Source organism: Streptomyces sp. H39-C1, assembly GCF_027158125.1.
Lineage (GTDB): Bacteria > Actinomycetota > Actinomycetes > Streptomycetales > Streptomycetaceae > Actinacidiphila > Actinacidiphila fildesensis.
In genome coordinates, this window is the sequence record NZ_JAPVLS010000048.1 from 1 (window position 1) to 57671 (window position 57671).

The 57671-nt window shown below is 71.2% G+C and carries 44 protein-coding genes, 1 rRNA gene and 2 pseudogenes (1 of these 47 running past the window's edge); 19 read left to right on the forward strand and 28 right to left on the reverse strand.

Annotation, left to right across the window (positions count from 1 at the left end):
- A 16S ribosomal RNA gene (locus O3W51_RS28175) occupies positions 1 to 60 on the reverse strand; the annotation flags it as partial.
- A 646-nt stretch (positions 61 to 706) separates the two neighbouring features.
- Positions 707 to 1714 carry a stage II sporulation protein M gene (locus O3W51_RS28180; protein ID WP_138357894.1) on the reverse strand — a complete coding sequence of 336 codons (1008 nt, stop codon included), beginning with the start codon at positions 1712 to 1714 and terminating at the stop codon, positions 707 to 709.
- A gap of 109 nt (positions 1715 to 1823) precedes the next feature.
- On the opposite strand from O3W51_RS28180, the gene O3W51_RS28185 reads away from it, so the two are divergent.
- Entirely contained in the window at positions 1824 to 2768 is a 945-nt protein-coding gene (locus O3W51_RS28185; protein ID WP_138357892.1) for an RDD family protein, read from the forward strand.
- Between the two features lie 63 nt (positions 2769 to 2831).
- On the opposite strand, the gene O3W51_RS28190 is transcribed toward O3W51_RS28185, so the two are convergent.
- Together O3W51_RS28190 and ahcY are read right to left on the reverse strand one after the other, a co-directional pair.
- The gene (locus O3W51_RS28190) at positions 2832 to 3446 is read right to left on the reverse strand and encodes a hypothetical protein (protein WP_138357890.1); all 615 of its coding nucleotides are present in this window, start codon (positions 3444 to 3446) and stop codon (positions 2832 to 2834) included.
- A gap of 193 nt (positions 3447 to 3639) precedes the next feature.
- The gene (gene ahcY, locus O3W51_RS28195; protein WP_138357888.1) at positions 3640 to 5091 is read right to left on the reverse strand and encodes an adenosylhomocysteinase; all 1452 of its coding nucleotides are present in this window, start codon (positions 5089 to 5091) and stop codon (positions 3640 to 3642) included.
- Between the two features lie 415 nt (positions 5092 to 5506).
- Here ahcY and O3W51_RS28200 point away from each other — a divergent pair, with 415 nt between their 5' ends.
- On the forward strand, positions 5507 to 7579 hold the full coding sequence (locus O3W51_RS28200; protein ID WP_138357886.1) for a fructose-specific PTS transporter subunit EIIC: 2073 nt from the start codon (positions 5507 to 5509) through the stop codon (positions 7577 to 7579).
- A gap of 79 nt (positions 7580 to 7658) precedes the next feature.
- Here O3W51_RS28200 and O3W51_RS28205 read toward each other — a convergent pair whose 3' ends face one another.
- From O3W51_RS28205 to O3W51_RS28230, 6 genes are all read right to left on the reverse strand, one after another.
- Positions 7659 to 8630 carry a cation diffusion facilitator family transporter gene (locus O3W51_RS28205; protein WP_138357884.1) on the reverse strand — a complete coding sequence of 324 codons (972 nt, stop codon included), beginning with the start codon at positions 8628 to 8630 and terminating at the stop codon, positions 7659 to 7661.
- Positions 8631 to 8715: 85 nt separating this feature from the next.
- A complete protein-coding gene (manA, locus tag O3W51_RS28210; protein WP_269287660.1) occupies positions 8716 to 9996 on the reverse strand; it encodes a mannose-6-phosphate isomerase, class I in 1281 nt (426 codons plus the stop codon).
- A 4-nt stretch (positions 9997 to 10000) separates the two neighbouring features.
- Positions 10001 to 11137 carry an SIS domain-containing protein gene (locus O3W51_RS28215; protein WP_198358434.1) on the reverse strand — a complete coding sequence of 379 codons (1137 nt, stop codon included), beginning with the start codon at positions 11135 to 11137 and terminating at the stop codon, positions 10001 to 10003.
- Between the two features lie 104 nt (positions 11138 to 11241).
- On the reverse strand, positions 11242 to 11421 hold the full coding sequence (locus O3W51_RS28220; protein WP_138357880.1) for a Trm112 family protein: 180 nt from the start codon (positions 11419 to 11421) through the stop codon (positions 11242 to 11244).
- Positions 11422 to 11542: 121 nt separating this feature from the next.
- Positions 11543 to 12901, reverse strand: coding sequence for a phosphomannomutase/phosphoglucomutase (locus O3W51_RS28225; protein ID WP_138357878.1), 1359 nt, complete (start codon positions 12899 to 12901; stop codon positions 11543 to 11545).
- Positions 12902 to 12983: 82 nt separating this feature from the next.
- A complete protein-coding gene (locus O3W51_RS28230; protein WP_138357876.1) occupies positions 12984 to 13403 on the reverse strand; it encodes a DUF3499 domain-containing protein in 420 nt (139 codons plus the stop codon).
- 315 nt (positions 13404 to 13718) lie between these two features.
- Here O3W51_RS28230 and O3W51_RS28235 point away from each other — a divergent pair, with 315 nt between their 5' ends.
- Positions 13719 to 14180, forward strand: coding sequence for a metallopeptidase family protein (locus O3W51_RS28235; RefSeq protein ID WP_138357874.1), 462 nt, complete (start codon positions 13719 to 13721; stop codon positions 14178 to 14180).
- Positions 14181 to 14248: 68 nt separating this feature from the next.
- On the opposite strand, the gene O3W51_RS28240 is transcribed toward O3W51_RS28235, so the two are convergent.
- The 3 genes from O3W51_RS28240 to O3W51_RS28250 form a co-directional block, all read right to left on the reverse strand.
- Positions 14249 to 15721, reverse strand: coding sequence for a DUF5719 family protein (locus O3W51_RS28240; protein ID WP_138357872.1), 1473 nt, complete (start codon positions 15719 to 15721; stop codon positions 14249 to 14251).
- Between the two features lie 128 nt (positions 15722 to 15849).
- Positions 15850 to 19596: a glycosyltransferase family 2 protein gene (locus tag O3W51_RS28245; protein ID WP_138357870.1), complete on the reverse strand. Its 3747-nt coding sequence runs from the start codon at positions 19594 to 19596 to the stop codon at positions 15850 to 15852.
- A 233-nt stretch (positions 19597 to 19829) separates the two neighbouring features.
- Positions 19830 to 20093 (reverse strand): WhiB family transcriptional regulator, encoded by a 264-nt coding sequence (locus O3W51_RS28250; RefSeq protein WP_093737255.1) that lies wholly within the window; start codon positions 20091 to 20093, stop codon positions 19830 to 19832.
- Between the two features lie 669 nt (positions 20094 to 20762).
- On the opposite strand from O3W51_RS28250, the gene O3W51_RS28255 reads away from it, so the two are divergent.
- From O3W51_RS28255 to O3W51_RS28265, 3 genes are read left to right on the forward strand one after another with little or no spacing between them, the layout of a single operon-like run.
- Complete coding sequence (locus O3W51_RS28255; protein WP_138357868.1) at positions 20763 to 21284, forward strand: cysteine dioxygenase; 522 nt, start codon at positions 20763 to 20765, stop codon at positions 21282 to 21284.
- Between the two features lie 26 nt (positions 21285 to 21310).
- The gene (gene cofD / locus O3W51_RS28260) at positions 21311 to 22267 is read left to right on the forward strand and encodes a 2-phospho-L-lactate transferase (RefSeq protein ID WP_138357867.1); all 957 of its coding nucleotides are present in this window, start codon (positions 21311 to 21313) and stop codon (positions 22265 to 22267) included.
- Positions 22264 to 23565, forward strand: coding sequence for a coenzyme F420-0:L-glutamate ligase (locus O3W51_RS28265; protein ID WP_269287663.1), 1302 nt, complete (start codon positions 22264 to 22266; stop codon positions 23563 to 23565). The genes cofD and O3W51_RS28265 overlap by 4 nt, the downstream gene beginning before the upstream one ends.
- A gap of 189 nt (positions 23566 to 23754) precedes the next feature.
- Here O3W51_RS28265 and O3W51_RS28270 read toward each other — a convergent pair whose 3' ends face one another.
- From O3W51_RS28270 to O3W51_RS28280, 3 genes are all read right to left on the reverse strand, one after another.
- Complete coding sequence (locus O3W51_RS28270) at positions 23755 to 24666, reverse strand: DNA-3-methyladenine glycosylase family protein (RefSeq protein WP_138357896.1); 912 nt, start codon at positions 24664 to 24666, stop codon at positions 23755 to 23757.
- A 54-nt stretch (positions 24667 to 24720) separates the two neighbouring features.
- Entirely contained in the window at positions 24721 to 25803 is a 1083-nt protein-coding gene (locus O3W51_RS28275) for a sugar phosphate nucleotidyltransferase (RefSeq protein ID WP_138357865.1), read from the reverse strand.
- Between the two features lie 189 nt (positions 25804 to 25992).
- Positions 25993 to 27402, reverse strand: a complete 1410-nt coding sequence (locus O3W51_RS28280; RefSeq protein ID WP_198358423.1) for an N-acetylmuramoyl-L-alanine amidase — start codon at positions 27400 to 27402, stop codon at positions 25993 to 25995.
- 128 nt (positions 27403 to 27530) lie between these two features.
- On the opposite strand from O3W51_RS28280, the pseudogene O3W51_RS28285 reads away from it, so the two are divergent.
- The 5 genes and pseudogenes from O3W51_RS28285 to O3W51_RS28305 all read left to right on the forward strand — a co-directional run bounded on the left by O3W51_RS28285 (position 27531) and on the right by O3W51_RS28305 (position 35271).
- Positions 27531 to 28285 (forward strand): annotated as a pseudogene (locus O3W51_RS28285) (TIGR03089 family protein).
- Positions 28286 to 28451: 166 nt separating this feature from the next.
- Positions 28452 to 29774, forward strand: a complete 1323-nt coding sequence (locus O3W51_RS28290; RefSeq protein ID WP_138357862.1) for an LCP family protein — start codon at positions 28452 to 28454, stop codon at positions 29772 to 29774.
- Between the two features lie 219 nt (positions 29775 to 29993).
- The gene (locus O3W51_RS28295) at positions 29994 to 31667 is read left to right on the forward strand and encodes an LCP family protein (RefSeq protein ID WP_244809199.1); all 1674 of its coding nucleotides are present in this window, start codon (positions 29994 to 29996) and stop codon (positions 31665 to 31667) included.
- A 92-nt stretch (positions 31668 to 31759) separates the two neighbouring features.
- Positions 31760 to 33520, forward strand: coding sequence for an LCP family protein (locus O3W51_RS28300; protein ID WP_269287664.1), 1761 nt, complete (start codon positions 31760 to 31762; stop codon positions 33518 to 33520).
- A gap of 5 nt (positions 33521 to 33525) precedes the next feature.
- On the forward strand, positions 33526 to 35271 hold the full coding sequence (locus O3W51_RS28305; protein WP_269287665.1) for an LCP family protein: 1746 nt from the start codon (positions 33526 to 33528) through the stop codon (positions 35269 to 35271).
- A gap of 21 nt (positions 35272 to 35292) precedes the next feature.
- On the opposite strand, the pseudogene O3W51_RS28310 reads toward O3W51_RS28305, so the two are convergent.
- Positions 35293 to 36315 (reverse strand): annotated as a pseudogene (locus O3W51_RS28310) (glycosyltransferase family 2 protein); the annotation flags it as partial.
- A gap of 110 nt (positions 36316 to 36425) precedes the next feature.
- Between O3W51_RS28310 and O3W51_RS28315 the strand changes: the two are divergent.
- The gene (locus O3W51_RS28315) at positions 36426 to 37964 is read left to right on the forward strand and encodes an LCP family protein (protein ID WP_187144896.1); all 1539 of its coding nucleotides are present in this window, start codon (positions 36426 to 36428) and stop codon (positions 37962 to 37964) included.
- Positions 37965 to 38037: 73 nt separating this feature from the next.
- Here O3W51_RS28315 and O3W51_RS28320 read toward each other — a convergent pair whose 3' ends face one another.
- Positions 38038 to 38592 carry an acyl-CoA thioesterase gene (locus tag O3W51_RS28320; protein WP_138356135.1) on the reverse strand — a complete coding sequence of 185 codons (555 nt, stop codon included), beginning with the start codon at positions 38590 to 38592 and terminating at the stop codon, positions 38038 to 38040.
- Between the two features lie 58 nt (positions 38593 to 38650).
- Entirely contained in the window at positions 38651 to 39883 is a 1233-nt protein-coding gene (locus O3W51_RS28325; protein ID WP_138356134.1) for a cytochrome P450 family protein, read from the reverse strand.
- Positions 39884 to 40152: 269 nt separating this feature from the next.
- Here O3W51_RS28325 and O3W51_RS28330 point away from each other — a divergent pair, with 269 nt between their 5' ends.
- The 3 genes from O3W51_RS28330 (at position 40153) to O3W51_RS28340 (ending at position 44357) form a co-directional block, all read left to right on the forward strand.
- Positions 40153 to 41757, forward strand: coding sequence for a hypothetical protein (locus O3W51_RS28330; RefSeq protein WP_269287666.1), 1605 nt, complete (start codon positions 40153 to 40155; stop codon positions 41755 to 41757).
- Positions 41758 to 41839: 82 nt separating this feature from the next.
- Positions 41840 to 43051: an LCP family protein gene (locus tag O3W51_RS28335; protein WP_138356133.1), complete on the forward strand. Its 1212-nt coding sequence runs from the start codon at positions 41840 to 41842 to the stop codon at positions 43049 to 43051.
- Between the two features lie 226 nt (positions 43052 to 43277).
- Positions 43278 to 44357 carry an acyltransferase family protein gene (locus tag O3W51_RS28340; protein WP_187144897.1) on the forward strand — a complete coding sequence of 360 codons (1080 nt, stop codon included), beginning with the start codon at positions 43278 to 43280 and terminating at the stop codon, positions 44355 to 44357.
- A gap of 92 nt (positions 44358 to 44449) precedes the next feature.
- Here the strand turns inward: O3W51_RS28340 and O3W51_RS28345 are convergent, their stop codons facing one another.
- Positions 44450 to 45625: an acyl-CoA dehydrogenase family protein gene (locus tag O3W51_RS28345; RefSeq protein WP_138356131.1), complete on the reverse strand. Its 1176-nt coding sequence runs from the start codon at positions 45623 to 45625 to the stop codon at positions 44450 to 44452.
- Between the two features lie 93 nt (positions 45626 to 45718).
- Entirely contained in the window at positions 45719 to 46936 is a 1218-nt protein-coding gene (locus O3W51_RS28350) for an LCP family protein (protein ID WP_244809201.1), read from the reverse strand.
- A 147-nt stretch (positions 46937 to 47083) separates the two neighbouring features.
- Between O3W51_RS28350 and O3W51_RS28355 the strand changes: the two genes are divergently transcribed.
- On the forward strand, positions 47084 to 48427 hold the full coding sequence (locus O3W51_RS28355) for a UDP-glucose dehydrogenase family protein (protein ID WP_269287667.1): 1344 nt from the start codon (positions 47084 to 47086) through the stop codon (positions 48425 to 48427).
- 421 nt (positions 48428 to 48848) lie between these two features.
- Here the strand turns inward: O3W51_RS28355 and O3W51_RS28360 are convergent, their stop codons facing one another.
- A complete protein-coding gene (locus O3W51_RS28360; protein ID WP_138356128.1) occupies positions 48849 to 49406 on the reverse strand; it encodes a CGNR zinc finger domain-containing protein in 558 nt (185 codons plus the stop codon).
- Between the two features lie 91 nt (positions 49407 to 49497).
- On the opposite strand from O3W51_RS28360, the gene O3W51_RS28365 reads away from it, so the two are divergent.
- Positions 49498 to 49860 (forward strand): VOC family protein, encoded by a 363-nt coding sequence (locus O3W51_RS28365; protein ID WP_138356127.1) that lies wholly within the window; start codon positions 49498 to 49500, stop codon positions 49858 to 49860.
- Positions 49861 to 50105: 245 nt separating this feature from the next.
- Here O3W51_RS28365 and O3W51_RS28370 read toward each other — a convergent pair whose 3' ends face one another.
- The 3 genes from O3W51_RS28370 to O3W51_RS28380 are packed head-to-tail and all read right to left on the reverse strand — an operon-like array spanning position 50106 to position 53015.
- Complete coding sequence (locus O3W51_RS28370) at positions 50106 to 51290, reverse strand: dipeptidase (RefSeq protein WP_138356126.1); 1185 nt, start codon at positions 51288 to 51290, stop codon at positions 50106 to 50108.
- A 13-nt stretch (positions 51291 to 51303) separates the two neighbouring features.
- On the reverse strand, positions 51304 to 51879 hold the full coding sequence (purE, locus tag O3W51_RS28375; protein ID WP_138356125.1) for a 5-(carboxyamino)imidazole ribonucleotide mutase: 576 nt from the start codon (positions 51877 to 51879) through the stop codon (positions 51304 to 51306).
- Positions 51876 to 53015, reverse strand: coding sequence for a 5-(carboxyamino)imidazole ribonucleotide synthase (locus O3W51_RS28380; protein ID WP_138356124.1), 1140 nt, complete (start codon positions 53013 to 53015; stop codon positions 51876 to 51878). Before O3W51_RS28380 ends, purE begins: the two co-directional genes overlap by 4 nt.
- A gap of 160 nt (positions 53016 to 53175) precedes the next feature.
- Between O3W51_RS28380 and O3W51_RS28385 the strand changes: the two genes are divergently transcribed.
- The gene (locus O3W51_RS28385) at positions 53176 to 53697 is read left to right on the forward strand and encodes a GtrA family protein (protein ID WP_138356123.1); all 522 of its coding nucleotides are present in this window, start codon (positions 53176 to 53178) and stop codon (positions 53695 to 53697) included.
- A gap of 10 nt (positions 53698 to 53707) precedes the next feature.
- Here O3W51_RS28385 and O3W51_RS28390 read toward each other — a convergent pair whose 3' ends face one another.
- Together O3W51_RS28390 and O3W51_RS28395 are read right to left on the reverse strand one after the other, a co-directional pair.
- Positions 53708 to 54994 (reverse strand): ATP-binding protein, encoded by a 1287-nt coding sequence (locus O3W51_RS28390; protein ID WP_269287670.1) that lies wholly within the window; start codon positions 54992 to 54994, stop codon positions 53708 to 53710.
- Between the two features lie 23 nt (positions 54995 to 55017).
- On the reverse strand, positions 55018 to 55692 hold the full coding sequence (locus O3W51_RS28395) for a response regulator transcription factor (RefSeq protein ID WP_138356121.1): 675 nt from the start codon (positions 55690 to 55692) through the stop codon (positions 55018 to 55020).
- A 344-nt stretch (positions 55693 to 56036) separates the two neighbouring features.
- On the opposite strand from O3W51_RS28395, the gene O3W51_RS28400 reads away from it, so the two are divergent.
- Positions 56037 to 57566 (forward strand): peptide MFS transporter, encoded by a 1530-nt coding sequence (locus O3W51_RS28400; protein ID WP_138356120.1) that lies wholly within the window; start codon positions 56037 to 56039, stop codon positions 57564 to 57566.
- An 80-nt stretch (positions 57567 to 57646) separates the two neighbouring features.
- Here O3W51_RS28400 and O3W51_RS28405 read toward each other — a convergent pair whose 3' ends face one another.
- On the reverse strand, positions 57647 to 57671 hold the 3' end of the coding sequence (locus O3W51_RS28405) for a hypothetical protein (RefSeq protein ID WP_138356119.1). The gene runs 1373 nt beyond the window's last position; only the last 25 of its 1398 coding nucleotides appear in the window; its start codon lies off the right edge, out of view — the gene reads right to left on this strand; the stop codon is at positions 57647 to 57649.

The window sequence follows — 57671 nt, forward strand, 5'->3', positions numbered from 1 at the left end:
TTGCATGTGTTAAGCACGCCGCCAGCGTTCGTCCTGAGCCAGGATCAAACTCTCCGTGAATGTCTCCACGCAAGAGCGGCACCACCGGCCGGAATAAGGCCCGTGGTGCACAGCGTCCTCGCTGTGTGATTGCCTCCCACCAGTTCCCGTCCCCAAGGACCGGAGGGCAGAAGGACTTTTTCAAAGGAACCACCAAACGAAACCCGAATGGGTTCCGCCCGGGGTGTTTTAAGTCTGGCGTTGACTTTTGGCACGCTGTTGAGTTCTCAAGGAACGGACGCTTCCTTTGGTGCCGTCACCGGCGCCCTCCGGGCTTCCCTTCGTGTTTCCGACTCTATCAGACGCTTTCACGCCCGATTCCCGGTCAGCGGGAGTACTGCAGATCCTGCATTGTGTTGCTTTAGCGTTTCTGCCTTTTGGCTTTCCCGCTGCACCCGACTTTAGCAGAAGCTTTCCATCGGATTTTCCGCTCTCGTTTCGAGGACACGCGGATCCATTCGGAGAATTCACTCGGATTGGATGTGCGATGTCTTCGTCGCGAGGAACGAAGAAGCAAGGAGACTCTATCGAGCCGCCTCGAACATGTCTAGTTCGTGACAACCGTTCGAATCTACCTACCCTGGTCACCCGTGTCAACGGGTTTCTGGGGCGAAGAGGAGACTAACAGGTCGGGGACGCCGAGTGCACATCCGGGTGACCGGGGTGCTCAGGCGGCCGTCGGGAGGGTGGCGCTGCGGTCCGCGGCCTCCACGTCGCCGGTCTCACCGCCGAGGGCCGCACGCCGGCCGACGCCGTAGATGTAGGCCAGGAACAGCAGTTCAGCGACGATGCCGATGGTGATGCGGGCCCAGGTCGGAAGGCCGGACGGGGTGACGAAGCCTTCGATGGCGCCGGAGACGAAAAGGACGACGGCCAGTCCGATGGCCATGCCGATGGCAGCACGCCCCTCTTCGGCCAGCGCCGTTCTGCGCGAGCGGGGACCCGGGTCGATCACCGTCCACCCCAGCCGCAGTCCGGTGCCGGCGGCGATGAACACGGCGGTGAGCTCCAGGAGGCCGTGCGGGAGGATCAGCCCCAGGAAGGTGTCGAGACGGCCCGCGGAACCCATGAGGCCGATCCCGATGCCGAGGTTGAGCACGTTCTGCCACAGCACCCAGAGGACCGGCAGCCCGAGGAACACCCCGAAGACCAGGCACATCGCCGCGGCCTGGGCGTTGTTCGTCCAGACCTGGGCGGCGAAGGACGCCGCGGGATGGCTGGAGTAGTACGTCTCGTACTGACCGCCGGGCCGGGTCATCGAGCGCAGGGCTTCCGGGGCGCCGATGGCCGACTGCACCTCCGGGTGGGAGGCGATCCACCAGCCGACGGCCGCCGCGACCGCTGTCGACAGCAGCGCCGTCGGCACCCACCAGTGCCGTGACCGGTAGACGGCTGCCGGGAAGGCGCTGGTGAAGAAGCGGGCGACATCGCGCCAGCTCGCCGTGCGGGCGCCCGCGACCGCGCTGCGCGCACGGGCCACCAGGGTGGTCAGCCGGCCGATCAGCGCCGGGTCCGGGGCGCTGGACTGGACGAGGGACAGATGGGTCGCCGTGCGCTGGTAGAGGCCGACCAGTTCGTCGGCCTCGTCGCCGGTGAGCCGGCGACCGCGTCCCAACAGCTCTTCGAGCCGGTCCCACTCATGCCGGTGGGCGGCGGCGAAGACATCGAGGTCCATGGGCTGCTGCTCCTGGCGGAAGAGGGCCGGACAGTGGGAAGCCCAAGCTTGGCAGACCGGGCAGACTGTTCGGGCAAGGGTTCGGACGGGGTGGAGGAGGGGTTCGCGCGTGAGTGGACTGGTGACGGGCGAGGCGGTGGCGCTGGGGATGGACCCGGCCAAGCTGCCGAGCCGGGCGCTCGCGACGACGATCGACCTCGTCGTCTACTGGACGGGCTTCGTCGGGCTCATGTTCCTGCTCGCCGCCGCGACCTCGTCGCTCGACGACGCGGCGGTGGCCGCGGTGTCGATCGGCGCGATGCTGCTCATCCTGGTCGGCATACCGATAGCCGTCGAGACCCTCACCCGTGGGCGGTCGCTGGGCAAGCTGGCCTGCGGGCTGCGGGTGGTGCGGGACGACGGCGGTCCGATCCGCTTCCGGCACGCGCTGGTGCGCGGGGCCGTGGGTGTCGTCGAGATCCAGCTGTCGCTGGGCGTCATCGCGTGCATCGCGTCCCTGGTGTCGGTGCGCGGGCGGCGGCTGGGGGACGTCTTCGGCGGGACCCTGGTCGTCCGCGAGCGCGTCCCGGTGCAGCACTCGCAGCTGATGCCGCCCGCACCGCCGTGGCTCGCGGCGCAGCTCGCCGGGGTGGACCTCTCGGGTGTGCCGGAGGGGCTGTGGCTGGCTGTACGGCAGTACCTCTCACGGATGTGGCAGCTTGATCCGCAGGTCGGCTGGTCGATGGCGGAGCGGCTGGCGACGGATGTCGCCGCGTGCACGGGCGCGCGGATGCCCCAGGGGACTCCGCCGGCGGCGTTCCTGGCCGCGGTGGTGGCGGAACGGCAGTCGCGGGACGCCCGGCGGATGTTCGGCGCGGGCGGGCCTCCGGCCGGTCCCTTCGGGGGCGCACAGCCACCCGTCATGCCGTCGCCCGTCATGCCGTCACCGGTCATGCCACCGGTTCAGCCGGTCCAGGCTTTTCGGCCGGTCCAACCCGTCCAGCCCGCGCCGGCGATGCTGTCGAAGCCCGCCGCACCGGAGCCGCCGCGTACCGGGTTCGCTCCCCCGGCGTAGGCCGGACCTGGGCAGGACCGGGCAGGACCGGGCCGCGCGCACCCCTGGGGATGGGCGGCGGTGTCAGGCGAACGCCGACGGTGGTGATTCGAGCTCTTCGAGTTCGATCCCCGGGGCGGAGAGGACGACGTCGCCCGCGATGTGGATCTGCCGCTGCTCGCCGGTGTCGAGCTCGGTCACCTGGTACTCGTCCACAGGCAGCGGGCCGCTGTCGGTGTCGTGTGTTGTCCTGTCGATCAGGGCCCACGACTGGTCGAGGGTGCGGGGTGCGAGCACGGGGGGTGCGAAGGAGACGAGGCGTACGCGGGTGGCCGGGGTGCCCGGTTCGAGGCGCAGCAGTCGTGCGGTGGCGATCAGAAACGCGGGCGAGGCCCCGGTGAAGGCATGGGCGGGGACGTTGCCCTCCTGTGCCTGCTCGCCCGCGGGGTCGGTACGGACCCAGGTGACGCCGTCGATGGCCGCGCCGCGGACCTGCCAGCTGGACGCGTTCATTTCGAGGCGGATGGGGCGGCCGAGATCGTCGATGGTGAGGTCGACGGAGCCGGAGTGATCACCCGAGGGGGCGGTGAGCTGGGAGACGTAGCGCCAGCCGGAGGGGCCGGTGGCGCAGTGGAAGTGTTCGGCACCCAGGGGGGTGTGGTCATGCGTGTCGTGGAACGAGTATCGGCCTCGGGGCATGGTGGGGACCTTAAACGGCGTCGCCCCCGCCGCGGAAAACGGCGGGGGCGACGCTCGTGACGCTCAGTGGATCTACAGGTGTCGATCAACCACTGTGGATCAACCGCAGTGGATCCACAGCTGTGGATCAACCGCAGTGGACATGGATCGCCGCGATCAGCCGCGGTGATCCCGTACCGGGTGGATCAGTGGATCAGTAGCGGTAGTGGTCCGCCTTGTACGGGCCCTCGACCGGGACGCCGATGTAGGCGGCCTGCTCCGGGCGGAGCGTGGTCAGCCGGACGCCGAGGGCGTCCAGGTGCAGACGGGCGACCTTCTCGTCCAGGTGCTTGGGGAGCACGTAGACGCCGGTGGGGTACTCGCTCTGCTTGGTGAACAGCTCGATCTGGGCCAGGGTCTGGTCCGCGAAGGAGTTGGACATCACGAACGAGGGGTGACCGGTGGCGTTGCCGAGGTTCAGCAGACGGCCCTCGGACAGCACGATCAGGACCTTGCCGTCGGTGAACTTCCAGGTGTGGACCTGCGGCTTGACCTCATCCCGGACGATGCCCGGGATCTTGGCCAGGCCGGCCATGTCGATCTCGTTGTCGAAGTGGCCGATGTTGCCCACGATGGCCTGGTGCTTCATCTTGGCCATGTCGGCGGCCATGATGATGTCCTTGTTGCCGGTCGTGGTGATGAAGATGTCGGCGGTCTCGACGACGTCGTCGAGGGTGGCGACCTGGTAGCCGTCCATCGCCGCCTGCAGGGCGCAGATCGGGTCGATCTCGGTGATGACGACCCGGGCGCCCTGGCCGCGCAGCGACTCCGCACAGCCCTTGCCGACGTCGCCGTAGCCGAGGACGACGGCGACCTTGCCGCCGATGAGGACGTCGGTGGCGCGGTTGATGCCGTCGATCAGGGAGTGGCGGCAGCCGTACTTGTTGTCGAACTTCGACTTGGTGACCGCGTCATTGACGTTGATGGCCGGGAAGAGCAGCGAGCCTTCCTGCATCATCTCGTACAGGCGGTGAACACCGGTGGTGGTCTCCTCCGTGACGCCGCGGATCTCCGACGCCAGCTGGGTCCACTTCTGGGGGCTCTCGGAGAGGGTGCGGTTCAGCACGCGGAGGATGTAGCCGTACTCCTCGCTGTCCGCGGTGGACGGGTCCGGAGCCGCGCCGGCCTTCTCGAACTCGACACCCTTGTGCACCAGGAGCGTGGCGTCGCCGCCGTCGTCCAGGATCATGTTCGGGCCGCCGGTGGGGGTGTTCGGCCAGGTCAGCGCCTGCTCCGTGCACCACCAGTACTCCTCCAGGCTCTCGCCCTTCCAGGCGAAGACCGGCACACCCTGCGGGTTCTCGGGGGTGCCGTTCGGGCCGACCGCGATGGCGGCGGCCGCGTGGTCCTGGGTGGAGAAGATGTTGCACGACGCCCAGCGGACCTCGGCACCCAGCGCGACCAGCGTCTCGATGAGGACGGCGGTCTGGATCGTCATGTGCAGCGAGCCGGTGATGCGGGCGCCGGCCAGCGGCTGCGCCTCGGCGTACTCGGCACGGATCGACATCAGGCCGGGCATCTCGTGCTCGGCCAGCGTGATCTCCTTGCGGCCGTAAGCGGCCTGGGAGATGTCGGCGACCTTGAAGTCAGTTGCGGTGGTGGTCATACGGGCTGCTCCTCGCTGAATGCTTCGAGGTGGACGGGGAATTGACGCAGCCGCAGGCTGACGAGACAGCGCCCTCGAGCGGACACACCCGTCCCCTTGCAGCAGCGCATTCCGTCGGAGGCCCTCTCTCCCTCGGACGGCAACCACTTCCGCGGTGCCGCCCGACCGCCATCAGCAGCGACGTCTGGCTACAGACGAACCTACACCGGACGGCCCCGCGCTCCCCACCTCGTACCGGTTTCGGCCAGTGGGCCGGGGCAAGAAGAGCGCGGGAAGGACAGGCCGACCGGCGGGGACATAAGGGACCAATGTCACGTCCGCCCCGGTTCCGGAATGTTGCACGATTCGATCAGGGCAGCAACACTCTTGCGGACTCGCGCCCGTTTGCGCCCGAATGGCTCAAGGAGACGATCACGTGACCAGTCCGGCCGACCCCCGCGATGCAGCGGGGACCACGACACAGCGGCTGAAGCTGCTCGCGGTGACCGCATGCCCCACCGGCATCGCTCACACGTACATGGCCGCGGAGAAGCTGGCCCAGGCCGCCGAGGCGCTCGGCATCGACATGAAAGTGGAGACGCAAGGGTCCATCGGCGCTGAGAACGTCTTGTCTGACAACGATGTCATGGCTGCCGACGGGATCATCATCGCGGCCGACAAGGACGTCGATCTCAGCCGGTTCGCCGGCAAGAGGGTGCTCTCCGTCGGGGTCTCCGAGGGCATCAGCCACCCGGAGCGGCTGATCGAGCAGGTCCGCAGCGCCCCGGTGCACGGCGGGGGCGGCCGCGGCGGCGACTCGCTCGGCGGCGCCAGTGGTGGAAGCGGGGGCGGCGGCGGGGGCAAGCAGCGCAGCGTCGGCTACAAGGCGCTGATGAACGGCGTCTCGTACATGATCCCGTTCGTGGTGGTCGGCGGGCTGCTGATCGCCATCTCGCTGGCGCTGGGCGGGCACACCAACCCCGAGGGCGGCCTGGTCATCCCGGACGGCACCTTCTGGAAGCACGTCAACGACATCGGCGTCATCGGCTTCACGTTGATGGTCCCGATCCTGTCCGGGTACATCGCCTACGCGATCGGTGACCGGCCCGCGCTCGTCCCGGGCATGATCGGCGGCTGGATCGCCAACACCGGAGCGCTGTACGACTCCAAGGCCGGTGCGGGCTTCATCGGTGCCATCGTCACCGGCTTCCTGGCCGGCTACCTGGTGCTGTGGATCAAGAAGGTCCAGGTCCCGAAGTTCGTCCAGCCCATCATGCCGATCATCGTGATCCCCATCGTCGCGACGACCTCGCTCGGGCTGTTCTTCATCTACGTCATCGGGAAGCCGATCTCGTGGGTCTTCGAGCACCTCACCAACTTCCTGAGCGGAATGACCGGATCGAGCGCCATCCTGCTCGGCGCGATCCTCGGCCTGATGATCGCCTTCGACATGGGCGGTCCGGTCAACAAGACCGCGTTCCTCTTCGGCGCCGGCCTGATCGGTTCGGGCAATCTGACGGTCATGGGCATGTGCGCGGCCGCGATTCCCGTCATGCCGCTGGGCCAGGGTCTGGCGACCCTGCTGCGTCGCAAGCTCTACTCCGAGCAGGAGCGCGAGACCGGGATGGCGGCCCTGTTCATGGGCTGCTTCGGTATCTCGGAGGGCGCGATCCCGTTCGCCGCGGCACGGCCCGCGCAGGTCATCCCCGCGAACATGCTCGGTGGCGCGGTGGCCGGTGCCATCGCGGGCATGGCGTCGGTGAAGGACTCGGTGCCGCACGGCGGTCCCATCGTGGCGGTCCTCGGAGCGATCGGCGGGGTGCCGGTGTTCTTCCTGGCCATCGCGATCGGCACCGTGGTCACGGCGTTCACGACCAACGCGCTGATCGACATCAAGGAGCGGCGGGCCGGCGGCGCGGCGAAGTCCCTGCTGCCGCAGCAGGCGCTCGAACCGGCGCCGGCCGGCATCGGCGCCGTCGGTGCCCCGGCAGTCGGTGCCCCGACAGTCGTTGCCGCGGCACCCGAGCGCCAGGCACCCACCCCCGAGGTCACGGAAGTCCTCTCCGGCTATCTCACCGGGCAGACCGTCAAGGAGCAGCTCGACGCCTCCGACAAGGAGTCCGCGATCCGGGAGATGGCGGAGATGCTGGCGACCACCGGGAAGGTCGCGGATGTCGACGCCCTGGTGGCCGTGGCGCTGGCGCGGGAGGCGCAGGGTACGACCGGCCTCGGCGAGGAGATCGCCATCCCGCACGCCAAGACGGATGCGGTGACGTCCCCGCTGGTGGGCTTCGCGCGGTCGGCCGACGGCATCGACTGGGGTTCGCTGGACGGGACGAAGGCCAAGCTGGTCTTCATGATCTCCGTGCCGGAGGCGGCGGCCGGTGACGAGCATCTGCGGATCCTGGCGCAGCTGTCGCGCAAGCTGATGGACAGCGGCTTCCGGGACCGGCTGCAGAAGGCCCAGGACCGGGACGCCATTCTCCAGGTGCTGGCCGAGATCGAGTAGTCCTGACAGCGGCACCGTCAGCACATAGGAGGGGCCCCGCACCCGTCGGTGCGGGGCCCCTCCTCCGTTCTTCGCGCCCTCAGTGGGGGTGCGGGTCGCCGCCCGGTGTCTGGGTCGGGTCGGGACCGGCCGCCGCGGCGGCCTCGCTGTAGATGTCGGGTTCGAGGTAGATGACGCGGGCGATCGGCACGGCCTCGCGGATCCGGACCTCGGCGGCGTCGATCGCGCGGGCGACCTCGGCGGCGGTGTCGTCGTGCTGGACGGCGATCTTCGCGGCGACCAGCAGTTCCTCCGGGCCGAGGTGGAGGGTGCGCATGTGGATGACGCCGGTGACGGTGTTCCCGTCGACGATGGCCTCGCGGATCATGGCTACCGATTCGGCGCCCGCACCCTCGCCGAGGAGCAGCGACTTGGTCTCGGCGGCGAGTACGAGGGCGATCACGATGAGCAGGATGCCGATGCAGAGGGTGCCGATGCCGTCCCAGACGCCGTCACCGGTGGCCAGCGCGATGCCGACACCGCACAGGGCGAGGACGAGCCCGACGAGCGCGCCGAAGTCCTCCAGCAGGACGACGGGCAGTTCCGGGGCCTTGGCGCGGCGGATGAAGTCGGTCCAGGAGAGCGCGCCGCGGGTCTGGTTGGACTCGATGATCGCGGTGCGGAAGGAGAAGCTCTCCGCGATGATCGCGAAGACCAGGACGCCGATCGGCCAGTACCAGTGCTCGATCTCGTGCGGATGCTTGATCTTCTCGTAGCCCTCGTAGAGCGCGAACATGCCACCGACGCTGAACAGCACGATCGACACCAGGAAGGCGTAGATGTAGCGCTCGCGGCCGTAGCCGAACGGGTGCTCCTCGCTCGCCTCGCGCTTGGCCTTCTTGCCCCCGACGAGGAGCAGCGCCTGGTTGCCCGAGTCGGCGAGGGAGTGCACGCCTTCGGCGAGCATGGACGACGATCCGCTGAACGCGAATGCCACGAACTTCGCCACGGCGATGGCGAGGTTGGCGCTCAATGCGGCGACGATCGCCTTGGTTCCGCCTGACGCGCTCATAGATGTTGGTTCGTCCCTTCGGTCCTTCGGTCCGGCCCCCGGCCACTGGCCGGTCATTCTTGCAGGCTGCCCTGCGGACGGCGCGTCAGGCCACCACTGTGGCGCGGAAGACGGTCCCTCCGGTGGTGCTTCCGGTCGTGCTCCCGGCCGTGCTTCCGGCGCCGCTTCCGCCGGTGCCCCCGATGCCGCCGGCGATGCTGCCCGGGCACGTCAGTTCCACCCGTTCGCCCGCCGGGACGAAGGCGGACTCGCCGCGCTCCAGCGTCAGCTCGCCGTGCGGGGAGCGCAGCAGCGCCGCCCCGTCGGTGCAGAGCAGGATCTGCGGGGTGCGGGCGTCGGGGGTGCGGGCCTCGCCGCCGGGGGCTAGGACGTAGCGCGAGAGCCGGAACTCGTCGATGGGCGTCTCGTAGACCTCTTCGCCGTTCGAGGAGACCTCGGGGCGCAGGACGCCCGGGTCGGTGGCCTCGAAGCGGACGACGCGGAGCAGCTCCGGCACGTCCACGTGCTTGGGGGTCAGACCGCAGCGCAGCACGTTGTCGGAGTTGGCCATGATCTCGACACCGAGGCCGTCGAGGTAGGCGTGCGGGACGCCGGCGCCGAGGTAGAGGGCTTCGCCGGGCTGCAGCGTCACGTGGTTGAGGAGCATGGCCGCGATGACGCCCGGGTCGCCGGGGAAGCTGTGGGCCGTGGTGGCGTAGGCGGCGAAGTCGGCCGCGTGCGGGCCGTCCTGTTCGGCGAGCCGGGCTGCGGCCTGGGCGGCCTCGTCCACCGTTTCGGCCATCGCGTCGCGGTCGGCGGTCAGTACGGCGGCGAGGACCTCGCGCAGCGCGTCGGTCTCGGGCCGGGCGCGCAGGATGTCCGCGTACGGCTTGAGCGAGTCCACGCCGAGGGCTTCGAGGAGTTCGGCGGCCTCGGCGGGGTGCCGGAAACCGCACAGCCCGTCGAAGGGGGTGAGCGCGACGATGGCCTCGGGCTTGTGGTTCGCGTCCTTGTAGTTGCGGTGCGGGGCGTCGACGGGGATGCCGCGCGCCTCCTCGTCCGCGAAGCCCGCCCGCGCCTGGGCCAGGTCGGGATGGACCTGGAGCGACAGGGGTGCGCCGGCCGCGAGGATCTTGAACAGGAACGGCAGCCGGGGGCCGAAGCGCAACACGGCCGGCTCGCCGCGCTCGGCGCGCGGATCCGCGTCGAACGCCTCGTGCTGGGGGACCGGTCCCGCGCCCCGGTCGATCCGGGAAGGTGCTCCCGGATGCGCGCCCATCCACAGTTCGGCCTGCGGCTCGCCGGTGGGGGCGGTGCCGAGCAGTTCGGGGATGGCGGTGGTGGAGCCCCAGGCGTAGGGACGCACGGTGTTGGTCAGACGGTCCATGGCGTCATGATCTCTCGGCAGAGGCGACGGCGAGGTAAACCGAGGCGAAATCTGTCAGGGCGAGCAGCTCGGCGGTGGTCTCCAGGACCCCGCCGTCGCCCGCGGCGATCTCGCTCAGCGGGGTGTCGTGGGCGTAGGCCAGCTCACGGGCGGCGGGCGCGGACGCGGCCTGCTGTCCGGCGGCCTCCCGCAGCAGGACGACGCGCAGCCGCAGGGCCTGGTGGTCCTCGACGCGGTCGCGGAAGAAGTCGTCGGGGTCCGCCCCGGGCGAGAGGGTTCCGGCGAGCAGCGCGCCGTGGGCCGCGAGCGCCTCGGGCAGTTCGGCGGCGAGCGCCGGGCGGCCGGTCCTGGTGGCGAGGACGGCGGCGAACCGGCGGGCGGCCGGGGCGGCGTTCGGTCCGGTGCTCCACAGCAGCGGCAGGGCGTCGGCCAGTTCGGTGGCCAGCGTCTTGGCGGGGTTGGCGTACGTCGCGATGGCCGGTCCGCAGCGGGCAGCGACCTCGTCGAGCCGGTCGGCCACGGCCTGCACGGCGGTCGGCGGGGCGGTGAACAGCCCGATGCGGTCGGCGAGCGTGAGCAGCGGGGTGAGCAGCGCCCACAGCGCGCCGGGGTCCTCTGCGGGGACACCGGACGGTCCGGTGGGAAGCGGCGACGCGGGCCCGGCGAACGGGATCGTCATGCCGCGCGCCTGCTCCAGCGCCTCGGCGAGGGGCGACCTTGCGGGCGCCACGGCGGCGACGGTGCAGCCGCGCCGGTAGGCCTGCTCGACGAGGCCGACGAGGCCGGCCTCCCGGCCGCTCGCGGTGGTGAGCAGCACCAGGTCGAGCGGGCCGGTCCAGCCGGGGAGCGTCCACTGCGGTTCGTACGGGGTCGGTCCGGCCGACCGCAGCGGTATGACGGGGCAGCTGCCGGCACCGAGCGCGCCGAGCACATCGGCCACGGCCGCGGCTTCCGGGCCGGAGCCGGCGACCAGCACGGTGCGCGGCCGGCCGTCGGGGCGCAGGTCCTGGACGCCCGCCTCCTGCGTGAGCCGCGCGGCGGTCCGCACGCGGGCGCCGGCGGCCGCGGCGCCGAGCAGCAGCCCGCGGGTGTCGGCGCGGGCGAGGGCGTCGGGGTCGTCAAGCAGCGACTCGTCGAGCATCGGGACCTCCGGGTCCTGGTCCGTCACCCCGGGCACGTCCTGCCCGGGAGGTCACGGGTCCCCGTCCCGGGGGCCCGGTCAGGCCGTGTCGGCCGTCAGGCCCTTCAGGCGGGGCGGCGGGCCTCGTCGATGAGCAGGACGGGGATCTCGTCGCGTACCGGGTAGGCGAGGCCGCAGCTGTCGGAGGTGCACACGAGCTCGTTCGCTTCGATGTCCTCCCGGAGCGGGGCGTGGCACGCCGGGCAGGCGAGGATCTCCAGGAGGCTGGCTTCGACGAGCGACATGGTGGCGAGTCCTTCGGACGGCGTGGTTCGGACGGTGGTTTCGACAGCGGCGTTCCGGTGCCGCGGTGGCGGCGTACCGCGTGATCAGCCTAACGCCGGGGCGGTGCCGTGTGGGGCCGCGTCAGGCCCGGATGACGGCGAGGGCTTCGTCGCGGACGCGGTCGACGGTGGCCGCGTCGCGCGCCTCGACGTTGAGGCGGAGCAGCGGCTCGGTGTTGGAGGCGCGGACGTTGAACCACCAGTCGGCCGTGGTGACCGTGAGGCCGTCGAGTTCGTCGAGGGTGACGCCCGGCCGGCTCTCGTACGTGGCGCGGATCGCGGCCACCCGGCCGGCCTGGTCGGCGACGGTGCTGTTGATCTCGCCGGAGGCGGGGTAGCGGTCGTACTCGGCGACCAGCTCGGAGAGCGTCCCGTCCTGGGCGCCGAGCGCGGCCAGCACGTGCAGGGCGGCGAGCATGCCGGTGTCGGCGTTCCAGAACTCGCGGAAGTAGTAGTGCGCGGAGTGCTCGCCGCCGAAGATCGCACCGGTGCGGGCCATCTCCTGCTTGATGAAGGAGTGGCCGACGCGGGTGCGCACCGCCTTGCCGCCGTGCTCCGCGACGACCTCGGGCACGGACCAGGACGTGATCAGGTTGTGGATGATCGTGCCGCCGGGGTGCTTGGCCAGCTCACGGGCCGCGACCAGGGCGGTGATCGCCGAGGGCGACACCGGCTCGCCGCGCTCGTCGACCGCGAAGCAGCGGTCGGCGTCACCGTCGAAGGCGAGCCCCAGGTCGGCGCCGGTCTCCAGGACCTTCGCCTGCAGGTCGACCAGGTTCTTCGGGTCGAGCGGGTTCGCCTCGTGGTTGGGGAACGTGCCGTCGAGCTCGAAGTAGAGCGGCACGAGTTCCAGCGGCAGCCCGGCGAAGACGGTGGGAACGGTGTGGCCGCCCATCCCGTTGCCCGCGTCGACAACGACCTTCAGCCGGCGGATCGCACCGAGGTCGACCAGGCCCCGCAGATAGCCGGCGTAGTCGGCGAGCACGTCCCGCTGGGTGATCACTCCCGTGGTGGCGGCGGGCTCCGGCGCTCCCTGCTCGCTCCACCGCTCGGCCAGCACGCGGATGTCGGCCAGGCCGGTGTTCTGGCCCACGGGGGCCGCGCCCTTGTGGCACATCTTGATGCCGTTGTACTGCGCGGGGTTGTGGCTGGCGGTGAACATCGCGCCGGGCAGGTCCAGTTGGCCGCTGGCGAAGTACAGCTCGTCCGTCGAGCACAGGCCGATCTCGGTGACGGACGCGCCACGGGCGGCGGCGCCGCGCGCGAAGGCGCGGGACAGTCCGGGCGAGGAGGGGCGCATGTCATGGCCGACGACGATCGCGTCGGCCGCGGTGACGGTGACGAAGGCGGCGCCGAAGAGCTCGGCGAGCGGTTCGTCCCACTGGTCCGGGACCACGCCGCGAATGTCGTAGGCCTTGATGATCTGCGACAAGTCGGACACAGCACACCCCTGTTGAACAGCGCCGGACGGCGACGCGCGGAAAACTCCCGCTCAACCTACCCCGGCGGGGTGATCGGTCCGGTCAGGGCTCCGGGGAGCGCAGCACCCTCAGATGACCCCTGCGGGCGACCTCCCTGGGGTCCGCCTCCCGGCCCCGGGAGCCGTTCGCGGGGCGCTCCGGCGGGCGGGCCGCCTCGCGCACCGCGTTGGCGAGCGCTTCGAGATCGTCACCGCTGGGGAGGACGGGACCGCTGTCCACGGCGAGCCGGACGACCTCCCAGCCGCGCGGGGCGGTGAGGCGCTCGGAGTGCTCGTGGCAGAGGTCGTAGCAGTGCGGCTCGGCGTAGGTCGCGAGCGGGCCGAGTACGGCGGTCGAGTCCGCATAGACGTACGTCAGCGTCGCGACGGCGGGTCGGCCGCAAGCGGTCCGCGAACAGCGACGTACAGGGCTCACGACGTTGGACGCTACCGCACTCTTGAGCGGGCCGCGACGACTCTCCATGACCTCACCCTGTCGTGTCGTCCCGGTTCGCCGGGAACGCCTGATAACCGTGATCACGGGCTGACCTGCGGGGAGAGGCCTGCGGGAAGGTTTCCTCCCGGCGATCCGGCCCTGGCCCGGCCCTCGCTCGGCCCAGGCGCGGCCCGGATGCAGCTCCGCCTCCACTCCCCGCCCGGCCCCGGCTCGGCACCGCCTCGCCACGGTGGACACTCCCGGACCGCGTGTCATGCGGCGCCCCGTGAGAGCCGCGGCGGATGGCGCGCCACCTGGCGTCCGCGGTGTACCGGGGCCCCGGGAGGACTAGGCTCAAAGGCGATGGACAGCCCCGTACCTCCCTCTCCAGACCCCCGTCCGCGTCGTCGCGACCGCCATGGCCGCGGCATGCGCGGACCCATCGCGCCCCCGCAGGTGCCGCTCGCGCTCACGCGCGCCGACGCCTTCGACGATCTCGTACGGGACGCCGCCGACCGGCTGGAGAGGCGCTGGCCGCAGCTGGCCGACGTCGAGTTCGCCGTGCAGGAGGTGCCGCTCGTCTCCGACGAGGGGAAGCCGGCGACGCCGGACGACTCCGCCGACGGCAGTGTGCCGCTCGGCCGGCTGATCAGCGGCCGCAAGGACGCACCGAACCGCATCGTGGTCTACCGCCGCCCGGTGGAGATCCGGGCCAAGAGCCACGACGAGCGGGCGATGCTCGTGCACGAGGTCGTCGTCGAGCAGGTGGCCGAGCTGCTGGGACTCTCCCCGGAGAACGTGGACCCCAAGTACGGGCAGGAATAGGCCCGGCCGGGCACGTGCCCGGCCGGACAGCCCCTGAGCGTCAGCGTTCGACGAGCATCCGGGGATCGTCAGTCGTCGAGGATCGTCAGGTCCGGCTGGACCTTCGGGACCACGACCGTGCCCCGGTCGTCCGGCATCGGCTGGATGGTGAACATCGGGATGCCGTTGAGCGGCAGCGACAGCATGCGCGAGGCGTAGACCGGTCCGCCGGAGACCGGCTCGACGGTCACCGCGAAGGCGCCCTTGCCCGACGAGGGCGCGGGCGGCTCGATCGCCAGGGTGGTGCCGGCCTTGATGGTGACGTTCTTGCTGACCGGTGCTCCGCCGTCGGTGGCCGCCGAGGTGGTGACCTTCACGACGGCCTCCTTGTCCGGTGCGACCAGGGACAGCGTCGACGCCTTGATCCGGTTGTCGGCGACGGTGGCCCGTTCGTCGATCTTCGGGGTGGCCGGCAGGAAGGCCGTCTCCTGCTTGGCACCGGTGCCGCGGGTGACGCGCAGGGCGGCGACGATCGGCGCGGCCGCGTGCGCGTCGCTCGCGGTCAGCAGCAGGGATCCGGCCTCGCCCTTGGTGACGTCCCCGAGCTCGATCGTGGTCGTCATACCGCTCTTGACGTGCAGCGTCTCGTGTCCGGCCGGGGTGATCGAGCCGGTCGGGGCGGCGAGCCGCACTTTCAGGTCCGCGTCGTCCTGGCCGGTGGCGTACGCGACGAGCTGTACGGACGTGGCGTCGGCGGGGATGCCGGGGAAGACCAGGCTCGGGGCCGGATCCGCGGCGGCGGGCAGCCAGTCCGCGCCGGCCTTGCCGTCCACGGCCTGGACGGCCGCGCCGACCCGGCCGCTGCGGACGGTGACATGCACGGTCAGGTCCGGGACCTTCTCCGTGATGAGGGTGGAGAGCAGGATCGACGTGCTGCCCTGCGACGGGACGGAGACCCCGTCGCCGGTCGTGGCCTTCAGCGCGCCGTCCTTGCCGAACAGTTCGACGTCGACGACGGCGTCCAGGGCGTCGGGGTTCACCAGGTGCAGGAAGTCCTGGCGGTCGGCGGCGGTGCTCGCCGCCGGGAACCAGAACTCGCTGTCCGGGGCCACGCAGGACGTGCCGAGCACGGCACGGCCGGGACCCGCGCCGACCACGGTGGTCTGCTGAACGCTCCAGCCGGGCGCCAGACCGCCTTCGGCGGTGCCGATCAGCGCCGGGCTGTCGGCCTTCTCCACCTTGGCCGTGACGGGCACACCCGGCTCCGTGAGCGGAGCGAGCGGCTTGGCCTTGGCGCTCGCGTCTCCGGTGGCGGGCAGCAGCCGGGCGGTGCCCTGCTTGCCCGTCTGGGCGCCCTTGGGCGTGAACGAGGTGTACGTGGTGGACGCCAGCTCGGAGGCCGACGGCGCCGGGCAGACCAGCGCCGACCGCTGCACGGGCTGCCGGGCGGCGGAGCCCACGGGCGCGGCGGCCGGGTCGCCGGCTCCGGTGAGCACGGCCGCGCCGGTGAGGGCGGCGAGTGCTGCGGTCGCTCCCGCCAGGGAGATGATGCTGCGGTTCACTGACTTTCACCTCGCGGTGTTGCCCGGGGCCGGCCGGTCGGCCTGGTCACGGCCGGCGTGACGTGCGTGACGTACCTGGTGTGGGGGACCCGGCGGACGGGTGCTTCGGTGCCGCCGGGTCACGGTGCTCAGGGCTGCCGGCTGCCCCCGTCGCGGTGCTGGTCGCCGTCGGTGTAGTACCCGTTGCCGTCGTCGTCCTGCCGGTACGGGTCGTAGGCCGGCGGCGGCTGCTGGCCGTAGGTGTACGGATCGGCGTAGCCGCCGTTGTTCTGGTCGTAGCCGCCGTTCTGGTTCTGCTGCTGGCCGTAGCCGTTGTTCTGCTGGTCGTAGCCGCTGTTCTGGTCGTAGCCGCCGGGGTCCGCGGGGGCGGCGTACTGGTAGCCGTCCCACTGCCGGCCGTACGGATCCTGTTGCGGGACGGCGGCGTACGGGTCGCCGCCCGGGTCGACCGGTTCGGGCGCCGCGTACGGGTCGTACTGGTCCGGGATCGCCGCGGCCGGGGATTCGGCCGGGGCCGTCCCGTCCGGGTCGCTCCCGTCGTCGGGGCCCGCCACGGCGGCGGCCTCGGCGTCCGCGGCGGCCTGAAGGCGGCGGGCGCGCCGGCCCTCGCCGGACGCCTGCGCCGGGATCCCGGAGGCGGACATGTCCGCGGCGACCGCTTCCTGCTCCGGCAGGTCGTCGTCGATCTGCCGGCGGCGGCCGGGCAGCGCCAGGACGACCACCACGAGCAGGAGGAAGCCCTGCGCCCACAGCCAGCCGGTGTGGGTGACCGGGTCCTGGTACGTGACGTCGAGCCGGCCGCCGTCCGTGGGCAGTTCGAAGCCCTGCGCCCACTCGTCGACCTTGGTGGCCTTGAGCGGCCGGCCGTCGAGGGTCGCCTGCCAGCCGGCGGAGGCCGCGTCGGCGAGGCGCAGGACGCGTCCCGCGCCGCCGGCCGGGATCTTGGCGTGCGCCTCGACCCGCCAGGCCGGGACGGGCACCGGCGGTGCGTCCTTGCTGACGATGGCCATCCGGGACACGGCGGTGTCGACGCGCCACAGGGCGCTGCCGTCGGCCTGGCTGACGCGCGTCAGGCCCGGGGTGCTGTCGAGCACTCGGCCCATCTCGCGCGGGGCGCCGGGCTGTACGAGGACGTAGCGGACGGCGTAGCCGGTGAGGCGGGTCGCCTGGTCGGCGCCGGAGCCTGCCACGAGGTTGGCGACAGTGTCGTCCAGGCGGCTGTCGTGGCCCGCCTCGGCGGCGAGCTCCGCGTCGCCCAGCCGCGCGCCGGCGCCACGGACCAGGACGTACGAGACGCCCGTCGGCTTGCCGTCGAGCACCAGGGTGCGGGCCTGGTCGCTGCTGCTGCTCTCCTCCGCGACGAACGCGGGGACCTGCACCGGGTCATGGCGCTTGAGCGGTCCGTTGGCGCCGTCCGAGACCCAGGTGAAGGCGGCCAGCAGCGGAGCCGCGGCGGCGGCCAGGGCGATCAGCGCTGCGACGGGCTGCCGCCAGCCGAAGCCCTTGGCGGCGATGCGGTCCTTGGCGCCCTCGGCGCCGATCGCGGCGGCCGACAGCAGCGCGAGGCCGTAGACGAGGGTGGCGGGGCCGGCCCACGCCTCGCCGTTCTCCAGGATGGCGAAGAGCAGTCCGGTCAGCGCGACCGCCCAGGCGGTGAGGACCGCCAGCCGGCGTTCGGAGCGCATCAGGGCGGCGAGCGCGGCCAGGACGAGGCCGATGAGCAGCAGTCCGCCGGAGCCGTTCGGCCCGCCGGGGCTGATCATCAGCAGGTCGACGGCGGAGGCGGCCTTGATGCCGTAGGGCAGGCCGGCCTCATGCAGGAAGCGTCCGGGGTGCGTGAGCAGCGACAGCGACCAGGGCGCGAGGAGGACGACCGGGGTGACGATCAGCGCCGCGAAGCGCAGCAGGTGCGGAACGAGCAGCCGCTGTTGGCCGCTCACCACGCGCAGCGCGAGCACTCCCGCGCACAGCACCAGGGCGACCGGCCAGACGAGCGGGGTGAACGCGGTCGTGAAGGTGAGCATCAGGGCGAGTGCCCAGGTGGCGCGCCAGCTGGGCCGGGCGCCGCGCTCGATGGCGCCGTGGGTCAGCTGCAGTCCGGCGGTGGCGATCGCGGTGCGGGCCATCAGCGGCAGCAGGATCGCGAGGACCGCGGTGCCGATCCGGCCGCCGGCCAGCGCTCCGGTGGCGGCGGGCAGGAACGCGTAGGCGACGCTGGCCCAGGCGCGCAGCAGGCGGGACTCGACCAGCGGCCGGGACGCGAAGTACGCGGTGACGCCGGCCAGCGGGACGGAGGCGACCAGCAGCACCGTCAGGGTGAGCCCGGTGCTGCCGAACAGGATGGTCGAGAAGAGGGCCAGGACCGCGAGGTAGGGCGGGGCGGGCTGGGTGCCGCCGGTGCCCAGGGCGTGCCAGGCACCGCTGTACGAGGCCCAGAGGTCGGAGGCGCCGGGGGCGGCGGGCAGCAGTGCGCCGCCGAGCAGCGAGCCGGAGCCGAGCAGCGAGCGGCAGGCGGCCAGCGAGACGAGCAGCAGTACGGCGAAGAGCATCGGTCCCGGTTTGCGGGCGATGCGCTTGAGCCGGGCGAACTGCTCGACCTCGATGTACTCGCCGTCCTCGTCGCCGGGCCCGGACTCGATGCCGCCGCCGTGCCGGCCGGCGGCCGCGGCCGCGGCCTCGGTGCGTCCGGAGAAGTTGCTGACGACCTGGTCGACGGTGGCCCGCACGGTCGCGCCCGGCGGTGGGAAGAGCGGCCGCAGTTCGGACGGCGGGACGGCGCCCTGGCCGCGGCGGCGGCGCGCGCCGAGCACCCGGCCGGGGCGCACCAGTACGCGCAGCAGCCCGACGATCTCGTCGACGGCCTGTACCGGCACCTTGCCGACGAGGTAGGCGAGCGTGCGCAGCAGGGTGCCGAGGACGATCCGCAGCATCACGTAGGGCAGCAGCGGACCGCGGGTGTTGGCCAGCAGCGTGTAGACGGCGCCGGCCTTGTCGACACGGTGCGGGTTGACGGCGGAGCGGCCGGCGCAGTCCACCGGGCGGCGTTCGCGGGAGGCTGCCTCGGCATGCCGCATCACGGCGTCCGGGGCGACCAGGACGGTGTGGCCGGCGGCCTGGGCGCGCCAGCAGAAGTCGACGTCGTCACGCATGAGCGGCACATGGCGGTCGAAGCCGCCGAGCTCGTCCCACACGTCCCGGCGGACCAGCATGCCGGCGCTGGACACGGACAGGACCTGACGGATCTGGTCGTGCTGTCCCTGGTCCTGCTCGCGGCGTTCCAGCCCGGTCCAGCGGCGGCCGCTGCGGGCGATGCTGACCCCGACCTCCAGCAGCTGCCGGGCGTCGTACCAGCTGAGCAGCTTGGGGCCGATGACCGCCGCGGAGGGCGAGGAGTCGGCGGTGCGCAGCAGGGCGGCCAGCGCGCCGGGTTCCGGCTCGCAGTCGTCGTGCAGCAGCCAGAGCCATTCGACCGGCTCGCCGTGCGGGTGGTCGGGCTCGTCGTACGCGTCGTCGTTCCAGCTGCGGCTGACGGGGTCCCATCCGCTGGCGCGCTGGAGATAGGGCAGCTGCTCGGCGGTGAGCCGGCCGGCGGCGCGGGCCGCCTCGTCCACGGCCGCGCCGAAGCTGGTGCGGCGGGCGAGGTGGAGCACCCGCTGGGCACCGAGGGAGCCGGCGAGGAGCTGGGCGGATTCGTCGGCGCTGCCGGTGTCGGCCGCGATGACGTCCTGGACCGGACGGTCCTGGGCAAGGAGGCCCGAGAGCGCGTTGGGCAGCCACCGGGCACCGTCGTGCGCGACGAGCACGGCGGTGACGACATGGCGCGGCAACTCTGGGGCGGCCGGGAAAAAGGCCGACGCTTGGCTGTTCACGGACATCCGGTTCGGGCCCCGGTTCGCTGGACTGCGGTGGACGCTGTGACCACTGGGGTCGACGGCGCGCCTCGGACGGGCCCCCACACTAACGGCTCACGCCCCCGGCCCTTCCCGGCGCCTGTGGATAACTGCCGGTACACCGCTGCGGGACACCGCAACCGGACACAACAACGGCCCGCCTCCCGGCGGATGAGACCGGGAGGCGGGCCGTGCGAACCCTGTGCGGTGGGCGGGTCTCAGACCACGCCCTTCTTGAGACGTCGTCGTTCGCGTTCCGACAGTCCGCCCCAGATTCCGAAGCGTTCGTCGTTGGCGAGTGCGTAGTCGAGGCAGTCGGAGCGGACTTCGCAGGCGAGACAGACCTTTTTCGCCTCGCGAGTGGATCCGCCCTTTTCGGGGAAGAACGATTCGGGATCGGTCTGCGCACACAGCGCGCGCTCCTGCCACCCGAGTTCCTCGTCAGCCTCCTCGGCCAGCAGAAGCTGGAACTGCTCGGTCATGCGCGCCCCTCGTCTGTCTTTGCTTCCCCGTGATGTTGCCGTTACCAGTAGCGGCTGAACGACACGAGTGAAATTACAAGTGTGCCGATACGGGCCAGTCAAGCCGAGATCTGCTATTGGGTCCGTTATTCACTCCGCTGAACCAAGGGTTGGCAGAAAGTGTGGAAATCATCCCAAACGCCAGCATCTGTCAACCCTGCTCCAGTTGATCCACCGTGATCCACTGGCCGCACCTCGTCAGACGTCGCAGCGCCTGGCCACGTTCCGCCTCGCGGAATGAAGCGTTGTGGATCACAATCCGGCCACGGGGTCGCGGCGGCGCCGAGAAGGACGACGCTCCCATGTGCGGTTGCTGCGCCACCTATCCGCACATCTCTCCGCACAAACCTTTCACCACCCCGCTCGACCGGTTCAGGTGAAAGATTTCCGACATAACGGACAAGAGGTTGACAAGCCGTCCCAGAGACCGGTCTCCTATACCCATGCCAGCAGTGACCCATGCGCCCTTCCGGACTCGCCGTCGCGAGTCCCACCGCGCTGTGCCGGTCCGCTGTCGCCGTTCCTGTTGTTGCCGCTGAGTCCTGATTCCTGGACCACTGAGCGCTCGCTTCTGATCGCTCGGTGTCGCGTCCGCCGCCCTCCGCAGCTTCCGGCAAGGAACCTCCGCACATGTACAGCGATGTCTCGATCGCCGGCGACCCGCTCGCCCTCCCCCACCTGCTTCCCCCGGTGCCCCAGCACCCCAGCACCGTCGCCGAGTTCGCCGGCCTGGCCCGTTCCATCGCGGCCGACCGCGCCCGGTGGGCGCCGCTGGTCCGCTACGACGCCACCACGCGCTGGTACGCCCGGCTGCAGACCGGCCCCGGCTACGAGGTGTGGCTGCTCAGCTGGGTACCCGGGCAGAGCAGCGGGCTGCACGACCACGGCCGCTCCTCCGGTGTGCTCACCGTCCTGCAGGGCGAGCTGACCGAGCGCGCGCTGTCCGCCGGCTCGGGCGAGGTCCGGCGCACCCTGGTGCCGGGCGGCCAGCGCACCTTCGCGCCCGGCTACCTCCACGAGGTCGTCAACGACTCCCTGGAACCGGCCGTCAGCCTGCACGTCTACTTCCCCGGCCTCACCGAGATGACCCCCTACGCCGCCTGCACCGCGCCCTCCGCGCAGGAGCCGGCGCAGGAGTCCGTGCGGGGCTGACGGACCGGGCTGACAGACTGTCCCCCATGCGAATCGTGGTATTGGCCGGCGGCATCGGGGGGGCCCGTTTCCTGCGCGGCCTCAAAGCAGCGGCACCGGATGCGGAGATCACCGTCATCGGCAACACCGGTGACGACATCCACCTGTTCGGACTCAAGGTCTGTCCCGACCTCGACACCGTGATGTACACCCTCGGCGGCGGCATCCACGAGGAACAGGGCTGGGGCCGGTCCGACGAGACCTTCACCGTCAAGGCCGAACTCGCGGCGTACGGCGTGGGACCGGAGTGGTTCGGGCTCGGCGACCGCGACTTCGCGACCCACATCGTGCGGACCCAGATGATCGGAGCGGGATACCCGCTCAGCGCCGTCACCGAGGCGCTGTGCGAGCGCTGGCAGCCGGGCGTCCGGCTCATCCCGATGTCGGACGACCGCGTCGAGACCCATGTCCTCGTGGATGTCGACGGCGAGCGCAAGGCCGTGCACTTCCAGGAGTACTGGGTGCGGCTGCACGCCTCCGTCGAGGCGCACGCCGTGGTGCCGGTCGGCGCGGAACAGGCGAAGCCGGCCCCCGGTGTCCTGGAGGCCATCGCGGAAGCGGACGTGATCGTCTTCCCACCGTCCAACCCCGTCGTCAGCGTCGGCACCATCCTGGCCGTGCCGGGCATCCGCGAGGCCATCGCCGAGGCGGGCGTCCCGGTCGTCGGGCTGTCGCCCATCGTCGGTGACGCCCCGGTGCGCGGTATGGCGGACAAGGTCCTGGAGGCCGTCGGGGTCGAGACGACCGCCGCCGCGGTCGCCGCCCACTACGGGTCCGGGCTGCTCGACGGCTGGCTCGTCGACACCGTGGACGCGGCGGCGGTCGAGGGGATCGAGTCGGCGGGCATCCGCTGCCGGGCCGTGCCGCTGATGATGACCGACCTCGAGGCCACCACCGCCATGGCGCGCGAAGCGCTGGCGCTGGCGGAGGAGGTCCGCACGTGACGGCTCAGTCCTTCCAGGTGCTGGCCGTCTCCGGGATTCCCGAGGTGCAGCCCGGCGACGACCTCGCCAAGCTGATAGCCGCCGCGGATCCGGCGCTCGCCGACGGCGACGTACTGCTGGTGACGTCGAAGATCGTCAGCAAGGCCGAGGGCCGGATCATCCGCGCCGACGACCGCGAGGCCGCGATCGACGCCGAGATGGTGCGGCTGGTCGCGCGGCGCGGGCCCACCCGGATCGTCGAGACCCGGCACGGCTTCGTCATGGCCGCGGCCGGCGTCGACGCCTCCAACACCGCGCCCGGGACCGTACTGCTGCTCCCCGAGGACCCGGACGCGTCCGCCCGCGGGATCCGGGAGGGGCTGCGCGCGGCGCTCGGCGTCGAGGTCGCGGTCGTGGTCACCGACACCTTCGGACGGCCGTGGCGCGAGGGGCTCACCGACGTCGCCATCGGCGCCGCCGGGCTGCGCGTCCTGGAGGACCTGCGCGGCGGCACCGACTCGCACGGCAACGCGCTGAGCATGACGGTGACCGCCACCGGGGACGAACTCGCCGCCGCCGGGGACCTCGTCAAGGGCAAGGCGGCCGGACTGCCGGTCGCTGTCGTCCGCGGCCTCGGCCACCTGGTGACGGCGGACGACGGCCCGGGCGCCCGCGCCCTCGTACGGGACGCCGGCGCGGACATGTTCCGGCTCGGCACGTCGGAGGCCATCCGCGAGGCCGTCGCGGCCCGCCGCACGGTCCGGGACTTCACCGCGGAGCCGGTGGACGGCTCCGCGGTCCGCCGCGCCGTCGCCCTGGCCGTCACCGCACCCGCCCCGCACCACACGACGCCCTGGCGGTTCGTCCTCCTGGAGTCCGAGGAGTCCAGGACACGACTGCTCGACGCCATGCGGGACGCCTGGGAGGCGGACCTCCGGGCCGACGGCTTCCCCGAGGAGAACATCACCCGCCGGCTGCGACGCGGTGACGTACTGCGGCGCGCGCCCTATCTGATCGTGCCGTGCCTCGTCGCCGACGGCGCCCACGCGTACCCGGACGCGCGGCGGGCGGGCGCGGAACGCGAGATGTTCGTCGTCGCGGTCGGCGCCGCCGTCCAGAACCTGCTGGTCGCCCTGGCGGGCGAGCAGCTCGGCTCCGCGTGGGTCTCCTCGACGATGTTCTGCCGCGATGTCGTCCGGGACGTCCTCGGACTGCCGGCCGACTGGGACCCGATGGGCGCGGTAGCCATCGGCCACGCGTCGGCTGCGCCGAAGGCGCGGCCGGAGCGGACCGCGGAGGCGTTCATCTCGGTCCGCTGACCACACGGTGGCCGGACCCCAGCAAGAAGCCCACCCGCACGGGGTGGGTGGAGCGAAGGGGGCCGGGTCCGCAGGGGTGGGGTTTCGAAATGCTGCCGAGCTATTTGTGGGCCGCCAGGCCCTAAATAGTCGATTTCGAAGCCCCACCCCGGAGGACCCGGCCCCCGACCCACCGACGGCGCGGCCCGCTCAGATCCGGCTGATGTCCTTCGGGGCATAGCGCGGCGCACGCCGCGGTGGCACCCGGCCGCTGAGCAGGATCAGCCGCGCCGCCCTGTGCCGCTGGCCCTCGTACGGGGCCAGCAGGGCACACATCGCGGCGTCGTCGGTGCGGTGCGCTCCCGTCAGGGCGAAGCCGATGATGTTCGGCAGGTGCAGGTCGCCGACCGTCAGTGCGTCCGGGTCCCCGTTGCTGCGCTGCAGCGTCTCGGCGGCGGTCCAGGGGCCGATGCCCGGGATCACCGTCAGCCGGGCGGTGGCCGCCGCCAGGTCCATCGCGGCGGCCTCCTCCATCCGGGCGGCCACCCGGACCGCGCGCAGGATCGTCGAGGACCGCTTGTTGTCGACCCCGGCGCGGTGCCATTCCCAGGACGGGATGAGGGACCACTGGCGCGGGGCGGGCATGACGTACATGCCGCCGTCGGGGCCGCCGGTGGCCGGGCCGGGGGCCGGTTCGCCGTGCCGGCGCAGGAGCAGCCGCCAGGCGCGGTACGCCTCGTCGGACGTGACCTTCTGTTCCAGGATCGCGGGGATCAGCGATTCGAGGACGAGGCCGGTCCGGGTCAGCCGCAGGCCCGGGTTCCGCCGGTGCGCCTCGTGCACGACGCGGTGGCGCGGGGTGAACGGCGTCGGGTCGTCGCCTGCGCCGAGCAGCGCGGGCAGCGCCTCCAGGAGCCAGTCCGCGCCATCGCCCCAGGCCTGCGCCTTTACGGTGCCGTCGGCCGCGGTGATCCGCAGGGTGCCGGGGCCCTGCGGGGTGCGGGCCGCCCGCCAGACGGCGCCGTCGGGCGTCATCCGGAACGCCGGATCGCCCGGGCCGCGGCCCAGCGGGTCCAGCGTCAGGCGGAGGTCGGGCCGGCCCTCGGGGGTCCAGCTGCGGATACTCGTACGCACCCGACCGAGCGTAGCCGCCCCCTCGGACAGGCCCGTCCGCCGCTACTGGTCGGACGAGAAGCGGAGCGAGGCCGCCGGGATCCGGGCGGAGCACCAGACGCGGACGCCGTGCAGCAGTTCGTTGTCCGCGCCGACGGTGGCGCCGTCGCCGATGACCGCGCCGTCCAGCACGGTGCGGGCACCGATGGTGGCGCCGGTGCCGATGAGGGAGTCGCGGATGACCGCGCCGTCCTCGACGACCGCGCCGTCCAGGACGAGGCTGCCGTCGATGCGGGCGTCGCAACCGATCCGGGCTCCGGCGCCGATGGAGGTGCCGCCGGTGAGCTTGGTGCCCTCACCGACGACCGCGCCCTCCAGGACGAGCCGCTCGCCCCGGCGGCCGGGGACGGCCGGCGACGGTGCGCGGCCGAGGACGAGGTCGGCGGAGCCGCGGACGAACGCCTGCGGGGTGCCGAGGTCGAGCCAGTACGTGGAGTCGACCATGCCCTGCAGATGCGCGCCGGCCGCCAGCAGGCCGGGGAACGTCTCCCGTTCGACCGAGACCGGCCGGCCGGCCGGGATGCTGTCGATCACCGAGCGGTTGAACACGTACGCGCCCGCGTTGATCTGGTCCGTGACGATCTCCTCGGGGGTCTGCGGCTTCTCGAGGAAGGCCGTGACGCGCCCGGAGGGGTCGGTGGGGACGAGGCCGAAAGCGCGCGGGTCCGCGACCTTGGTCAGGTGCAGCGAGACGTCGGCGCCGGTGGTGCGGTGGTTCTCGACGAGGGCGCGGATGTCGAGCCCGGTGAGGATGTCGCCGTTGAAGATGAGGACCGGCTCGCCGGGGGCGGACCGGAGCCGGGACGCGACGTTGCGGATGGCACCGCCGGTGCCGAGCGGTTCGTCCTCGGTGACGTACTCCAGGTGCAGGCCGAGCGCGGAGCCGTCGCCGAAGTGCGGTTCGAAGACCTCGGCGAGGTAGGACGTGGCGAGCACGATGTGCTCGACGCCGGCCGCGCGGGCGCGGGCGAGCTGGTGGGTCAGGAACGGCACACCGGCCGCCGGGACCATGGGCTTGGGCGTGTGCACCGTCAGCGGGCGCAGTCTCGTGCCCTTGCCGCCGACCAAGAGGATCGCTTCAGTCACCTGGGTTCGTCTCTGCTTCCTGGTGGGCGGGCCGGTGGGCGGCAATCTTAGGCAGATGAAGGGATGAGCTGACCACTCGCACCGCCGGGCACGCGGAACCCCGCGCTCCACGACCCCGGGGCGCACGAGTTCCGCGGCCCCGGGACACAGTGGTCGCCGGGGCCGCGGAAGGGAGGGGCGGACGGGGGGTCAGCGGCCCTGCAGATCGGCTGCCGTCTTACGGGCGCTGCCGAGTTGGCCGTAGAGCTTGGTGCCCGGGCACTCGGTGGCGAAGCCGTCGCGGTGCCCGGAGATGACGTTGAGCTTGACGCTGGTGCCCTTCGCGTACAGGTTGGCGCCACCGGACGTGAGGTGCGTGGTGCCGGTCGGGTTGCCTCCGTGCAGACCGAGCTTCCAGGCGGCGAGCTGGGACACCGCCTTCACGGCCGCGGCGGGGGCCGAGCTGGAGGTGAACGTGCCGAGCACCGCGACGCCCGCGCTGTCGGTGTTGAAGCCCATGGTGTGAGCGCCCATGACCGGCTTGGCGACGCCGCCCGCGCGGCCCTCGTAGATGTTTCCGCACTTGTCGACGAGGAAGTTGTAGCCGATGTCCCGCCAGCCGCTGCTCTCCACGTGGTAGCGGTAGATGCTGCGGATGAGGGCGGGCGCCCCCGAGCAGGTGTAGTCGTTGCCGGTGGCGGTGTGGTGGACGAAGACCACCTTCACCGTGTTGGTGTAGACGAAGCCCGCTTCACGCAGCTTCTCGTCGGCGCCCCAGCCGGCCCGGGTGACGATCCGGGGACGTGCGCCGACGTAGGGCGCGCCGGCCGCCGTGGCCGCGGTCTCCTCCTTGGTGAGCGCGGGGAGCTCGGTGACCGGAGCGGCGCCGGGGGCCGACTCCACACCGCGGTCGTCCAGGACCGGGGTGGTGGCGGGAGTGGTGGCCGGAGTGGTGGCCGGAGTGGTGGCCGGTGCGCTCGGATCGGTGACGGGGGCGCTCGGCGCGGTGGCCGGGGTGGCCGGGACCGCCGGAGTGGCAGGGGTGACCGGGCCGTCGTCGCCCGGGTCGACCATCTCCAGGCGCAGTCCGCCGGGCAGTGGCACCACCTTGGCGGCGGAACCGGCGCCGCGGTCACCACCGGCGGCCGGCCGCACGCGGACCTGGACACCGTCCGAGGCGCCGACCCACAGCGGGGCGGTGGCGCCGCGGCCGGTCCGGCCGTCCTGATCGGGGGCGTCGTCGTTGTGCGCCTGGACGTCCCGCCAGCCCGACCAGGTGCCGGTGCCGGCCGCCCGGGTGCGGACCTGGACGGCGGCGTCGAGATCGGCCGCCGGGTTGTCCCACGTGACGCCGAGCAGGGAGAACGGGGCGACCTGACGGGCGGACAGACCCTGCTCGGCGGGGGCGCCGGGCGCACGGTCGGTTCCATGGGTGACGGTGGGGGCGGAGAGCGGCACCAGCGGAAGGTTGCGGGTGCTGCCCGGGAGTTGGGAGGCCGTCGGGTGGGCCGGCCGCGCGGAACGCCCACTGTGTGCGGCGGCGCCCGTGGGAACGGCGAACGGAAGCGCCAGCGCGGCCGTGCACGCGACGCCGATGGTGGTGGCTAGGAATGCACGCATAGGACAGATCGTTACATAAGCCTCATATATGTCCAGTCGAGATCTGACGGACAGTCCGCCGGAACGACCCTCCGCCCTCGCCCGTCCGGGCGAGGGCCGCCGGCCCGGCGGCGGGTAGCCTGAGCCGGGTGACCGCTACCGCCAACACCCCCGCCGGCCTGCTGGATTACGCCCTCCGGACGGAGCCCGCCCGCCCGCTGGTGACCTTCTACGACGACGCCACCGGCGAACGCGTCGAACTCTCCGTGGCCACGTTCGGCAATTGGGTGGCGAAGACCGCCAACCTGATCCAGGACGACCTCGGCGCGCAGCCCGGTGACCGGCTCGCGCTGCTGCTGCCCGCGCACTGGCAGACCGCGGTCTGGCTGCTCGCCTGTTTCTCCACCGGAGTGGTCGTCGTCCCCGGCGGCGATCCGGCCGCCGCCGACCTGGTGGTCAGCGGACCTGAGACGCTCGATGCCGCCCTGGCCTGCGACGGCGAGCGGGTCGCGCTCGCGCGCGCCCGCTCGGCGGCCGCTTCCTGCAGCCGCCGGCCGGCTTCGCCGACTACGCGGTCGAGGTGCCCAGCCAGGGCGACCGCTTCGCGCCCTACGCCCCGGTCGGCCCGGACGCACCCGCGCTCCAGCTCCCGGACGGCTCGGTACTGACAGCCGCCGAGGTGGTCGGACGGGCCCGCGAGAGCGCCGCCGGGCTGGGCCTCGGCCAGGGCTCCCGGCTGCTCTCCGGCCGGTCCTTCGACGACTGGGACGGGCTGGCCGCCGGCCTGCTGGCACCGCTGGCCGCGGACGGCTCGGTCGTCCTGTGCCGGCACCTCGACCGGCTGCCCGCCGACCAGCTGGCACAACGGGAGAAGAGCGAGCGCGTCACCCACACGGCCCAATAGCGACCCCCTCCCCCGGGCCCGCCGCGCCGTCCTGGGGGATGCTGGGTTGATCACCGACCAAGGGAAGAGCGAAGTCACGCAACCATGAACGGGAATCGGCTGTCTGAACGGGTGCCGGTCGGGCCTTTCCGCCCGAGGGGTCCGGCACCGAGTGACTCACCGAGGGATGGGCGCAGACGTGACCACGCAAGGAGGCACGCCCGCCCCGCCGCCGGAACCGGAGGACGTGTCGCCTGCCGGGGACGGCGCCGAGGGCGCTGACACCCCGCCCGCCGCACCCGCGGCGCGCAAGGGGCGTCGCTGGCTGCGTGTGCTCGGCCTCTCCACCGTCCTCCTGCTGCTCGCGGGCACCGGGACCGCCTGGTACCTGTACCAGCAGCTCGACGGCAACATCAAGACCGACTTCAGGACCGCCAACGAGCTGGAGCGCATCCAGGCGGAACGGCCCACCCCCGGTCCGACCTCGGCCGAGAACATCCTGCTCATCGGGTCGGACAACCGCGGCAACGGCAACACCGAGTACGGCAAGGACAGCGGCACCCAGCGCTCGGACACCACGATCCTGCTGCACCTGTCCGCCGACCGCAGCAGCGCCACCGCGGTCAGCATCCCGCGCGATCTGATGGCCCATGTGCCCAGTTGCACACAGGCGAACGGAACCATGACCCAGGAGAAGTACGTCCAGTTCAACTGGGCGTTCCAATTCGGTGGGGCGGCCTGCACGATCCGTACCGTCGAGCGGATGACGGGTATCCGCATCGACCACCACCTGATCGTGGACTTCAGCGGCTTCAAGAAGATGGTCGACGCGGTGGACGGAGTGGAGGTGTGCGTGCCGAAGGCGATCCGCGACCCGGAGGCGCATTTGAACCTCCCGGCCGGGAAGCAGACGCTCTACGGCGAGCAGGCGCTGGGCTATGTGCGCGCCAGGTACAGCATCGGCGACGGCAGCGACACCCAGCGGATGAACCGCCAGCAGGACTTCCTGGCCTCGCTGGTGAACAAGATCCGCAGCGACGGTGTGCTGCTCAACCCGACCAAGCTGTACCCGCTGCTCTCGGCGGCGACGTCGTCGCTGACCGCGGACCCGGGCCTGGATTCGCTGGGCGAGCTGTACGACCTCGTCCGCAGCCTGGAGAACACCCCGACCAGTGCGGTGCGCTTCCTGACGGCGCCGCGCCAGCCGTACATCAACAACAACGACCGGGACGAACTCATCCAGCCCGAGGCGGATCAGCTCTTCGCCACGCTCCGCGCGGACAAGCCGGTCGGGGTCTCGGGGACGACGGACGGGACGCCGAAGCCGACGGCGCCGGCGACCACCGCACCCGCGACCGCCGGACCCACGGCGGTCGCCGAACCCACGGCCACCGGCAGCGGGGAGGACGGCAAGTCGCGGGGTACGAAACCGACTCCGGTGCCGAGTGGGGGCGAACCGACGTTTCCGGGCACGACGGCCGACCAAGACATCTGTGGTAAAGCGCAATAAAAGGTATGACCAACAGGCCGGTTGGATTGGATGGTTTGTCCAGTTGTAGGGGAGTGGAATTTGTCACGCACGTGACTAGACGCTGAAGTGTGGGGCTAGTGTGAGCGATCCGGCCGGACCCGGAGGATGGTCAACCGGCCCGCATTCACACGGAAGACCAGAAGATCGAGCGCCCAGGGGGCAGGCGCCGCGTGGCACCGACGGAGGACCCGAGCAACCGTGGACACGCAAGGCCACAGGAACATCGACCCGGCAGACCAGTGGGTCCTTGATCCGGAGACGGGCAGCTACGTGCTGCGGATAGACCCCGAACAGCCTCCGTCACCGAGCGTGTCCGCACAGGGCGGCAGGCGTGAGCGCCGCGAGCAGCAGGGCACCCGCAGCACCCCGTCGAACCCCTCGGACGCACCGAACCGGGCGAGCCGTCGCAAGGGCAAGCCCCGGAAGTCCCGCAAGAAGAAGGCCCTTGTCTGGACCGCGGCCACGGTCGGCTTCGTGCTGGTCGCCGGCTCCATCGGCGGCTATCTGGTCTACCAGCACTTCAACAACAACATCACCACCGTCGACGTCGGCGACGCGGGCAACAAGAACGTCACCGCCGACGGTCCGGTGAACATCCTCGTGATCGGCACCGACAGCCGTGAGGGGCTCGGCAAGGAGTACGGCGACGCGGGCAGCGTCGGCCATGCCGACACCACGATCCTGTTCCATGTCTCCAAGGACCGCACCAACGCGACCGCGTTGAGCATTCCGCGCGACCTGATCACGGACATTCCGGACTGCCCGACGAAGCAGAAGGACGGCTCGACGAAGGTCGTCGCCGGGGAGCAGAAGGTCCGGTTCAACACCAGTCTCGGCCAGGAGGGCCGCGACCCGGGGTGCACCATGCGCGCCGTGAAGGCGCTGACCGGGGTGAGCGTCGACCACTTCATGATGGCCAACTTCACCGCGGTCAAAGACCTGTCGACCGCGGTCGGCGGTGTCGACATCTGCCTGGCCAAGCCGATCAAGGACCCCAAGTCCCACCTCGACCTCGGCAAGGGCCACCACAAGGTGTCGGGCGACGACGCGCTCGCGTTCGTCCGGACCCGGCACGCGGTCGGCTTCGGCGGCGACCTGGACCGCATCAAGCTCCAGCAGCAGTTCCTGGGCTCGATGATCCGTCAGATGAAGTCCGGTGACACCCTCACCAGCCCCAGCAAGCTGTGGAAGCTGGCGAACGCGGCCACCAAGGCACTCACCGTCGACAGTGCCATCGGCAGCATCTCGAAACTGTCCGACCTCGCGAAGGACCTCAGCGCGGTCGACACCAAGAACATCACCTTCGCCACCGTCCCGGTCATCGACAACCCGGCGGACGGCAAGGTCCACAAGACGGTCATCCTCGACCCGACCAAGGCCCAGCAGGTCTTCTCGATGGTGAAGAGCGACATCTCGCTGACCGCGGTGGCCAAGAAGCCGGGCACCCCGGACGCCTCCAAGGCCCCGGACAAACTGTCCGGCTCCAAGGCCCCCGCGTCACAGGTTCGCGTCAAGGTGTTCAACGGCAGTGGCGTGACCGGGGCCGCACAGGACACCATCAACTGGCTGCAGAACAACAAGGCCGTCAACCGCTCCACCAACGGCGGCAACGCCCCGGCCGGAACGGCTGCGACGACCACGCTCGTCTACGCGCCGAACCAGGCCGACCAGGCGCGCGCCCTGGCCGCGATGATGGGGCTGCCGGCGTCCGCGCTGCAGCCGGGGACGGTCGACGCGGCGGCCAAGGCCAACATGACGCTCACCCTTGGCAAGGACTTCAAGGGCGCGGGAACACCGATAGCCGCGCCGACTTCGGCGCCGGAGGGAATTCAGAAGGTCGTGGCGGACGACAAGAGCGTCTGCGCGAAATGACGTATCCAGGGGGGGCCATGCGGGACAGCGGTGTACGGGGCGGTGGGGCGCGAGACGCCCAGGGACCGGGAGATCCCGGTTGGGACGAGAGCTTGTACCAGGACCAGGACCAGGACCAGGACCAGGACCGGGACCAGGGCGGGGGCCAGGGCTGGGACGGATCCGGTGACGGCACCGCCTCGCGTACGGGCTCCCATCCGAGCCCCGGCGCGGGCACCGTCACGGGCGCCGTCACCGACCCGTCGCTGGTCGGCGCCGGCACGGCCTCGGTACCCGGGCAGCGGAACGGCGGTACCGGCGGGGGCGGCGGCCACCGCCGCGCCGGGGGCCGGCGGCAGCCGCGCAGCCGGAAGAGCCGGATATTCCGCTGGGTGGCGGGCACGCTCTCGCTGCTCATCCTCGCCGGCGCCGGCGCGGGATACGCGTACTACGAATACCTCGCCGGGAAGATCCGCACCGGTGACCTGAACAACGGCAAGAGCGATGTGGCGCCGTCCAAGGCGAACGCCGACGGCGACACACCGCTGAACGTCCTGGTGCTCGGCTCCGACGCCCGCGACTCCGAGGCCAACAAGGATCTGGGCGGCGCGCGCGACACGGCGGGCGAACCGCCCCGCGCCGACGTCATCATGCTGCTCCACATATCCGCCGACCGCAGCAACATGTCGGTGGTCAGCATTCCCCGCGACACCCGGATGCCCATCCCCGAGTGCACGGACACCGCCACCGGCAAGGTGTTCAAGGCGACCGAGAACGACATCATCAACGAGTCGCTGGGCCGCGGTGGCGCGGGCTGCACGCGCGCGGCGATCCAGAACCTGACCGGCGTCTACATCGACCACTGGATGACCGTCGACTTCGCCGGTGTGGTGAAGATGGCCGACGCCGTCGGCGATGTCGAGGTCTGCGTCAAGCAGAACATCTGGGACCATCCGACCCCGGCCCAGAAGGGCGGCTCCGGTCTGAAGATGAAGGCCGGCACCTGGCCGGTCAAGGGCCAGCAGGCGCTGCAGTGGCTGCGCACCCGGCACGCCTTCGGTGACGACGCGGGCCGCGCCAAGGCGCAGCACATGTACCTCAACTCGATGATGCGCAATCTGCAGAGCCAGAGCCTGTTCACCAACCCGGCGCGCCTCAACAACCTGGCGACGAAGGCGATGGAGGCGTTCCGGGTCTCGAAGGAGATCGGCACGCCGAAGAAGCTCTACGACCTCGGTATGGAGCTCAAGAGCGTGCCGGCGAACCGGATGACGATGCTGACGATGCCGCACCTCGCCGACCCGCTGAACCCCGACGCCCACTACATCCCGGCCAAGGCGGACGCGGCGAAGATCTGGACGCTGCTGCGCAACGACGTCGCCATGGACGCCAACGGCACCGCCGCGAACACCCCGAAGCCGGCTCCGACCAAGTCGGGCCCCGCCGCCGCGGCCCCGGCCACCATCGCGGTCAGCGTCGTGAACGGCACCGCGGGCGACAAGAACGGCTCGGCCGTCGAGAACCGCGCGTCCAACGTCTCCAAGGCGCTGGTCACGGGCGGCTTCACGAAGGCGAAGGCCAGTCAGTCCGCGAAGCCCAGCAAGGGTACGGTCGTCAACTACCCGACGAGCGCCGGTGAGCAGGGCAGGGCAGACGCCCTGGCCGTCGCCACCGCCCTGAAGATCCCGGCCGCCGCGGTGAAGGCCTCGGCCGATGTGACGGCCGTCACCGTGATCATCGGTGCGGACTGGACCTCGGGCACCGACTACGGCAAGACGGCTCCGGGCGCCGGCTCCGTCCCGACCAACGCGGACGCGCTGAACGGCACCGACAAGGGCTGCATGGACGTCTACAAGCCCTACCAGTGGAAGTAGAGGACGTGGAGCACCGGCGAACCAGAGGCACGGCGACGCGGAACGGCGTTCCCGCGCAGAACAGCCCCTCCGAACTGGGCTCGGACGACAGTCTGTACGGGTCCGACGCCGGCGGGGCCGGCGCGGATCCGTACGCGGACGCACCGTCGCGGACTCCTGGCTCGCCGTCCGCAGAAACGTCTCGGCAGGCAGCGGGCAGCGGCCACCGCCGGGGTGGCTCCCGGTCCCGCAAGGCGCCGCGGAGCCGCCGGCGCCGGGCCCTGCGCTGGATCGGGATCGGCACCGCCGTGGCGGTCCTCGGCACGGCCGGCGCGGGCTGGGCGTACTACGAGCACCTCAACGCGAACATCAAGAAGGACGAGCTCAACCTCAGCGACGCGAAGCTCTCCAAGCCGCAGGCCAACGCCGAGGGCCAGACGCCGCTCAACATCCTGCTGATGGGCTCCGACAGCCGGAACTCCGACGAGAACGTCAAGCTCGGCGGCGCCGCGGACACCCGGGGCGAGAAGCCCCGTGCCGACGTCCAGATGCTGCTGCACCTGTCGGCCGACCGCAGCAACATGACGGTCATCAGCATCCCGCGCGACACCCGGGTGGCCATCCCCAAGTGCACCGACCCGCACGACGGCACGGTCTACAAGAAGTCCGAGGACATCATCAACGCCAGCCTCACGCACGGCGGTCCGGGCTGCACGGTCGCCACGTGGGAGGAGATGACCGGCATCTCCATCGACCACTTCATGATGGTCGACTTCGCCGGAGTGGTGAAGATGGCCGACGCCATCGGCGGGGTCCCGGTCTGCGTCGACAAGAACATCTACGACAAGCAGTCCGGGCTGAAGCTCAAGGCCGGCACCACGACCATCAAGGACGAGCAGGCCCTGCAGTGGCTGCGCACCCGGCACGGCTTCGAGGACGGCACCGACCTCGGCCGTACGCACGCGCAGCACATGTACATGAACTCGATGATCCGCGAGCTCAAGAAGGGCGCGAAGCTCACCGACCCCGGTCAGCTCACCGGCCTCGCCGAGGCGGCGACCAAGTCGGTCACCGTCGACACCGGCCTCGGCACCGTCAAGAAGCTGTACGACCTGGGCAACGAGCTGAAGAAGGTGCCCGCCGACCGGATCACCATGACCACGATGCCGTGGGACTGGGACCCGAAGAACAAGGCGCACGTCATCCCGAAGCCGGGTGACGCCGACAAGCTCTTCGCACTGGTGCGCGCGGACAACCCGGTCGACGGCAAGGCCAAGGCGCCGACGCCCGGGGCGGCCGCCACCGTGACCGCGTCGCCCGCCGACCCGGCGGCGCCCAAGGGCGAGATCGACGTCACCGTGCGGAACGGCACCGCCACCGCGTCCCAGGCGGCGGTGAGCGGTCGCGCCAAGACCATCGTGGGCCGGCTCAGCACCCTCGGCTTCACCCGGGCCGCCTCCGACACCACTCCGCAGCCGCAGACCGACACCACGCTCAGCTACCCGAGCGCCGCCCTGAAGGGCGACGCCCAGGCGGTGGCCAAGGCACTGGGGCTGCCGGACAGCGCGGTACGGAGCTCCAAGAGCGTGACCAAGGTGACGGTGGTCGTCGGCTCCGACTGGCGTACGGGCACCACGTACCCGAAGACGGCGGGCGGTTCGGGCTCCGGAGCGCCGGACAAGGCGCCGTCCACCTCGTCCGCGCTCAACGGCGCCGACACCTCGGCGTGCATGAAGGTGAACACGTACCCGGGCGCCCACTACGTCTGGTAGCCGGCACCCGGACATGGCGCCGGCCGTCGTCACACTGGGACGCCGGCTGGCGATGACCTTGTTCGCCAGGGAACGCGGGCTGGTGAGGAAGCCCCAGCCCCAGCACATGTGCATGGTCGCGAGCGCGACCGGGATCCGCACCCGGGCCCCGAACGGCAGGCCCTTGCCCGCCGGGACCGAGCCGAGCCCGATGGCGGCGAGGTACCCGGCCGGGACCACGAAACCCCACGGGGTGACGGCCGCGCCCACCACGATGCCCGCCGCGATGCCGAGCACGGCCGCCGGGGGCGCGAGGTAGCGCACGTTGACCGAGCCGCGGTGGTAGCGGGCGACGACATGACGCCAGCGGCCGTAGTTCTTGTACTGCTTCGCCAGCTCGCGCACGTTCGGCCGGGGCCGGTAGGAGACGCGCAGTTCGGGCGAGAACCAGATGAGGTGGCCGGCCTCACGGATCCGGTAGTTCAGCTCCCAGTCCTGGGCGCGGATGAACTCCTCGTTGTAGCCGCCCTGCTGCTCCAGCACCTCACGGCGGAAGACACCGAGGTAGACGGTGTCGGCCGGGGCCGCGACACCACCGGTGTGGAAGGCCGCGTTGCCGACGCCGACCTTAGACGTCATGGCGGCGGCCACCGCGTCCTCCCAGGCGTTCTCGCCCTCGGCGTGCATGATGCCGCCGACGTTGGCCGCGCCGGTCTCGGCCAGCAGCCGCACGGCGGTGGCGATGTAGTCCGGCGAGAGCATCCCGTGCCCGTCGACACGGACCACGACCGGGTGCCGGGACGCCTTGATCGCGGCGTTCAGCGCGGCCGGGGTGCGGCCGGTGGGGTTGGGCACGGTGTGGACCCGCGGGTCCTCCGCGACCAGCTCGGCGGCGATCTCGTCCGTACGGTCCCCGGAGGGACCGAGCGCGATGACGACCTCGAGCTCACCTGGGTAGTCCTGCTCCAGGGTGTGCCGGACGGAGTCGCGCAGGTGACGTTCCTCGTTGAGCACCGGCATGATCACGGAGACAGCGGGGGCGGCGGGGTCGTTGGCAGCGTTCATCGCGGGAAACGTTACCGCGAATGGGGGACCCCAGCGTGTGGGGGGCTTTGAATACTGTCCGTTTTGTCTAGCCTGACCGGGTCCCCTGTCTCCCGCGGAGGTGCGCCCCGATGACGGTTCCACCCGCTCGCCCGCCCGCCACCCCGCCCCGCAGGCCCCGTCCACCGGTCAATTCCGCCCGGCGGCCGGGACCGCGGCAGGCCCCGCGGTCCGGCAGACAGCCCGGCGGACGGTCCGGCAGACGGCCGGTGCGCTGGAGCACCCGGATCGCCGGCGGGCTGGCTCTGGCGATCATCACGACCAGCGGCGTCGGCCACGCCGTGGTCAGCGGAGTGGGGGACAGCATCGACCGGGTGGACGCGTTCGGCGGGATGCGGGACCGCCCCGGCAGCACCAAGGGCATCAACTTCCTGCTGGTCGGCACCGACGGGCGGGACGGGCTGAAACCGGCCGACAAGGAGCGCTACCACCTCGGCGGAGCGCCCTGCCACTGCACCGACACGATCATGCTGGTGCATCTGTCGGAGGACCGCTCCCGGGTGAGCGTCGTCAGCATCCCGCGCGACAGCTACGTCATGCTGCCGCCGCACGACGACGCGGTGAGCGGCGCCAAACACGTCAGCCACGCCGCGAAGATCAACGCGGCCTACGCGGACGGCGGCCCCCGGCTCACCGTCGCCACCGTCGAGAAGATGACGGGGGTGCACATCGACCACTACCTGGAGATCGACTTCATCAGCTTCATGAAGACGGTGGACGTCCTCGGCGGTGTCCAGGTCTGCACGGTCCGCCCGCTGAAGGACTCGTACACCGGCCTCGACCTGCCGGTCGGCACCTCCCAGCTGAACGGCGGCGCGGCCCTGCAGTACGTCCGCTCCCGCCACCTCGACGGCGCCTCCGACCTGGGCCGGATGCAGCGCCAGCAGCGCTTCCTCGCCCAGATCATCCACCGGATCACCAGCGGCGGACTGCTCACCGACCCGGTCAAGCTCAGCCGGATCGCCTCGACGGTGCTCGGGTCGGTCCGCGCCGACCAGGACCTCAAGCCGAAGGACCTGATCTCGCTGGCCCAGGGCCTGCGCGGGTTCACCCCGGGCTCCTCGGAGTTCACCTCGGTGCCGATCGGCAACGTGGGCTACCAGGTCAAGGGCATCGGCTCGACGGTGAAGTGGGACGACGCCAAGGCCGGCAAGCTCTGGGCGGCGATCCGCGCGGACCAGCCGCTGGCCGTCCGCCTCCCGGCCGACGCCAAGCGCCGGCAATCGTCGAAGGTCCAGGTGGACGTCGATCCGCACTCGATCCGGGTCCACGTCGACAACGGGACGGCCGTCACCGGCCTCGGCGACCGGGCGGACAAGGCGCTGCGCGCCACCGGCTTCGCCACCACGGGCTCCCCCGGCAACGCGACCGTGCACAACGTGCCGCGCACCGTCATCCGCTTCGACCCCCGCTGGGACCGTTCGGCGAGGTCCCTGGCGGCCGCGCTGCCGGGCGCGGAGCTGGTGCCGGCCGTCGGGCAGGGACCGCTGATGAAGGTGACCATCGGCGCCGGGTACAAGGGCGTCACGGCGATCCGGGCGCAGGATCCGGCACCGGCCACGGGCGGCGCGGCGGGTGCGGTGACCGGCGACCAGGTGGTGTGCGCCTGAGCCGCCGGGCCATGGGAGGCCTTTAGGGCGTGTTGCGAAAGTCCCGCCTGGCCCACGACGCCTGGCACGCGCCCTAGTCGTCGAATCCTTCGGCGGCGCGCTTCTCGCGGAGCTCCTTGATGGCCTCGCGGCGGGCGAGCCGGTGCATCCGGCGGATCTGCGCCTCCTGGTACCGCCGCTTGTCCGTCTCGGTCTCCGGGATCACCGGCGGGACCGGCCGGGTCCTGCCGTTCTCGTCGACCGCGGCGAACACGAGGTAGGCGCTGCCGACCTGGGTCGCGGGGGTGGACTCGTTCCACCGCTCGGCCATGACGCGCACACCGATCTCCATGGAGGAGCGCCCGGTCCAGTTGCACTGGGCGCGCACATGGACGAGGTCACCCACCCGGACCGGCTCCAGGAAGACCATCTCGTCCATCGACGCGGTGACCGCCGGGCCGCCCGAGTGCCGGCCGGCGACGGCGCCCGCCGCGTCGTCGACGAGTTTCATGATCACGCCACCATGGACGGTGCCGAGCAGATTGGTGTCGTGCGCCGTCATGATGTGCGACAGCGTCGTGCGGGCTGCCGCGGTCGGCTTGCCCGGAAGCCCGGCTTCCGGGGTACTGCCGGCGAGATCGGTGGTCATGCGTCCACCATAAGCCGGGCCCCGGACGCGCTCCTCCCGGGCACACCCCTCCCCCGCGCTACCCCGGGAGCCGCACCGGGAGCTCGCGCAGACTGTTGACCAGGATCGACGGGTTGTTGGCGAGCTGGTCCTCGGGCACGGCCAGTGCGAGGCCGGGGAAACGGTCGAAGAGCGCGGGCAGCGCGACCAGGGCCTCCAGCCTGCCGAGGGGGGCGCCGGGGCAGACGTGCGGGCCGTAGCCGAACGAGAGGTGCCGGGCGGCGTCGCGGGTGATGTCGAACTCCTCGGCGGTCGGCCCGTGCTGCACCTCGTCCCGGCCGATCGCGCCGTAGGAGATCATCACCGCGTCGCCCTCCTTGATGACCACTCCGCCGACCGGGATGTCCTCGGTGGCGTAGCGGAACAGGAAGTTGGTGGTCGGCGGCGACCAGCGCAGCGTCTCCTCGACGACCGCCGTCCAGGGGACGGTTCCCGAGCGCACGAGCGCCAGCTGGTCGGGGTGGGTGAGCAGCCCGCGGACGGCGCTGACCATCAGGTTGATGGTGGTCTCGTGGCCTGCGGCGATCATGACCAGGAGGGTGCCGACCAGCTCCTCGTCGGACAGCCGGTCGCCGCCCTCGGTGGCGGCGAGCAGTGCGCTGGTGAGGTCGTCGCCCGGCCGCCGCTTCTTCTCCGCCACGACGCTCGCGAAGAACGCGAACAGCTCGGCCATCGCCGCCCGCACCTCGTCGGCGGGGGTGACGCTGCTGAAGAAGGTGTCGTACAGCTCGCGCAGCCGGGTGTGCTCGGTGGCCTCGACGCCCATCAGCTCGCTGATGACGCGCATCGGCAGCTTGAACGCGAACACGGCCTTGAAGTCGACGACGGCGCCGCCCGCGCCGGCCGCCTCGAACTCGTCGAGGATCGTGCGGGTGATCTCCTCGATCCGCGGTCGCAGCCGCTCCATCCGGCGCGGGGTGAGCGCCTGGGCGGTGAGCAGCCGCTGCCGCTTGTGGTCGTCGCCGTCGGCGGTGACCATGCTCGTGCCGGGGGCGACCAGACCGATCAGCGGCCACGTCGTGGGGATCTCCCCACGGGTCCAGGCACCCCAGCGGTTGATGTCCTTCACCAGGCGCGCGTCGGTGAGCAGTCGGCGGGCTTCGGCGTGGCGCGTGACGGCCCAGCACTCGACTCCGCCCGGCACCTCGATCGCGACCACGGGCCCGGCCTGCCGTAGCCGGGCACCCTCCCCGACAAGATCACGTACGAGCGGGTCGAGGGCGATGCGACTGTGGTCGACGGGGCAGGTCATGGTTGCCTCCAAGGGGATGGCAGAAGCTGACCGTTCCGGCGGCCCCATTGTCAATAACCGTTCAGCGAACGGCATTTGGTGCCATCGACCGCTGGCACTCCAGGCCCCCCGGAAGCCGGGCCTCCAGGCCCGGATCAGGGCCTCGCGGCGCGGTCGGAACGCCCGTGTAGCTTCGCTGTAGCCTCACCGCGCCAACGAACTTTCACAGCCGGTCATTTGACGGCGCTACAGTGCGGCATCCGAAAGCCGAGGACGGGGAGGGGGACCGCATGCCGGGGAACCGCGCGGTGACCGACGGGGAGCAGCCCTTGGGCCACCCGTTGAGCTGTATACGCGCGGAGCGCGGCTGGACGTACCAGGACGTGGTCGACATCGTGGCCCGCCGGGTCGGCAACATGTCCGCGCGCCGGGAGAAGGCGTGGCGCTGGGAGCACCGCGGCGTCGTCCCCGACCTGGAGACCCAGCAGGCCCTCGCCAGCGAACTCGGCGTTCCGCACACCCTGTTGTCCTCCTCCCCGTGGCCGGCCTGGCTGCCAGTGGGCGACCGTCCTGCGGCGCGCGTCGCCTGGACGCCGCAGGACTGCGTGGCCGCGCTCGACGCGACGGCCGGCACCGCGCTGCACGACCGGCGCGGGTTCGTGGTCGCGGGCGCGGGCAGCGCCGCGGCGGCGGCCCAGCGGTGGCTCGCGCTCGCGCCCCGGTCGTGGCCCCGGCCCGCAACCGTGCCGGCAGCGGCGACCGTGGCCGCGCCCGCGCCGTTGCTCGTCCCCGTATCAGGACCCGCCCCGGTTCTGGTCCCCGCTCCGGTGCCGGCCTCCGTCCCGGTGCCGGCCTCCGTGCCGTCGCAGCGCACGGGTCCGGCCGCCGTGCCCGACGCTCCCGCCGCCCCCGTTCCGCCCGCGCTGCTCGCCGCGCTCGCCGCGCTGGAGGAGCGGGTCCCGGCGCTGCGCCGGATGGAGGCCGCGCTCGGCGGCGGGCCGGTCCGCGCGGTGGCCGACGCCGAGCTGCGCCTCGTCACCGATCTGCTGGCCAAGGGGCCCGCCGCACGGCCGGGACCGGCCGCCGCGGAGCTCCCGGCGCGGCGGCTGTTCGCGCTCGCGGGCGAGCTGGCGTGCCTCGCCGGCCGCGCCTGTTTCGACACCGGTCACGAGGCCGCGGCCGAGCGGTACTTCAGCGCCGCGCTCTCGGCCGCGCACGCGGCAGCCGACCGGCCGCTCGGAGCACGGGTCCTCGCCGCCATGAGCCTGCAGTGCCTGAGCGCCGGGCGCCCGCAGGAGGCGCTGGCCGTGGCGCGGGCCGCCCGTGCGGGCCTCGCCAGGGAAGCGGCGGGCGACGGCCGCGCCGCCGCCCCGGCCGTGACCACCGCCACAGTCACCGAAGAGCCCGCCGGCTCCGTACGTCACTCCTCGGCGCTGCTCATGGCCCGGCAGGCCCGGGCCCACGCCGTACTGGGACAGGCCGACGTGTGCCAGCGGCTGCTCGCCGCGGCGGGCGCCATCCTGACCCCGGACGCCCGGAGCAGCGCCGACCACCGTGCCGACTACTGCGCGGAGGCCGCGGCCTGCGAGCTGGCGCTGGGCCGCCCCGCCGCCGCCGACCACTGGCTCCGGCGGACCCTCGCCGCGCTGCCCGAGGGCCGGGCCCGCGACCGGGCCGGCACCCTCGTCCTGCGGGCCGTGGCCGCGCTCGACCAGGGGGCCGCGGACCGGGCGCGGGGGCTGGCCGGCGACGCCGGACGGGCGGTCGAGGGCATCGACTCCCCCCGGGTGCACCGGGCCCTGGTGGCGCTGTGGGAGCGGCTGCACGGCCGTCCCGAGCGGCACGGCGGTGGCCGGGAGACCCCTGGCCGGGACTTCGCGATGACCGCCCTGTGACAACCCGGGGGAAATGCATCGGGTCTGCCACAGAACCGCCTGTGATTGCCGGAGTGCGGCCTCCAGCGGGCACACTTTGGCTATGAGCGGATGGACCAACGAAGCAGAGCAGCGCCGGCGCACCGAGCCGCCACTGCCCCCCGAGCTGTCGCCGCGCCGTGGCGCGGCCGCTTCCCGGGCGGGCGCGGGCGCCGTGGGCGGGGTTCCCCCGCAGCCTTCGTACGGCGGCGGATCCGGCGGCGACGGCTACGGGCCGCCCAGCACCGGCGGCGGACGCGGCCGGGGTTCCGGCCGCCGGCCCGGCAGCCGGGGCCGCATCGTGAAGTTCACGTTGCTGGGTCTGGTCGTGGCACTGCTGGTGGTGTCCGTGAGCACCTACTTCTGGGCCGACGGCAAGGTGCGCCGCGAGGTGGACCTCAGCAAGGTCGAGGACCGGCCGACCGGCGGCAAGGGCACGAACTACCTCATCGTCGGCTCCGACAGCCGCGAGGGGCTCTCCAAGGAGCAGGAGCAGGATCTGCACACCGGCGCCGCCGAGGGCAAGCGCACCGACTCGATGATGGTGCTGCACGTCGGTGACAACGGGAACACGATGCTCAGCCTGCCGCGTGACTCGTACGTCACCATCCCGGCCTTCACCGGCCAGCAGTCCCACAAGCGCTACCCCGCGGCCACCCACAAGCTGAACCGAGCCTACGCGGACGGCGGCCCCGAGCTGCTCACCCGGACCGTCGAGTTCAACACCGGTCTGCACATCGACCACTACGCCGAGATCGGCTTCTCCGGCTTCGTGAACCTGGTGGACGCGCTCGGCGGGGTCGACATGTGCCTCGACAAGCCGCTCAAGGACAAGGCGTCGGGCGCGGACTTCCCGGCCGGCTGCCAGACGCTGGACGGCAAGCAGGGTCTCGCCTTCGTCCGGCAGCGGCACCAGGAGGCCGACCAGGACCTGGGCCGGATGCGCAACCAGCAGAAGTTCCTGTCGTCGCTCGCCCACCAGGCGGCTTCGCCGGCCACCGTGCTGGACCCGTTCACGCTCTACCCGGTGATCAGCTCCGGCCTCGACACCCTCATCGTCGACAAGGACATGAGCCTGTGGAACATCACCTCGATGTTCTGGGCGATGAAGGGCGTGACCGGCGGCGACGGCAAGTCGATGACCGTTCCGATCTCCACCGCGAATCTGCCGACGCGCAACGACGGTGTCGCGGTGAAGTGGGACTCGGCGAAGTCGAAGCAGCTGTTCGCTCAGCTGAAGAACGACGAGACGGTCACGGTCTCCGGAAAGCAATAGCAGACATTCCGCCCGATTTGGTCGCTTCATCACCTAGGTGGCCCACAGAGCCCTCACAGCATTCCTATATGCTCAGCCGTTCGAACCGGCGGCTCTATAGGGGTGAGGCATGAAGACGGATGTTCCCGTCATAGTTCCCGTACTGGACAGACCGAGGTCCGGGAACGACGCCTCCGCGGCGCCGACGGGAAAACAGCCCGCCGACCGTACCGTCACTCCCATAAGAGTGGACTCGGTAACAGCGCTTCGCTGGTTCGCGGCCGCCGGTGTCTTCTCTTTCCACACCAAGGGCTATTTCAACGAAATACCCTCGCTGACCTCGCTCATGCAAATCGGATACGAAGGAGTGCCTTTCTTCTTCGTACTCTCCGGATTCGTCATGGCGTGGTCGGCGAAGCCCGGCGGGACCGCGCGCCAGTTCTACTGGCGGCGGTTCGCGCGCATCTGGCCGCTGCTGGCGGTGACCGCGGTCGTGGCGGGCCTCCTGGAGAAGCAGTGGTACGGCACGCCCTTCTCGTTCACCGGCCTGCTGTACACCCTGAGCTTCACCCAGGCGTGGACCACCGACCACTTCTTCACCGTCAACATCGTCACCTGGACGCTCTCGGTGGAAGCCTTCTTCTACCTGGCGTTCCCCCTGCTGTACAAGCTGCTCGACCGGTGTGCCTCCTGGTGCCTGGGCCTGATCGCGGTCCTCATGACGGCGGCCACGGCCGGCACCCGGCTGTGGCCCGTGTGGCACCACTACCCGGCCGCGACCGAGCGTCTGATCTTCGCCTCGCCGCTCGCGCTGACCCCGATGTTCGTCCTCGGGATCTGCGCCGCGGTGGCCGCCCGGCGCGGCTGGCGGCCGCCGGTAGGCGCCCGGGTCTCCATCGCCCTGCTGGCCGGAATGATCGCCCTCTGCTGGGCGTGGACCAGGCATCCGCACTGGGTTTCCCACGTCGTGCCGGCACCCGGAATGTTCGACGCGCTGTTCATGCCGATCTTCGCCCTGACCATAACGACGGTGGCATTGCGCGACGTACGGAGCGGTGCCTCCCTGCTGCGCCGCAAAGCCCTCGTGAAACTCGGGGAATGGTCGTTCGCCTTCTACATGTGTCATGCGATCGTGCTCCGGGCTTTCAGCCACTACGGCTCGGGAGCGAGTCCGGGAGTGCGGCACGACGCCCTCGTGGTCGCCATCATGCTTGTGAGTTCCGTCACCGCTGCGGCATTTCTCCATGAATGTGTGGAGAAGCCCGCCGAGCGCCGGCTGAAACGCCTGTGGACCCCCGGCAGAAAAGCCGCTGCCGTTCCCGCCTGAATGATCATCCCTGAATGATCGTTCAGGGATGATCACGCAAAAAGCCGGAGGCACTCAGCTGAGTGCCTCCGGCTTTTGTGTTCCGTACGGGGTTACTTCGGCAGGTTGCGCGCCATCACGATGCGCTGGACCTGGTTCGTGCCCTCGTAGATCTGGGTGATCTTGGCGTCGCGCATCATGCGCTCGACCGGGTAGTCGCGCGTGTAGCCGTAGCCGCCGAGCAGCTGGATGGCGTCGATGGTGACCTCCATCGCGACATCCGAGGCGTAGCACTTGGCGGCGGCACCGAAGAACGTCAGGTCCTCGTCCTTGGCACCACCGGAGGTGCGCTCGGACTTGGCGGCGGCCGCGTACGTCAGCTGGCGGGCGGCCTCCAGCTTCATGGCCATGTCGGCGAGCATGAACTGCACACCCTGGAACTCGGCGATGGCCTTGCCGAACTGCTTGCGCTCGTGGACGTACCCCTTGGCGTAGTCCAGGGCGCCCTGCGCGATACCGATCGCCTGGGCGGCGATGGTGACGCGGGTGTGGTCGAGGGTCTTCATCGCGGTGGCGAATCCGGTGCCCTCGGCGCCGATCATGCGGTCGGCGGGGATGCGCACGTTGTCGAGGTAGACCTCGCGGGTCGGCGAGCCCTTGATACCGAGCTTCTTCTCCGGGGCGCCGAAGGAGACGCCCTCGTCGGACTTCTCGACGACGAAGGCGCTGATGCCCTTGGAGCGCTTCTCGGGGTCGGTGACGGCCATCACCGTGTAGTACTCGCTGACGCCCGCGTTGGTGATCCAGCGCTTCACGCCGTTGAGGACGTAGAAGTCGCCGTCACGCACCGCGCGGGTCTTCATGCCGGCCGCGTCCGAGCCCGCCTCGGGCTCGGACAGGGCGTACGAGAACATCGCGTCGCCCTTGGCCAGCGGGCCGAGGTACTTCGCCTTGAGCTCCTCGGAGCCGGACAGGATCACCGGGAGCGAGCCGAGCTTGTTCACGGCCGGGATGAGGGAGGACGACGCGCAGACGCGGGCCACCTCCTCGATCACGATCACGGTGGCCAGGGCGTCCGCGCCCGCGCCGCCGTACTCCTCCGGGACGTGCACGGCGTGCAGGTCGGCCGCGATGAGCGCGTCGAGGGCCTCCTGCGGGAAGCGGCCCTCCTCGTCGACCTCGGTCGCGAAAGGTGCGATCTTCGCCTCGGCGAGCGAACGGACCGAGTCGCGGAGCATGTCGTGCTCCTCGGACGTCCGGTAGAGGTCGAAATCGGAAGAACCGGCCAAGGCTGTCTCACTCCCCGAGTGCTAACTACCGTTAAGTAACCCTACGATCGTAGGCCGGATCGAGCCGATCGGCCCGTCCGGCCCACGTGAGCTTCACGACACCTTGTTGCCCAGCCTGTCGAGGGTGTTCGACGCGACGTAGTCCGCCATCGTGTCGTTCCGCATCGCCTCCCACAGGGCCGACGTGCCGTTGCCGTCGAGCAGGACCACCGACTGGCCCTTGATCATGTCGAAGCCTGCGACGGGCGCGTTCATGAACGCCATGTCCGAGGACCTGACGTCCTTCATGCCCCAGATCAGGTCACGCAACTCGCCGTTCGAGAGCGAATCGTCGACGCTCACCGAGTTCGTCACCTCGTCCAGCATCCGCTTCGCCTTGAGCGGGTTGCTGAGGGTGTCCCCCGACAGCACCTTGTTCAGCACCGCGCGCAGGAAGTTCTGCTGCCGGTGGGTGCGGTCCAGGTCGCCGCGCGGCAGCCCGTACCGCTCCCGTACGTAGTCGAGTGCCTCGTCGCCGTCCATGTGGTGGGTGCCCGCGTCCCACATCCCGGCGCCGTTGCGCCGCGAGACGGTCTTGTCGACGGTGATGTCCACCCCGCCGACGGCGTCGGTCAGCTTCCGGAAGCCGCTCCAGTCGACGACCGCGAGATGGTCGATCTTCACCTTGGAGAGCCGCTGCACCGTGTCGATCAGCAGCGGCGGGCCGCCCCAGGAGAAGGCCGCGTTCAGCTTGGCGCTGCCGTGACCCGGGACCGCCACCCAGGAGTCACGGGGCAGCGAGACCACATACGCGTGCTTCCCGTCCTCCGGCAGGTGCACCAGCATCATCGTGTCGCTGCGCTGCGCACCCGGCTGCCACTCCGGCGCCTTCGCGCCCTTGCCGGTGGTCGGCAGGTCCGAGCGCGCGTCTATACCCACCAGGAGAAACGTTTGTCCTCCCTTGCTGGGCGCGGGTATCGCCGCGGCCGGCACATTCGTCGGGAACGCGTTCGGGATCCGGTCGACGCGGCCGGTGTAGTGCTCGTACGCGTACCAGCCCGTGCCGACGATCAGCAGCGCTCCGGTGCACAGCAGCACCACGGCGCTGAGCAGCACCCGACGGGTCCTGCGCCGCCGCCGGGCCCTGCGGACCGCTGTCTCCTGCGGGTCCTCCGCCACGCCGGGGACCAGGCCCCCGGTCTCCTCGGGTCCGTCCCCCTCGGGCTCGGCCGGACCGCCCGGCTCCGCCAGCCCATCCGCCTGATCGGCCCGCTCGGCCGCCCCCTCGTCCCGCTGACCCGCTTCGGGTCCCGCTGCCTTGGAGAGACCCACTCCGGGTCTCGGTACCGCATCCCCCTGGCCGGCTCGATCCACGGCCACCACCCCCTCGCACTGTCTACGCATTCTGTCCTTCCCGTGTGGACCTGGCCATGGCCTCACCCTGGATTTCGCACACCAGGACGCGACTATGCTCTTCGCATGCCTCTGAAGCTCACCGTCATCGGCACCGGTTACCTCGGCGCCACCCACGCTGCCGCCATGGCCGAGCTCGGCTTCGAGGTACTGGGCCTGGACATCGACCCCCGCAAGATCGAGCTGCTGTCGGCCGGCAAGGTCCCGATGTACGAGCCGGGCCTCGAGGACCTGCTCGCCCGGCACGTGGCCGGCATCGCGGGATCCACCGGCCGCTTGAGCTTCACCACTTCGTGGGAAGAGATCGCCGAGTTCGGCGATGTCCACTTCGTCTGCGTCAACACCCCGCAGAAGCACGGCGAGTACGCCAGCGACATGTCCTACGTGGACAGCGCCTTCGAGCTGCTCGCCCCGCATCTGCGGCGGCCCGCCCTCGTCGTCGGCAAGTCCACCGTGCCGGTGGGCAGCGCCGCCCGGCTCGCCGCCCGGCTCGCCGAACTGGCCCCGGCCGGCGCCGACGCCGAGGTGGCCTGGAACCCCGAGTTCCTGCGCGAGGGCTTCGCCGTCCAGGACACCCTGCACCCCGACCGCGTCGTCGTGGGCGTCGCGAGCGCGCACGCCGAGAAGCTCCTGCGCGAGGTCTACGCGACGCCCGTGGCGGAAGGCACCCCGTTCGTCGTCGCCGACTACCCCACCGCCGAACTGGTCAAGACGGCCGCCAACGCGTTCCTCGCAACGAAGATCTCCTTCATCAACGCCATGGCCGAGGTCTGCGAGGCGGGCGACGGCGACGTCGTGAAGCTCGCCGAGGCCATCGGCCACGACGACCGGATCGGCCACAAGTTCCTGCGGGCCGGCATCGGCTTCGGCGGCGGCTGCCTCCCCAAGGACATCCGCGCGTTCATGGCCCGCGCCGGTGAACTCGGCGCCGACCAGGCCCTGACGTTCCTGCGCGAGGTCGACTCGATCAACATGCGGCGGCGCGGCCACATGGTCGAGCTCGCCCGCGAGGCGGTCGGCGGCGACAGCTTCCTCGGGAAGCGGATCGCGGTACTGGGCGCGGCCTTCAAGCCGGACTCCGACGACGTACGGGACTCGCCTGCGCTCAACGTGGCGGGCCAGATCCACCTCCAGGGCGGCCAGGTCACCGTCTACGACCCCAAGGGCATGGACAACGCCCGGCTGCTCTTCCCCACCCTCGGCTACGCGGCGACGGCGCTCGACGCGGTGCGCGGCGCGGACGTCGTTCTGCACCTCACCGAATGGCGCGAGTTCCAGGAACTCGACCCGGCGGCGCTGGGCGAGGTGGCGGCGACGCGGCACATCATCGACGGCCGCAACGCGCTGTCGCCTGCGGCGTGGCGTGCGGCGGGCTGGAAGTTCCGGGCGATGGGCCGGCCGTCCGCCTAGCCGTTGCCACTTGCCTGCCGGCGGCTTCCTGCCGCGCCTGGCCGCTTCGTGGTGGGTGCGGGGACCGGGCCCTCCGGGGCGGGGCTTCGAAATCGACTATTTACGGGCGTGGCCGCCCACAAATAGCTCGGCAGCATTTCGAAACCCCACCCCTGCGGACCCGTCCCCCTCACGTCCAAACCGTGAGCGGCTCGGGTTGGCGGACCCCCGACCGCAGGTTGCGGGTGGGTTCCCCGGGCGTCGCCTGCCACCTGCGAGTTGAGGACGCCCCCAGCGCAAGGCAGAGAGGCGATCTGCCGCTTGTGGGGGACTCGGACCCCGCAGCGTGGCGGTGTACGAGCGCGACCGCACCAGGACCAGCGGTCTGCACGGCTACCGGGTCGGCATCGACCCGGACGGCAGCCGGGCGCTCAAGCGGGGGCTAGGTAGTTGTACGACTCCGATAGGCGCGCATTTTGGCTCGGCTGCCGCAGATGGCCATCGTGCACCAGCGGCTGCGGCCTGCCGGACTCCGGTCGTAGTAGACCCAGCGGCAGCTGTGGGATGCGCATGCCTTGAGGCGTGGCCAGGTGCCGTCGGCGACGGCGGTGGCTATGCCCGCCGCGATGTGGGCGGTGAGGGCGGCGGCGCCGGTGAGACCGTCGGCGGGGCGTACGCCGGCCCCGCCCTCCGCGTCGATCGCGAGCAGCAGCGGCGCGGCGCGCAGTAGTCGTTCCAGTTCCGCTGCCGCGGGATCCGGTAGCCGTGTTCCCGTGTGGGCCTGGCAGGCATCACGCAGCGCTTCGCGGAGTGCGAGCACGTCATCGAGGTCGGCCGGGCCGAAGCTCAGGTCGGGCAGATCGTGGTGCCGCGCCCAGGCGTCGAGGTCGGCGGGAACGCGCAGTTGGTCCTCGGCCGACTCCAGGTCGACGGTGTTCGCCAGATCCTGGACCAGAAGGAGGAGTCCAGGAGCGGGGGCGCGTTCTCCGGGCTGCTCCACCCTTGCCACGTTACCTCCACTGGGCCATCATGAAGTAACGGTTACCGGTTGAACGCTCATAGCGGTAACGACATCGAGAGAGGTGTACTCCATGATCGGCAAGCTGGGTTCCGTGGTGCTGGACTGTCCCGACCCCAAGGCACTCGCCGCCTTCTACGCAGCCGTGCTGGGCGGTGATGTGGAGGAGGCCGACGACGACTGGGTGGTGCTGCGCGCCACCGACGGCGTCAAACTCTCGTTCCAGCGCGCCCCGCACCTGGTGGAGCCGCAGTGGCCCGACCCTCAGCGGCCGCAGCAGTTCCACATCGACGTGGCCGTGGAGAACATGGACGCGGCACAGGAAGCCGTACTCGCCCTCGGCGCAAAGCTCCTCGAGGACGACCACGACGGCAAGCGCAACTGGCGCGTCTTCTCCGACCCCGCCGGCCACCCCTTCTGCCTCTGCGTCTGCTGACGATCCCCACCACCTGCTCACGGAGGGAGCAGGAAGAGTGTGGGACCGGCTGATGTGAGGGGCGCCATCACCCGCTCCCCGCAGACGGCAGCGCACGTGAGGGGGCCGGGGCCGCAGGGATGGGTTTCGAAATGCTGCCGAGCTATTTGTGGGCCGCCAGGCCCGTAAATAGTCGATTTCGAAACCCACCCCGGAGGGCCCGGCCCCCGACCCACCGCACGCCGGTGCAAACCTGCAACCCGGCGCTAGCCGTCCAGCTCAGCAAGCGTCGCCAGCGACGGACCCCTCTTCGCCTGCGCCACGACGGCAACCGCTTCCGCGTCCCGCAACACCCGCACCGCGTTCCGCCACGTCAGCTTCGCCAGGTCCTCGTCCGACCAGCCCCTGCCCAGGAGTTCGGCGATGAGGTTCGGGTAGCCGGCGACGTCGTCCAGGCCCGACGGGGTGAAGGCCGTGCCGTCGAAGTCGCCGCCGAGGCCGAGGTGGTCGACGCCGGCCACCTCGCGCATGTGGTCGAGGTGGTCCGCGACCGTGGACGGTGTGGCGACGGGGCGCGGGTTCGCCGCCTCGTAGGCGCGCTGGACGGCCATGCCCGCGGGCGTGGTGTCGAGGTGGTGCAGACCGTTGGCCCGCATGTTCTCGTCGGCGGCCTGGGTCCAGGCGACCGCGTCCGTGAGGATGAACTTCGGGACGAAGGTGGCCATGGCGACGCCACCGTTGGCGGGCAGCAGGGCCAGGACGTCGTCCGGGATGTTGCGCACGTGGTCGCAGACGGCGCGCGCGGACGAGTGCGAGAAGATCACCGGCGCTTCGCTGACGCGCAGTGCGTCCCGCATGGTGTCGGCGGAGACGTGGGACAGGTCGACGAGCATGCCGCAGCGGTTCATCTCCCGGACGACCTCCTCACCGAAGGCGGTGAGGCCGCCCGCGCGACGCTCGTCGGTCGCCGAGTCCGCCCACGGGAGATTGTCGTTGTGGGTGAGCGTCATGTAGCGGACGCCGAGCTGGTGCAGGGCGCGCAGGGTGGCGAGCGAGCAGTTGATGCTGTGGCCGCCCTCGGCGCCCATGAGGGAGGCGATCCGGCCCTCGGCGCGCGCCGTCTCCATGTCGTCGGCGGTGAGCGCGAGCCGCAGGTCGTCGGTGTAGCGCTCGGTCATCCGGCGCACCACGTCGATCTGTTCGAGGGTCGCGGAGACCGCGTCGTCGCCGGCCAGGTCGCTGCGCACGTAGACCGACCAGAACTGCGCGCCGACGCCGCCGGCGCGCAGACGGGGGATGTCGGTGTGCAGCGAGGCGCTCTGGTCGGTGCCGATGTCGAGCCGGTCGAGGTCGTAGCGGACCTGCTCGCGCAGCGCCCACGGGAGGTCGTTGTGCCCGTCCACGACGGGGTGGGCGGCGAGCAGTTCCGTGGCGCGGGCGATCAGGTCCATCGGGTCTCCTTGGTTACTTGCCGAACCCGAAGCCTGCCGCACCCTGGACCTTGGCGCGCAGCCGCTTGCCCTTGTCGGTGGCCTGTTCGTTCAGCTCTTCCTGGAAGTGCCGCATCCTGCCGAGGAGTTCGGGGTCGTGGGCGGCGAGGATGCGGACGGCGAGGAGGCCCGCGTTACGCGCGCCCGCGACGGACACCGTGGCGACCGGGACGCCGGCCGGCATCTGGACGATGGACAGCAGCGAGTCCATGCCGTCGAGGTACTTCAGCGGTACGGGCACGCCGATGACCGGCAGCGGGGTGACGGAGGCGAGCATGCCCGGGAGGTGCGCGGCGCCGCCCGCGCCCGCGATGATCGCCTTGAGGCCGCGGCCGTCGGCCTGCTCGCCGTACGCGATCATCTCGCGCGGCATCCGGTGTGCCGAGACGACGTCGACCTCGTACGGGATCTCGAACTCGTCCAGCGCCTGGGCGGCGGCTTCCATGACGGGCCAGTCGGAGTCGGAGCCCATGACGATGCCGATGACAGGAGAGGTGCGCGCGTCAGCGCTCCCATAGGAGTGGGGGCCGGGCGACGGGTGGGCGGTCATTCGGTGATCGTTCCTCGCAGGTAGTCGGCCGCGTGCCGGGCGCGCTCGCGCACATCCGCCAGGTCGTCGCCGTAGGTGTTGACGTGGCCGACCTTGCGGCCCGGCTTCACGTCCTTGCCGTACATGTGGATCTTGAGCTGCGGGTCACGGGCCATGCAGTGCAGGTACGCGGAGTACATATCGGGGAAGTCGCCGCCGAGGACGTTGGCCATGACCGTCCACTTCGCGCGCGGGCGCGGGTCGCCGAGCGGCAGGTCCAGGACCGCGCGCACATGGTTGGCGAACTGGGAGGTCATCGCGCCGTCCTGGGTCCAGTGGCCGCTGTTGTGCGGGCGCATCGCCAGTTCGTTGACCAGGATCCGGCCGTCCCGGGTCTCGAACAGCTCGACCGCGAGGTGTCCGACGACGCCCAGCTCGGCGGCAATGGTCAGCGCGAGCTGCTGGGCCTGCGCGGACAGCTCGGCGCTGAGGTCGGGCGCCGGGGCGATGACGGTGTCGCACACCCCGTTGACCTGCACGGATTCCACGACCGGGTACGAGACGGCCTGGCCGTGCGGCGAGCGCACGACGTTGGCCGCCAGTTCCCGTACGAAGTCGACCTTCTCCTCCGCGAGCACCGGGACGCCGGCCAGGAACGGGTCCGCGGCCCCGTCCTCGTCACGCACGACCCACACGCCCTTGCCGTCGTACCCGCCGACCACGGTCTTGAGGACGACCGGGAAGCCGTCACCCTCCGCGGCGAACCGCGCGACGTCCGCCGGGTCCGTGACGATCCGGTGCCGCGGGCACGGCACCCCGATCTCGCTGAGCTTCGCCCGCATCACGCCCTTGTCGTGGGCGTGCTGCAGGGCGTCGGGTCCCGGGCGGACGGCGATGCCGTCCGCCTCCAGGACGCGCAGATGCTCGGTGGGGACGTGTTCGTGATCGAACGTGATCACGTCGCAGCCCTGCGCGAAGGCGCGGAGGGTCTCCAGATCGCGGTAGTCGCCGATGACGACATCGCTCACCACCTGCGCCGCCGAGTCCTGCGGGGTGTCGCTGAGGAGTTTGAACCTGATACCGAGCGGGATGCCCGCTTCGTGGGTCATACGGGCGAGCTGGCCGCCGCCGATCATGCCGACTACCGGGAATGTCACGTTCCCCAGGATATCGGGCGGGCGGACCCCCGAATGACGCCACCCACGGGCAGGCCCTCGGCCCGTGCGGTTAGCATGAAGAGCCAGTACGACTGGACCACGAGACCAGACCACGGGCCCCGGGCGGGTCACACCGACAGACAGGGCCGAGCGGATCATCATGAGCGGACGCCAGACCGTGCAGTCCCGTTTGGGGTCCCTGTACCGCGAGGTCGCCAAGTTCGGTGCGGTCGGTGGCGCGGGCGTCCTGGTGAACCTCGGGGTCTTCAACCTGGTCCGGCACACCACTGGTCTGCAGACGGTACGGGCGGGCATCATCGCCACCGCCGTATCGATTCTCTTCAACTACATCGGCTTCCGGTACTTCACCTACCGTGACCGCGACCGGAGCAGCCGCTCGAAGGAGCTGGGCCTCTTCCTGGGCTTCAGCGCCGTCGGCCTGGTCATCGAGAACGGCGTGCTCTACGTGGCGACGTACGGGTTCGGCTGGGACAGCTCGCTGCAGAGCAACATCTTCAAGTTCGCCGGCATCGGCGTGGCCACCCTCTTCCGCTTCTGGTCCTACCGGACCTGGGTCTTCAAGGCGCTGCCGGCCCGCGAGGTGGCGGAGCAGGCGGAGTCGATCCTCGCCTCGGCGGAGGCGGACACCGATTCCGCGCCGCACAGCCGCACCACGCAGTAGGTCCCCCGGCCTACGCGGGTGACGAGCCGGCGTCCCCTCGGGGCTTCCGCGGCTGCCCCGACGGATCCTCCTGGGCCAGGAAGAGCGCGAAGACCGGCGGCCGCTGCTGGAGCAGCTCCAGCCGCCCGCCGTCCGCCTCGGCCAGGTCACGGGCCACGGCCAGCCCCAGTCCGGTGGAGTTGCGGCCGCTGACCGTCCGCTCGAAGACCCGGGCGCCCAGGTCCGGCGGTACGCCCGGCCCGTCGTCCGTGACCTCCACGACGGCCTGGTTGCCGGTCACCCGGGTGTGCAGGCCGACCGTGCCGGCGCCGTGCATGAGCGAGTTCTCGATCAGGGTGGCCAGCACCTGGGAGACCGCCCCGGGGGTGCCGACGGCCCGCAGGCCCTGGGTGCCGGAGCGGATGATGGTGCGCCCCTCGCTCTGCGAGGCCGGGCGCCACTCCTCCATCTGCTGCTTGATCACGTCGTCGAGGTCGAAGTCGACCGCCGAGCCGGACCGCGGGTCGCGGGCGTTGGTCAGCAGCCGCTGCACCACATCGGTGAGCCGCTCGACCTGGCCCAGCGCGATCGTCGCCTCCTCCTTGACGGCGTCCTCGTCGTCCGCGGTGGCCACGATCTCCTCCAGCCGCATCGAGAGCGCCGACAGGGGCGTCCGCAGCTGGTGCGAGGCGTCGGCGGCGAGCCGCCGCTCGGCGGTCAGCATCCGGCCGATCCGCTCCGCGCTCGCGTCCAGGACGTCGGCGATCCGGTCCAGCTCCGGCACCCCGTAGCGGCGGTGCCGCGGCCGCGGGTCGCCGGAGCCGAGCCGCTCGGCGGTCTCGGCGAGGTCGGTCAGCGGGCTGCCGAGCCGGCGGGCCTGCCGCACCGCGAGGATCACGGCCGCCAGCACCGCGAGCAGCGCCACGGCCAGGATGACCAGCAGGGTCCTGCCGATCTCCTGGCTGATCTTGGAACGGGACTCCTCGACGACCACGCTCGCGCCGTCGTCGCCGGTCTGGGTCGAGGTGATCACCCGGCCCGAGGGCCGGGTCCCGATCTCGATGGGCGCGCTGCCCGGGATCCGGACCACCGCGAACCGGTCGGCGGCCACCTGCTGCGCCAGCGAGCCGGTGTCGACCTTCTCCCCGCTGGCCCGGCGGCTGTCGACGCTGCCCGCCAGCCGGACCGCCTCGGAGTCGACGCTCTCCTGCGCGCTGCTCTCGATCGTGCGGGTCTCGACGATGACGAGCGAGAGCCCGAAGACCGCGATGACGACGAGGACGACAGCGAGCGTGGAGGAGATCAGTCGGCGGCGCATGGGTGAAGGGTGTCAGCCTTCGGCTAGTTCTTCTCGAACCGGAACCCCACACCGCGCACGGTGGAGATGTACCGGGGCGCGGTCGCGTCGTCGCCGAGCTTCTTGCGCAGCCAGGAGATGTGCATGTCGAGCGTCTTGGTCGACGACCACCATGTGGTGTCCCACACCTCGCGCATCAGCTGCTCGCGGGTGACGACCCGGCCCGCGTCGCGCACCAGGACCCGCAGGAGGTCGAACTCCTTCGCGGTGAGCTGCAGCTCGTCGTCGCCCATCCAGGCGCGGTGCGACTCGACGTCGATCCGCACTCCGTGGGTGGAGGGCTGCGGCGCGTCGGTGGTGCCGCGGCGCAGCAGCGCCCGGACCCGCGCCAGCAGTTCGGCGAGCCGGAACGGCTTGGTGACGTAGTCGTCGGCACCGGCGTCCAGGCCGACCACCGTGTCGACCTCGTCGGCACGGGCGGTGAGCACCAGCACCGGGAAGGTGTGTCCCTCGGTACGGATCCTGCGGCATACGTCGAGGCCGTCCATACCGGGCAGCCCCAGGTCGAGCACCACCAGATCGACGGCGCCCAACAGGGCGGCTTCGAGCGCGGTGGGCCCGTCCTCACGCACTTCGACCTCGTAGCCCTCGCGGCGCAGGGCGCGCGCGAGCGGTTCCGAGATGGATGCGTCGTCCTCGGCAAGAAGTACGCGGGTCATGGGCTTGATGGTAGTCCGCGTGGGCAGGGGCCGAGGTAGCGGTGCCAAGAGCCCTGTGAGGTAGGTCTCAAGACGCCCTATACCACGTGTTGGGCTGCCATAAAGTAATGAATCGCCCGTAGCAGCACCCAGGGTCCTTCCGCGCACAACCTGCGCCGAAGGCCTCTTCTGTGACGGGGCTGGTACAAACCAGCAGTGAGTGATTGACCTGACGGCCGGGTCCGCAGCGCGCACCGCGCGGCGGGCGTGGATCCCGGCGCGCCCCCATAGCGCGTCGGTGCCGGCCACCCCCACCGGGCGCGCGGTCTGTTCCGTCGCGCGTCCCGAGCGAACAAGGATCGACCATGGCGTCCAGCCTGACGAAGGACGCCGCCCCGCAGGGGACCCCTGCTCCGGGCGGCAAGACCTTCTTCGGCCACCCCCGCGGCCTGGCCACTCTCTTCATGACCGAGATGTGGGAGCGGTTCAGCTTCTACGGCATGAAGGCCCTCCTCCCGCTCTATCTGATCGCCGGCGGCCCCGGCGCCGAGAAGGGCTCCCAGGGCGGCGGCCTCGCGATGACGGCGGCCACGGCCGTGGCCATCTACTCCATCTACATGGCGATGGTGTACCTGCTCGCCATGCCCGGCGGCTGGTTCGGCGACCGGGTCTGGGGGCCGCGCAAGACGGTCGCCATCGCGGCGGGCATCATCATGGCCGGCCACCTGACGCTCGCCGTCCCCGGCCAGGCGATGTTCTTCGTCGGCCTGGCACTGGTCGCGCTCGGTTCCGGCCTGCTCAAGGCGAACATCTCGACGATGGTCGGCCACCTCTACGACGGGCCGAACGACCCGCGTCGTGACGGCGGCTTCACCGTCTTCTACATGGGCATCAACATCGGTGCCTTCGCCGCCCCGCTCATCATCGGCACCGTCGGCCAGAACTACAGCTGGCACCTGGGCTTCGCCCTCGCCGCCGTCGGTATGGCCCTCGGCCTGGTCCAGTTCCTGCTCGGCACCCGCCACCTGAGCGAGCGCAGCAGCGTCGTCCCGAAGCCGCTGTCGGTCGAGGAGCGCAACACCACCCTGCGCAAGGGCCTGCTGTGGCTGATCGCCGCCTCGGTCTTCTACGGTGTGGTCGTTCTCACCGGGCACTACACGCTCAACTGGGCGCTGGTGCCGATCACGGTGATCGGCCTGGTCATCCCGGTCGGCGTCCTGGTCCGGATAAAGAAGGACAAGGAGCTGTCGGCCGCCGAGCAGTCCAAGATGAGCGGCTACATCTGGTTCTTCGTCGCCGCCGCCGTGTTCTGGATGATCTACGACCAGGGCGGATCGACGATGTCGATCTTCGGCGAGACGAAGACGCAGGGCTCGATGTTCGGGATCGACTTCCCGTCCTCGTGGTTCCAGTCCGTGAACCCGCTGTTCGTGATGGCGCTGGCCCCGGTCATCGCCTGGGGCTGGATCTGGCTGTCGAAGAAGAACCGCGAACCGAGCACCACGGTGAAGTTCGCCATGGGCCTGTTCCTGATCGGGGCCTCGTTCGTCGTCTTCGTCGTCCCGATGGGCCTGGCCTCGGACGGTACGAAGGTCAGCCCGATGTGGCTCGTCACGATCTACATGATCCAGACCATCGGTGAGCTCTGTCTCTCGCCGGTCGGCCTCTCGGTCACCACGAAGATGGCCCCCGCCAAGTACGGCAGCCAGATGATGGGTGTCTGGTTCCTCGCGGTCACCGCGGGCGACTGCACCACCAGCCTGCTGTCCATCGCGGGTGTGGATCTGAACGGCACCGGCATGGTGGGCCTCGAAGCGGCCCTCGCCATCCTCGCCGGCTTCGCCGTGTGGATGTACCGCAAGAAGGTCGTCGCGTTGATGGGTGACGTCCGCTGACGTCCCTTCCCGTGCACGCGTGACGAAGCCCCGGTGACCGTACGGTCGCCGGGGCTTCGTCATGGGGTCAGGTGGTGCGGTCAGTGGCGCAGCCTGCGCCACGGG

Coding starts and splice junctions, on each gene's coding strand:
- O3W51_RS28180 (WP_138357894.1), bottom strand. CDS start 1,714: ATGGACCTCGATGTCTTCGCCGCCGCCCACCGGCATGAGTGGGACCGG.
- O3W51_RS28190 (WP_138357890.1), bottom strand. CDS start 3,446: ATGCCCCGAGGCCGATACTCGTTCCACGACACGCATGACCACACCCCC.
- ahcY (WP_138357888.1), bottom strand. CDS start 5,091: ATGACCACCACCGCAACTGACTTCAAGGTCGCCGACATCTCCCAGGCC.
- O3W51_RS28205 (WP_138357884.1), bottom strand. CDS start 8,630: ATGAGCGCGTCAGGCGGAACCAAGGCGATCGTCGCCGCATTGAGCGCC.
- manA (WP_269287660.1), bottom strand. CDS start 9,996: ATGGACCGTCTGACCAACACCGTGCGTCCCTACGCCTGGGGCTCCACC.
- O3W51_RS28215 (WP_198358434.1), bottom strand. CDS start 11,137: ATGCTCGACGAGTCGCTGCTTGACGACCCCGACGCCCTCGCCCGCGCC.
- O3W51_RS28220 (WP_138357880.1), bottom strand. CDS start 11,421: ATGTCGCTCGTCGAAGCCAGCCTCCTGGAGATCCTCGCCTGCCCGGCG.
- O3W51_RS28230 (WP_138357876.1), bottom strand. CDS start 13,403: ATGGAGAGTCGTCGCGGCCCGCTCAAGAGTGCGGTAGCGTCCAACGTC.
- O3W51_RS28235 (WP_138357874.1), top strand. CDS start 13,719: ATGGACAGCCCCGTACCTCCCTCTCCAGACCCCCGTCCGCGTCGTCGC.
- O3W51_RS28245 (WP_138357870.1), bottom strand. CDS start 19,596: ATGTCCGTGAACAGCCAAGCGTCGGCCTTTTTCCCGGCCGCCCCAGAG.
- O3W51_RS28250 (WP_093737255.1), bottom strand. CDS start 20,093: ATGACCGAGCAGTTCCAGCTTCTGCTGGCCGAGGAGGCTGACGAGGAA.
- O3W51_RS28255 (WP_138357868.1), top strand. CDS start 20,763: ATGTACAGCGATGTCTCGATCGCCGGCGACCCGCTCGCCCTCCCCCAC.
- cofD (WP_138357867.1), top strand. CDS start 21,311: ATGCGAATCGTGGTATTGGCCGGCGGCATCGGGGGGGCCCGTTTCCTG.
- O3W51_RS28280 (WP_198358423.1), bottom strand. CDS start 27,402: ATGCGTGCATTCCTAGCCACCACCATCGGCGTCGCGTGCACGGCCGCG.
- O3W51_RS28290 (WP_138357862.1), top strand. CDS start 28,452: ATGGGCGCAGACGTGACCACGCAAGGAGGCACGCCCGCCCCGCCGCCG.
- O3W51_RS28315 (WP_187144896.1), top strand. CDS start 36,426: ATGACGGTTCCACCCGCTCGCCCGCCCGCCACCCCGCCCCGCAGGCCC.
- O3W51_RS28320 (WP_138356135.1), bottom strand. CDS start 38,592: ATGACCACCGATCTCGCCGGCAGTACCCCGGAAGCCGGGCTTCCGGGC.
- O3W51_RS28325 (WP_138356134.1), bottom strand. CDS start 39,883: ATGACCTGCCCCGTCGACCACAGTCGCATCGCCCTCGACCCGCTCGTA.
- O3W51_RS28330 (WP_269287666.1), top strand. CDS start 40,153: ATGCCGGGGAACCGCGCGGTGACCGACGGGGAGCAGCCCTTGGGCCAC.
- O3W51_RS28335 (WP_138356133.1), top strand. CDS start 41,840: ATGAGCGGATGGACCAACGAAGCAGAGCAGCGCCGGCGCACCGAGCCG.
- O3W51_RS28355 (WP_269287667.1), top strand. CDS start 47,084: ATGCCTCTGAAGCTCACCGTCATCGGCACCGGTTACCTCGGCGCCACC.
- O3W51_RS28365 (WP_138356127.1), top strand. CDS start 49,498: ATGATCGGCAAGCTGGGTTCCGTGGTGCTGGACTGTCCCGACCCCAAG.
- O3W51_RS28370 (WP_138356126.1), bottom strand. CDS start 51,290: ATGGACCTGATCGCCCGCGCCACGGAACTGCTCGCCGCCCACCCCGTC.
- purE (WP_138356125.1), bottom strand. CDS start 51,879: ATGACCGCCCACCCGTCGCCCGGCCCCCACTCCTATGGGAGCGCTGAC.
- O3W51_RS28385 (WP_138356123.1), top strand. CDS start 53,176: ATGAGCGGACGCCAGACCGTGCAGTCCCGTTTGGGGTCCCTGTACCGC.
- O3W51_RS28390 (WP_269287670.1), bottom strand. CDS start 54,994: ATGCGCCGCCGACTGATCTCCTCCACGCTCGCTGTCGTCCTCGTCGTC.
- O3W51_RS28395 (WP_138356121.1), bottom strand. CDS start 55,692: ATGACCCGCGTACTTCTTGCCGAGGACGACGCATCCATCTCGGAACCG.
- O3W51_RS28400 (WP_138356120.1), top strand. CDS start 56,037: ATGGCGTCCAGCCTGACGAAGGACGCCGCCCCGCAGGGGACCCCTGCT.